Origin of the sequence: Candidatus Methanocrinis alkalitolerans, from assembly GCF_029167205.1 — an archaeon.
Taxonomy (GTDB): domain Archaea; phylum Halobacteriota; class Methanosarcinia; order Methanotrichales; family Methanotrichaceae; genus Methanocrinis; species Methanocrinis alkalitolerans.
Genome location: NZ_JARFPL010000014.1, coordinates 1 through 56,914, shown reverse-complemented (window position 1 = coordinate 56,914; position 56,914 = coordinate 1). Strand labels below are relative to the sequence as shown.

56 protein-coding genes and 1 tRNA gene (1 of these 57 cut by a window edge) are annotated in these 56,914 nt (G+C 57.4%); 25 read left to right on the top strand and 32 right to left on the bottom strand.

Annotation, left to right across the window (positions count from 1 at the left end):
• Window positions 1-425: the final stretch of a cysteine--tRNA ligase gene (cysS, locus tag P0O24_RS06060; protein WP_316968850.1), read on the top strand. The gene continues 994 nt to the left of window position 1, outside the view; only the last 425 of its 1,419 coding nucleotides appear in the window; its start codon lies off the left edge, out of view; the stop codon is at window positions 423-425.
• Between the two features lie 159 nt (window positions 426-584).
• Window positions 585-785, top strand: coding sequence for a hypothetical protein (locus tag P0O24_RS06055; RefSeq protein WP_316968849.1), 201 nt, complete (start codon window positions 585-587; stop codon window positions 783-785).
• Between the two features lie 310 nt (window positions 786-1,095).
• On the opposite strand, the gene P0O24_RS06050 is transcribed toward P0O24_RS06055, so the two are convergent.
• The 10 genes from P0O24_RS06050 to P0O24_RS06005 all read right to left on the bottom strand — a co-directional run bounded on the left by P0O24_RS06050 (window position 1,096) and on the right by P0O24_RS06005 (window position 9,292).
• Window positions 1,096-1,662 (bottom strand): DUF3786 domain-containing protein, encoded by a 567-nt coding sequence (locus P0O24_RS06050; RefSeq protein ID WP_316968848.1) that lies wholly within the window; start codon window positions 1,660-1,662, stop codon window positions 1,096-1,098.
• 13 nt (window positions 1,663-1,675) lie between these two features.
• On the bottom strand, window positions 1,676-2,173 hold the full coding sequence (locus tag P0O24_RS06045; RefSeq protein ID WP_316968847.1) for a molybdenum cofactor biosynthesis protein MoaE: 498 nt from the start codon (window positions 2,171-2,173) through the stop codon (window positions 1,676-1,678).
• Window positions 2,174-2,324: 151 nt separating this feature from the next.
• Window positions 2,325-2,828 (bottom strand): DUF6448 family protein, encoded by a 504-nt coding sequence (locus P0O24_RS06040; RefSeq protein WP_316968846.1) that lies wholly within the window; start codon window positions 2,826-2,828, stop codon window positions 2,325-2,327.
• Between the two features lie 162 nt (window positions 2,829-2,990).
• Window positions 2,991-3,269: a ubiquitin-like small modifier protein 1 gene (locus P0O24_RS06035; RefSeq protein ID WP_316968845.1), complete on the bottom strand. Its 279-nt coding sequence runs from the start codon at window positions 3,267-3,269 to the stop codon at window positions 2,991-2,993.
• 31 nt (window positions 3,270-3,300) lie between these two features.
• The gene (gene metX / locus P0O24_RS06030) at window positions 3,301-4,773 is read right to left on the bottom strand and encodes a homoserine O-acetyltransferase MetX (RefSeq protein ID WP_316968844.1); all 1,473 of its coding nucleotides are present in this window, start codon (window positions 4,771-4,773) and stop codon (window positions 3,301-3,303) included.
• The gene (locus P0O24_RS06025; RefSeq protein ID WP_316968843.1) at window positions 4,770-6,074 is read right to left on the bottom strand and encodes an O-acetylhomoserine aminocarboxypropyltransferase/cysteine synthase family protein; all 1,305 of its coding nucleotides are present in this window, start codon (window positions 6,072-6,074) and stop codon (window positions 4,770-4,772) included. Before P0O24_RS06025 ends, metX begins: the two co-directional genes overlap by 4 nt.
• A gap of 14 nt (window positions 6,075-6,088) precedes the next feature.
• Window positions 6,089-7,462: an O-phospho-L-seryl-tRNA:Cys-tRNA synthase gene (gene pscS / locus P0O24_RS06020; RefSeq protein ID WP_316968842.1), complete on the bottom strand. Its 1,374-nt coding sequence runs from the start codon at window positions 7,460-7,462 to the stop codon at window positions 6,089-6,091.
• 15 nt (window positions 7,463-7,477) lie between these two features.
• Window positions 7,478-7,549, bottom strand: a tRNA-Cys gene (locus P0O24_RS06015).
• Window positions 7,550-7,662: 113 nt separating this feature from the next.
• Entirely contained in the window at window positions 7,663-8,718 is a 1,056-nt protein-coding gene (locus P0O24_RS06010; RefSeq protein WP_316968841.1) for an AIR synthase family protein, read from the bottom strand.
• A complete protein-coding gene (locus P0O24_RS06005; protein ID WP_316968840.1) occupies window positions 8,705-9,292 on the bottom strand; it encodes a thiamine-phosphate synthase family protein in 588 nt (195 codons plus the stop codon). The genes P0O24_RS06010 and P0O24_RS06005 overlap by 14 nt, the downstream gene beginning before the upstream one ends.
• Window positions 9,293-9,866: 574 nt before the next feature.
• Between P0O24_RS06005 and P0O24_RS06000 the strand changes: the two genes are divergently transcribed.
• The 4 genes from P0O24_RS06000 to P0O24_RS05985 all read left to right on the top strand — a co-directional run bounded on the left by P0O24_RS06000 (window position 9,867) and on the right by P0O24_RS05985 (window position 13,255).
• Window positions 9,867-10,355, top strand: a complete 489-nt coding sequence (locus P0O24_RS06000) for a hypothetical protein (protein ID WP_316968839.1) — start codon at window positions 9,867-9,869, stop codon at window positions 10,353-10,355.
• The gene (locus P0O24_RS05995; RefSeq protein WP_316968838.1) at window positions 10,352-11,539 is read left to right on the top strand and encodes an ABC transporter permease; all 1,188 of its coding nucleotides are present in this window, start codon (window positions 10,352-10,354) and stop codon (window positions 11,537-11,539) included. The genes P0O24_RS06000 and P0O24_RS05995 overlap by 4 nt, the downstream gene beginning before the upstream one ends.
• Entirely contained in the window at window positions 11,536-12,249 is a 714-nt protein-coding gene (locus P0O24_RS05990; protein ID WP_316968837.1) for an ABC transporter ATP-binding protein, read from the top strand. The genes P0O24_RS05995 and P0O24_RS05990 overlap by 4 nt, the downstream gene beginning before the upstream one ends.
• 112 nt (window positions 12,250-12,361) lie before the next feature.
• Window positions 12,362-13,255 (top strand): sulfurtransferase, encoded by an 894-nt coding sequence (locus tag P0O24_RS05985; RefSeq protein WP_316968836.1) that lies wholly within the window; start codon window positions 12,362-12,364, stop codon window positions 13,253-13,255.
• Window positions 13,256-13,518: 263 nt separating this feature from the next.
• Here P0O24_RS05985 and P0O24_RS05980 read toward each other — a convergent pair whose 3' ends face one another.
• Window positions 13,519-14,310, bottom strand: coding sequence for a winged helix-turn-helix domain-containing protein (locus tag P0O24_RS05980; RefSeq protein ID WP_316968835.1), 792 nt, complete (start codon window positions 14,308-14,310; stop codon window positions 13,519-13,521).
• 144 nt (window positions 14,311-14,454) lie between these two features.
• Here P0O24_RS05980 and P0O24_RS05975 point away from each other — a divergent pair, with 144 nt between their 5' ends.
• Together P0O24_RS05975 and P0O24_RS05970 are read left to right on the top strand one after the other, a co-directional pair.
• Window positions 14,455-14,694, top strand: coding sequence for an MTH865 family protein (locus P0O24_RS05975; RefSeq protein WP_316968834.1), 240 nt, complete (start codon window positions 14,455-14,457; stop codon window positions 14,692-14,694).
• A gap of 51 nt (window positions 14,695-14,745) precedes the next feature.
• Window positions 14,746-15,459, top strand: a complete 714-nt coding sequence (locus P0O24_RS05970; RefSeq protein WP_316968833.1) for a flavodoxin family protein — start codon at window positions 14,746-14,748, stop codon at window positions 15,457-15,459.
• Between the two features lie 166 nt (window positions 15,460-15,625).
• Here the strand turns inward: P0O24_RS05970 and P0O24_RS05965 are convergent, their stop codons facing one another.
• From P0O24_RS05965 to P0O24_RS05950, 4 genes are all read right to left on the bottom strand, one after another.
• Window positions 15,626-16,435, bottom strand: a complete 810-nt coding sequence (locus P0O24_RS05965; protein WP_316968832.1) for an HAD family hydrolase — start codon at window positions 16,433-16,435, stop codon at window positions 15,626-15,628.
• Window positions 16,436-16,500: 65 nt separating this feature from the next.
• On the bottom strand, window positions 16,501-17,985 hold the full coding sequence (locus tag P0O24_RS05960) for a glutamate synthase-related protein (RefSeq protein ID WP_316968831.1): 1,485 nt from the start codon (window positions 17,983-17,985) through the stop codon (window positions 16,501-16,503).
• 26 nt (window positions 17,986-18,011) lie between these two features.
• Entirely contained in the window at window positions 18,012-18,257 is a 246-nt protein-coding gene (locus P0O24_RS05955) for a DUF2769 domain-containing protein (RefSeq protein ID WP_316968830.1), read from the bottom strand.
• 74 nt (window positions 18,258-18,331) lie between these two features.
• Window positions 18,332-19,657 (bottom strand): pyridoxal phosphate-dependent aminotransferase, encoded by a 1,326-nt coding sequence (locus P0O24_RS05950; protein ID WP_316968829.1) that lies wholly within the window; start codon window positions 19,655-19,657, stop codon window positions 18,332-18,334.
• A gap of 448 nt (window positions 19,658-20,105) precedes the next feature.
• Here P0O24_RS05950 and P0O24_RS05945 point away from each other — a divergent pair, with 448 nt between their 5' ends.
• Window positions 20,106-21,509: a dihydrolipoyl dehydrogenase gene (locus tag P0O24_RS05945; protein ID WP_316968828.1), complete on the top strand. Its 1,404-nt coding sequence runs from the start codon at window positions 20,106-20,108 to the stop codon at window positions 21,507-21,509.
• Window positions 21,510-21,609: 100 nt separating this feature from the next.
• On the opposite strand, the gene P0O24_RS05940 is transcribed toward P0O24_RS05945, so the two are convergent.
• The 13 genes from P0O24_RS05940 to P0O24_RS05880 all read right to left on the bottom strand — a co-directional run bounded on the left by P0O24_RS05940 (window position 21,610) and on the right by P0O24_RS05880 (window position 35,096).
• Window positions 21,610-21,975: a DUF1622 domain-containing protein gene (locus P0O24_RS05940; protein ID WP_316968827.1), complete on the bottom strand. Its 366-nt coding sequence runs from the start codon at window positions 21,973-21,975 to the stop codon at window positions 21,610-21,612.
• A 283-nt stretch (window positions 21,976-22,258) separates the two neighbouring features.
• The gene (locus tag P0O24_RS05935) at window positions 22,259-24,247 is read right to left on the bottom strand and encodes a glycoside hydrolase family 15 protein (protein ID WP_316968826.1); all 1,989 of its coding nucleotides are present in this window, start codon (window positions 24,245-24,247) and stop codon (window positions 22,259-22,261) included.
• Between the two features lie 6 nt (window positions 24,248-24,253).
• The gene (locus tag P0O24_RS05930) at window positions 24,254-25,354 is read right to left on the bottom strand and encodes a glucose 1-dehydrogenase (protein WP_316968825.1); all 1,101 of its coding nucleotides are present in this window, start codon (window positions 25,352-25,354) and stop codon (window positions 24,254-24,256) included.
• 3 nt (window positions 25,355-25,357) lie between these two features.
• A complete protein-coding gene (locus P0O24_RS05925) occupies window positions 25,358-26,134 on the bottom strand; it encodes an NAD(P)H-hydrate epimerase (RefSeq protein ID WP_316968824.1) in 777 nt (258 codons plus the stop codon).
• Window positions 26,135-27,916, bottom strand: a complete 1,782-nt coding sequence (locus P0O24_RS05920) for a transketolase (RefSeq protein WP_316968823.1) — start codon at window positions 27,914-27,916, stop codon at window positions 26,135-26,137.
• Window positions 27,917-27,943: 27 nt separating this feature from the next.
• Entirely contained in the window at window positions 27,944-28,588 is a 645-nt protein-coding gene (locus tag P0O24_RS05915; protein ID WP_316968822.1) for a ribulose-phosphate 3-epimerase, read from the bottom strand.
• Window positions 28,585-29,220 carry a cyclase family protein gene (locus P0O24_RS05910; RefSeq protein WP_316968821.1) on the bottom strand — a complete coding sequence of 212 codons (636 nt, stop codon included), beginning with the start codon at window positions 29,218-29,220 and terminating at the stop codon, window positions 28,585-28,587. Before P0O24_RS05910 ends, P0O24_RS05915 begins: the two co-directional genes overlap by 4 nt.
• Entirely contained in the window at window positions 29,217-30,665 is a 1,449-nt protein-coding gene (gene zwf, locus P0O24_RS05905) for a glucose-6-phosphate dehydrogenase (RefSeq protein ID WP_316968820.1), read from the bottom strand. The genes P0O24_RS05910 and zwf overlap by 4 nt, the downstream gene beginning before the upstream one ends.
• Entirely contained in the window at window positions 30,662-31,558 is an 897-nt protein-coding gene (gnd, locus tag P0O24_RS05900) for a phosphogluconate dehydrogenase (NAD(+)-dependent, decarboxylating) (protein ID WP_316968819.1), read from the bottom strand. Before gnd ends, zwf begins: the two co-directional genes overlap by 4 nt.
• Window positions 31,559-32,887: a hypothetical protein gene (locus P0O24_RS05895; protein ID WP_316968818.1), complete on the bottom strand. Its 1,329-nt coding sequence runs from the start codon at window positions 32,885-32,887 to the stop codon at window positions 31,559-31,561.
• Complete coding sequence (locus P0O24_RS05890; RefSeq protein ID WP_316968817.1) at window positions 32,868-33,662, bottom strand: transaldolase family protein; 795 nt, start codon at window positions 33,660-33,662, stop codon at window positions 32,868-32,870. Before P0O24_RS05890 ends, P0O24_RS05895 begins: the two co-directional genes overlap by 20 nt.
• Before the next feature lie 68 nt (window positions 33,663-33,730).
• Window positions 33,731-34,792, bottom strand: a complete 1,062-nt coding sequence (locus tag P0O24_RS05885) for a glucokinase (RefSeq protein WP_316968816.1) — start codon at window positions 34,790-34,792, stop codon at window positions 33,731-33,733.
• Window positions 34,793-34,997: 205 nt separating this feature from the next.
• Window positions 34,998-35,096: a C2H2-type zinc finger protein gene (locus P0O24_RS05880; protein WP_316968815.1), complete on the bottom strand. Its 99-nt coding sequence runs from the start codon at window positions 35,094-35,096 to the stop codon at window positions 34,998-35,000.
• A gap of 173 nt (window positions 35,097-35,269) precedes the next feature.
• Here P0O24_RS05880 and P0O24_RS05875 point away from each other — a divergent pair, with 173 nt between their 5' ends.
• From P0O24_RS05875 to fdhD, 9 genes are all read left to right on the top strand, one after another.
• Window positions 35,270-36,109: a hypothetical protein gene (locus P0O24_RS05875; protein WP_316968814.1), complete on the top strand. Its 840-nt coding sequence runs from the start codon at window positions 35,270-35,272 to the stop codon at window positions 36,107-36,109.
• Window positions 36,110-36,394: 285 nt separating this feature from the next.
• On the top strand, window positions 36,395-37,363 hold the full coding sequence (locus P0O24_RS05870; protein WP_316968813.1) for a TIGR00269 family protein: 969 nt from the start codon (window positions 36,395-36,397) through the stop codon (window positions 37,361-37,363).
• Window positions 37,364-37,541: 178 nt separating this feature from the next.
• On the top strand, window positions 37,542-38,543 hold the full coding sequence (locus P0O24_RS05865; RefSeq protein ID WP_316968812.1) for a radical SAM protein: 1,002 nt from the start codon (window positions 37,542-37,544) through the stop codon (window positions 38,541-38,543).
• Complete coding sequence (locus tag P0O24_RS05860) at window positions 38,540-38,734, top strand: MoaD/ThiS family protein (RefSeq protein WP_316968811.1); 195 nt, start codon at window positions 38,540-38,542, stop codon at window positions 38,732-38,734. Before P0O24_RS05865 ends, P0O24_RS05860 begins: the two co-directional genes overlap by 4 nt.
• Window positions 38,735-38,984: 250 nt before the next feature.
• Complete coding sequence (locus P0O24_RS05855) at window positions 38,985-40,115, top strand: RNA-guided endonuclease InsQ/TnpB family protein (RefSeq protein WP_316968810.1); 1,131 nt, start codon at window positions 38,985-38,987, stop codon at window positions 40,113-40,115.
• 66 nt (window positions 40,116-40,181) lie between these two features.
• Window positions 40,182-40,511, top strand: a complete 330-nt coding sequence (locus P0O24_RS05850; protein WP_316968809.1) for a transcriptional regulator — start codon at window positions 40,182-40,184, stop codon at window positions 40,509-40,511.
• 32 nt (window positions 40,512-40,543) lie between these two features.
• The gene (larE, locus tag P0O24_RS05845) at window positions 40,544-41,374 is read left to right on the top strand and encodes an ATP-dependent sacrificial sulfur transferase LarE (protein ID WP_316968808.1); all 831 of its coding nucleotides are present in this window, start codon (window positions 40,544-40,546) and stop codon (window positions 41,372-41,374) included.
• A complete protein-coding gene (locus P0O24_RS05840) occupies window positions 41,371-42,549 on the top strand; it encodes an aminotransferase class V-fold PLP-dependent enzyme (RefSeq protein ID WP_316968807.1) in 1,179 nt (392 codons plus the stop codon). Before larE ends, P0O24_RS05840 begins: the two co-directional genes overlap by 4 nt.
• A 106-nt stretch (window positions 42,550-42,655) precedes the next feature.
• Entirely contained in the window at window positions 42,656-43,402 is a 747-nt protein-coding gene (gene fdhD, locus P0O24_RS05835) for a formate dehydrogenase accessory sulfurtransferase FdhD (protein WP_316968806.1), read from the top strand.
• Between the two features lie 15 nt (window positions 43,403-43,417).
• On the opposite strand, the gene nadA is transcribed toward fdhD, so the two are convergent.
• Both nadA and P0O24_RS05825 read right to left on the bottom strand, forming a co-directional pair.
• On the bottom strand, window positions 43,418-44,308 hold the full coding sequence (nadA, locus tag P0O24_RS05830; protein ID WP_316968805.1) for a quinolinate synthase NadA: 891 nt from the start codon (window positions 44,306-44,308) through the stop codon (window positions 43,418-43,420).
• A gap of 45 nt (window positions 44,309-44,353) precedes the next feature.
• On the bottom strand, window positions 44,354-45,160 hold the full coding sequence (locus P0O24_RS05825) for a DUF63 family protein (protein ID WP_316968804.1): 807 nt from the start codon (window positions 45,158-45,160) through the stop codon (window positions 44,354-44,356).
• Between the two features lie 326 nt (window positions 45,161-45,486).
• Here P0O24_RS05825 and psmB point away from each other — a divergent pair, with 326 nt between their 5' ends.
• The 5 genes from psmB (at window position 45,487) to P0O24_RS05800 (ending at window position 52,010) form a co-directional block, all read left to right on the top strand.
• Complete coding sequence (gene psmB, locus P0O24_RS05820; protein ID WP_316968803.1) at window positions 45,487-46,110, top strand: archaeal proteasome endopeptidase complex subunit beta; 624 nt, start codon at window positions 45,487-45,489, stop codon at window positions 46,108-46,110.
• A 28-nt stretch (window positions 46,111-46,138) separates the two neighbouring features.
• Window positions 46,139-48,046, top strand: a complete 1,908-nt coding sequence (locus P0O24_RS05815) for a beta-CASP ribonuclease aCPSF1 (RefSeq protein WP_394356715.1) — start codon at window positions 46,139-46,141, stop codon at window positions 48,044-48,046.
• 207 nt (window positions 48,047-48,253) lie between these two features.
• On the top strand, window positions 48,254-48,769 hold the full coding sequence (locus tag P0O24_RS05810; protein ID WP_316968801.1) for an ArsR family transcriptional regulator: 516 nt from the start codon (window positions 48,254-48,256) through the stop codon (window positions 48,767-48,769).
• A 3-nt stretch (window positions 48,770-48,772) separates the two neighbouring features.
• On the top strand, window positions 48,773-49,561 hold the full coding sequence (locus P0O24_RS05805; RefSeq protein ID WP_316968800.1) for a DUF7839 domain-containing protein: 789 nt from the start codon (window positions 48,773-48,775) through the stop codon (window positions 49,559-49,561).
• Window positions 49,562-49,571: 10 nt separating this feature from the next.
• Window positions 49,572-52,010, top strand: coding sequence for a DUF5814 domain-containing protein (locus tag P0O24_RS05800; protein WP_316968799.1), 2,439 nt, complete (start codon window positions 49,572-49,574; stop codon window positions 52,008-52,010).
• 47 nt (window positions 52,011-52,057) lie between these two features.
• On the opposite strand, the gene P0O24_RS05795 is transcribed toward P0O24_RS05800, so the two are convergent.
• The gene (locus P0O24_RS05795; protein WP_316968798.1) at window positions 52,058-52,813 is read right to left on the bottom strand and encodes a hypothetical protein; all 756 of its coding nucleotides are present in this window, start codon (window positions 52,811-52,813) and stop codon (window positions 52,058-52,060) included.
• Window positions 52,810-53,913 (bottom strand): helix-turn-helix transcriptional regulator, encoded by a 1,104-nt coding sequence (locus tag P0O24_RS05790; RefSeq protein WP_316968797.1) that lies wholly within the window; start codon window positions 53,911-53,913, stop codon window positions 52,810-52,812. The genes P0O24_RS05795 and P0O24_RS05790 overlap by 4 nt, the downstream gene beginning before the upstream one ends.
• A 131-nt stretch (window positions 53,914-54,044) precedes the next feature.
• On the opposite strand from P0O24_RS05790, the gene P0O24_RS05785 reads away from it, so the two are divergent.
• A complete protein-coding gene (locus P0O24_RS05785; RefSeq protein ID WP_316968796.1) occupies window positions 54,045-55,196 on the top strand; it encodes a hypothetical protein in 1,152 nt (383 codons plus the stop codon).
• A gap of 4 nt (window positions 55,197-55,200) precedes the next feature.
• A complete protein-coding gene (locus P0O24_RS05780) occupies window positions 55,201-56,778 on the top strand; it encodes a COG1361 family protein (protein ID WP_316968795.1) in 1,578 nt (525 codons plus the stop codon).
• The last annotated feature ends 136 nt before the right edge of the window (window positions 56,779-56,914 follow it).

Below are 56,914 nucleotides of genomic sequence, written 5' to 3'. Positions count from 1 at the left end.
AGGCTGACGATCTCCCTGCCCCGAAGGAAGATGAGGGGCTGGAAAGGGCAAGAACTGAATTCTTTGAGGCGATGGACGACGACTTCAACACCCCCAACGCCCTCCGGGTGGTCTTCGGGCTGGTAAGGGACCTCAACCGCCGAATGGACGAGGGAGACTTATCCATCGAAGGGATCCGGGCTGCCGGGGAGATGCTGGCGGAGTTCGGGGAGGTCCTGGGGTTGGACCTCTACGCGGAGGGATCTCGGGAGGAGGACGATAAACTGAGGGATGGGCTTCTCGCCCTCCTCCAGGAGGTCCGCCAGAGGCTGCGAGAGAAGAGGGAGTGGGAGCTTGCCGACGAGATAAGAGAAAGGCTCCTCGATCTCGACATCGTCCTGGAAGACAAAAACCAGGGCACGAACAGAGACCGAGATCGCGGGTGAGCTACCTTCGGAGAGCCGTTGGAGGGTAACCCTTAAATCCCAAAATAACGATTGTGAATCGGTGAAATAGAATGAGGGATCGTCTTTGTTGATGATGGAGAGATCGAACGGTCTTTTGAGAAGAAGGTTGAGCGGCTGCCACCGTCGGCAAAGCTCGTATTGAAGGTCCTGGAGTCCGGGTCCCTTCTAACCCAGAAGGATATCGTGAACAGGACATATCTTCCGGCAAGGACGGCCAGATATGCCCTCCGCCGCCTGCAGGATGAGAAGCTTCTTGTGAAGCAGTTCTACTTGCCGGATGCCCGCCAGCGGCTTTACAGACTGAAAACCAATACCTTCCTGACCAAAACAACCGGTTAAACTATATATTGAGGCTCTTCGCTATTCAGTGTGGGTAACTTCATGATAGCGATAAGCGGACTCGATCATGCAAATGCCTGCCATGAATTCCGTTCCTGAGTCAGCACGTAGCGATACATATCATGATCCTCCCTATTCCCGGCAGTCATGAAGTTATTGGGACCAAGCTACAGGATTGGCGATCCCTTAAATCCACCCACACAAAACAGCGAGGAGCCTATATTGATCTTTCTTCGCAGATGGCTCACCCCTGAGGATAATTGGGATGTCTATCTCGTCCTGGCATCCCTTGCCGCCCAATGGATGAAATCTACCCAACGCCCTCTACGGCCTTCCGGACCAACAGCTGAAGTAACACCGCTATGTCCTCTGTGCTGAAGATACGGGCGAGACTTCGGTCGAAGAGGATGGTGGCCTGGGACGGTATCTCCTCATCTCCTCCCCAGAATACGATTTTGATAATCCCTTCGGGGAAGGGGGAGATCTCCACGCCAACGTCGCCACATTTTACTGTTCTGCCGCCGAACCGCTGGAGCAGGTTTCGGATCAGTCCCTCGGGGTTTCGGTCAAAGCCTCCAACCAGAGGTTTGATGACGGTCTCCTCGAAGGCGGGCAGAAAGGATATACCTCCTTCGATCTCTCGAAACGAGATCCATTCTTCCTTCTCGATGGGTCTTTGCTTGCGTATGCCGATGAGGTAGTGGAGGACGAGTATGGATACATCATCCCGGTGGGGTTCTCCAAGGGTTGACGATATCGTTCTCTCTTTCGGGTTGACCAGATAGACGTCGGTCAGAAAGGAAACGGCAAACTCGAAGGTCGAGGGCGTCTCTTCCAGCTCTTTCCATCCCCTTTCGAGGGCGATTTCGTATCCCATAATCAACTCCGTTCTATCCCGTTTCGAGGTCGTCCCCACCCTCATGGGGCCTTCGTTCCCCCGACCGGACCTGAGCCGGATTTTCGCCGACCTCAAGCCACCTCTCCCCCGCGGGACGCACCTCCTTCTTCCAGATCGGAGCCCTCCTCTTCAGCTCCTCGAGGATGTACCTGCATCCATCGAAGGCATTTTTCCTGTGGGCTGCAGAACAGGCCACGATGACGATCTCATCCCCTATACGGAGGCGGCCGGAGCGGTGGATAACGACTGCCTCCAGGAGCCCGAACCTCGCCAGCGCCTCCTCCCTGATGGCCAGAAGCTCCTCCTCGGCCGCCTCTCTATATGTCTCGAGATGGAGTTCATCTATGCCGTCGTCCCTGACGGTCCCTATGAAGGCGACGACCGCCCCCGCATCATCTCTCTTGACGGCCTCGATCGCCTCATCCATCGAGAACTCCCCCTCGGCGATCAAGACCGGCTTGCTATGGGGAGATGGGTTATGACCCTTCATCAACCCCCCTCTCGGACGATCGCTGCCTCGTCCCAAGGGACGGAGGCCTGACCCTCCAAGGACCTGATCCGCTTTCCGCTCTTCATGATCACCACCGCGCCTCAACTTCAGCTCTTCGCTTATTCGAGACTGCGGCCTGAACAACAAGATCTCACCGACCGACTATATGCTGATGGAGGTGGTGAGAGTACACAACAAACCCGATGAAGGCCTCGACGTACCGCCTCCCAGAAGCGACGTCGTCCGGGTCGTAGTCCTTCGCGGAAGAGACAAGATGAAACCTCCTGGAGAGCTCCTCATCGACCGCAGCTCTCATGAACTCCAATAACTCCTCCGGGTCTCCCGACTCTATCGCCCTCTCCGCCCTGGGGACTACGGGACCCTCGTCGAGGCCAGCAGGTTTTATCCCGGTGTACGGGGCCCCCTCTCCGGCCCTGTGTAATCTGACCGCCGTCTCGAGGATCCAATCGTCTGCGACCTCTTTCGCCTCCTTTCCCAGCCTTCTGGCCTTCAGGCCCCTCTCGAAGACATCCTTCATCTCATCCTCGGAATCGGGGGGGATCCATATTAAAATAAAATTGACATTTCCGGCTTCCAAGGCCATGGATACAGCCTCTGCGATGGGCCCGTCCCTGGTATCACAATGTGGTGGCATTATAGAAATCCTCCTGACCTCCATATAGGAGAGGTCTCCATAATAACATTTGGGACCTCCATGGGATCGGCGTCGCCGACCAGAAGGATTCTCGCTATCTATTCTATCCATGACCTCGGACGTTTCATCCGACGGGCCGGATCATGCGGACCGAAATTCCCCTCATCCTCCCGCCACCGGTGGGAGGATCGCCACCTCGTCCCCCTCTTCCAGGACCGTTGCCAGCCCCTCCAGGGAGTCTATCCGCTCTCTGTTCCTCATGATGATGACGTACTCTCTCACCCGGCCGTCCTCTTCGAAGATGGCGGGACCGAGCCCCTGGTGGGACGAAACGAGAATCTCCAGGAGATCTCCCACCTTCGAAGCCTCTTCGAGGTCCAGATCCGTCTCCTTTCCCAGGATCTCCCTGAAGCTGGCAAAGGCCCTGACATGTATCAACATTTTTCCTCCAATATATCCGCTATGCCGCATGCTACCGACAGGCCCCAAACAGCCTGCTGATCCCGTCGCTGGTGACCATCCCCTGGACCCTTCCCTCTCCGTCCAGGACGGGGAGGGCGGATATGTCGTGATCCTTCATCCTTCTGGCGGCCGTCTCGATGGAGTCCCCCTCGAGGATCGTCAGGACGTTCTGGGTCATGATCTCCCGCAGCCTGGTATACTTCATGGCCACCGCCTTGGATATATCCCAGGCGGTGACGATCCCAGCGAGCCTTCCGTTCTCATCGGTCACCGGCAGGTGGGTCACCTCCCGCTCCACCATGACCCTGGCAGCGTCCTCGACGCTGCCGCCAAGGCCTATCGTCACCACATCCCTCGTCATGATCTCACCGGCAGTGCCACGGGAGAGGAAGTTTCTCAGGATGTAGTTCATCTGACCCGACTCCAGGAGGAAGGCGTCGTGACCGTAGTTGGACGCGATCTCGCAGTCCCTCACATCCACATCGTTGGAGGCCAGGGCCTCGACGATCTCCCGGGACTGATAGGGGGGATACAGCCAGTCGGAGGTGATGGAGATGACCAGGACCTTGGCCTTCACCCCCCGAAAGGCCTCGGCGAGGGTCCCCTCCCCGGCGAGGTCGAAGTAGTCGATCGCCTTGGTGATGTAGAGGTAGGAGTTGGCGTCAAACCGCTTGATGAAGTTCTCGCCGTGGTAGCGCAGGTAGCTCTCCACCTGGAATTCCAGGTCCATATGGAAGCTGTACTCGCTCTTGTCCTGGAGGCGCCGGCCGAACTTCTCTTCCATCGCCCCGTCGCTGAGGTAAGTTATATGGCCGACCATCCTGGCGAGGGCGAGCCCCCGCCCCGGCGGCGGACCGCCGTAGTAGCCGCCGCCGTTCCAGTCGGGATCGGATATTATCGCCCTGCGCCCCACCTCGTTGAAGGCGATCTGTTGGGGGGAGGAGTAGGCGCTCGTCGCTATCGGTACCGCCATCCGGACCATCTCGGGGTAGGATACGCACCACTGGAGGACCTGCATCCCCCCGAAGGAGCCTCCCACCACGGCGAAGAGCCTCCTTATCCCCAGGTGGTCTATCAGCCTCTTCTGGACCGCCACCATGTCCCTTATGGTGATGATCGGCATATCCAGGCCGTAGGGCTTTCCGGTCTTCGGATTGGTGGAGGAGGGGCCGGTAGTCCCCTTGCACCCCGCGAGGACGTTGGAGCAGATGACGAAGTACCTGCTCGTATCAAGCCCCTTCCCAGGGCCTATGACGTCGTCCCACCAGCCGGGCTTCTCCTCTCCGTCTCTATAACCTGCGGCGTGGGCGTCCCCGGAGAGGGCGTGGCAGACGAGGACGGCGTTCTCCTTATCCCGGTTCAGACGGCCGTAGGTCTCGAAGGCGACCTCAACTCCGGTGAGCCGGTCGCCATGATCCAGGACCAGATCCTCCGGGATCCTGAAGGTCCCGGCCCTGACCCTGCCGACGGAATTTCTCTTCATCTCACCGCCCTGGCGAGAGCCTGATCCAGGTCTGCTATGATGTCTTCGACGTCTTCGATCCCCACCGAAAGTCGTATGAAATCCGGGGTGACCCCACAGGCCTCCTGCTCCTCAGGGGTCAGCTGCTGGTGGGTCGTCGAGGCGGGGTGGATCACCAGGCTCTTGGAATCGCCGATATTCGCAAGGTGGCTGAATAGCTCCACCGACTCGATGAACCTCTTGCCTGCCTCCATCCCCCCCTTGATCCCGAAGCCGAGGATGGCGCCGTACCTCCCCCCGAGGTATCTCCTGGCGAGGTCTTGGCTCGGATGATCTTCAAGCCCCGGATAGTTAACCCATGTTACGGCGGGATGGTCCCTGAGGTGCTCAGCCACCCTCATGGCGTTCTCCGAGTGCCTCTCGACCCTGAGGGCGAGGGTCTCCAGCCCCTGGAGGGAGAGGAAGGCGTTGAAGGGGCTGAGGCAGGGCCCCAGGTCCCGGAGGAGCTGGACCCGGACCTTGATGATGAAGGCGACGTTCCCAAGGCCGGGAAAGCTCCCGAAGGTCTCCCAGAACCGCAGGCCGTGGTAGCTGGGGTCGGGCTCGGTGAACTCCGGGAACTTTCCCCTCGACCAGTCGAACCTCCCCGAGTCTACTATGACCCCGCCGATGGAGTTTCCGTGGCCGTTGATGAACTTGGTCGCCGAGAGGACGACTATGTCGGCTCCGTAGTCGATGGGCCGTGTCAAGCCCACACCGACGGTGTTGTCGACGACGAAGGGGACCTCTGAACGATGGGCGATCTCTGCAATCTTTTCAAATTCGGGGACGTCGAGCTTCGGATTTCCGATCGTCTCCGCGTATACCGCCCTCGTCCTGGCGGTGATGGCATCCTCGAACTTCTCCGGATCGGTGGAGTCGACGAACCTCACCCTCCTGCCCAGCTTCGGAAAGGTGTAGTTGAAGAGCTGATAGGTGCCGCCGTAGAGGTTGTCGGCGGAGACGATCTCGTCTCCCACCTCGGTTATGGCCAGGAGGGCGAGGGAGATCGCCGACATCCCGGAAGAAACGGCCAGCGCTCCGGTACCGCCCTCCAGGGCGGCGATCCGCCGCTCGAGGACGTCGCAGGTGGGGTTCATCATCCGGGAGTAGATGTTGCCAAACTCCTTTAAGGCAAATAAGCTGGCCGCGTGATCTGCGCTCTTGAATACATACGAGGAGGTCTGATATATGGGCACAGCTCTGGCCCCCGTCGTCGGATCCGGATCTTCCTGGCCAGCGTGGACGGCCAGAGTCCCCATCCCCAGCTTCTTCTCTCTCATCTTTATTTTCTCCTTCAGCTGATCTTCAAACCATATCTTTCGGCGATCTCCAGAAACGACCCTGCGGCGTAATCCACCTGGCCCGGAGTGAGGCCGTAGGTGTTCAGTTTCCAGACCCTGGTGGCGCCGGCAAACTCGCCTATGATCCCCCGCCTCTTCAGCTCGTCGCTGAGGAAGTAGCCGCGCCTCTTGTGGGTCTTTGCCACCCGGTCGAAAGACTCGGTGGTGTCGACCTTCGAGAGGGTGTGCCTCCTGGGAAGCTCGCTCAATACCCTCGTCCCCTCGATCCGGGAGAGCTCCCTGAGGAATCGGTTCGACTTCGCCACCTCATCGTCCCAGGCCGCCGTCCTCGCCTTCACCCTGGGAAAAGAGGCGATCATGGAGATGAGGGTCCCTCCCATGAGGGTGCACCCCATATTCTCCACCTCCTTGATCCCGAACCTCCTATTGGTGACGTCCCCCACAATCTCGGTCGTCCGAAAGACCCTCTCGGCCCACTCTTCGGTTGTGGCGAGGACCCCGGAGGGGGCCATCGCGGCCATGCTCTTGTGGCCGGAGCCTACGACGAAGTCCGCACCGATCTCTTTGCCGTCGACGGGCATCACCCCCACGGTGTATGCCCCGTTGTAGAGGAAGGGTATCCCGTAATCCTTCGCCACCTTTCCGATGCCGCGGACCTCGTGCTCGTTTCCGAACTGGTAGTCGAAGTGGTCGATCATGATGAGCTTCGGCAGCGTTCCAGTCTCGGCTTTCACTTCCTCTATCTTCTGGGCCGTCGCCTCCGCTGTAACCACGTTCCTCTCGTTCAGAGGCACCTCCCGGACGACCCCTCCCGCGACCTCGACGGCGAGAAACTCGGTGTAGTGGGCGAGGGAGGATACGATGACGAAGTCCCCCTTCTCCAGGAGGGACTGGGTCACCGCCTGAAAGCCCCGCCTCGCTCCCGGGACGACCCTCGCCACGTCCATGTGGAGAAACTCCGCCAGCTCCGCGTGGAACGCCTCCACAGGAGGGCGGGCGATCTTGTCGAGGCGGAAGGGTTTTCGGCAGTGGTCGCAGGTGGAGTAGCCGTCACCGTAGGATATGACCGCCTTGCGGGCCTCGGGGGTGAGCCTGCCGGCCGCCTGGATCGGGTTGATGTTTATGTAATCCTCTTCGCGGCTACGAACCTCTATCCCGTCGCAGACCCGCCCCGAGGGCGGCTCGCCGCCGCCATCCTCGATCTCGTCTATGATCCCCCGGACCCTCGCAAGAGCCTCCGCAAACTCCCTCTCCTCGCCTTCGTCGAGGCCGCTGGGGAGGGACTGTCTGAAGATCTCTCTTACGTCTTCCAGGGCGAAGAGGGCCTCATAAGTCTTCTGTATCCTGGTCCTTCTTGAAACGTTCATCTCGTCTTCCTCTCAAGCCGAGGGTGAGAATCGAACTCACGTGGATCCGGTCTGCAGCCGAATGCATAGCCACTCTGCCACCTCGGCCCTGAGTTCACAATCGTGAACACAGCGTTAACGATTGTTATCTATATGAAGCTTGTGACCCCGGATCCAGAGGACCCGGATGGATGATGGCCGGAAAGCCCCGGGTCCTGATATCATCCCGATGGATCCATCATCGACTCGAAGAAGACCGGCCAGAAGGGATCCTGCTCCGGGATCTCCAGGGGGACCGTCCTCCCATCCGACCTATTCATGACCCTCTCCCCGGGATCGGCGGTGACGGTCCCCACCACCGAGGCCCTTATTCCGGCAGAATGAAGCCTTCTGATGATCTCTTCCGAAGAACCCGGCTTCGCCGTGATGATGAGGGCGCCCTCGGCGATGGCGGCCACCGGATCTATCCCGAAGAAGTCGCATATCATCTTCACCTCTTCGGGGTAGATGAAGGAGGCCTCGTCGACTATCATACCGACACCGCTTGCGTTAGCCACCTCGAAGAGCCCCCCGATGACTCCGCCCTCAGTGGCGTCGTGCATCGAGGTCACTCCGCCCGCCTCCACCGCCACCATGGCGTCCTTCACCACGCTCATCTCTTTACAGAGGGCTTTGGCCCTCTCTACAAGATCTTTCGGATGGCTCTTGAGGAGGGCATTCTCCCGCACCGTCGCCAGGATTCCGGCCGCCTCTATCGCCGGCCCCTTGGTCAGGATCACGTCGTCTCCGGGCCTCGCCCCTCTGGGGGTGACGTACCCGCCCTCCTCGGCCACGGCGAAGACGGTCACCCCGCCAATTAGGGGGGCTGCAAGTCCAGGGTACCTACCGGTATGCCCGCCTACTATGGCTATATCCAACTCCAGAGCAGCCTGGTGTATCGCGTCGACGATGGTCCTGAAGTCAATGTCGTCGGTCTCAGGTGGCATCAGGAGGGTATAGGTCATGTACCTGGGCTTGACGCCCATGACGGCCACGTCGCTGGCGCCTATATGGACCGCATACCAGCCGAAGAGGTCCAGGGGCTGGCCCGATATCCCAAAGATGGGGTCCTCGGCGACGATCAGGACCTTTCCGTCCCCCAGGTCCACTACCCCTGCGTCGACACCGGTGAAGGGGGGAACGAGGACCGTATCGTCCTCGGCCCCCAGCCTTTTGAGGATAAAGTTGGAGAAGATGGATAGGTCGATCTTTCCGATCTTGGTCTCAGGTCCTTTCATGAAAAGACCTCGCAATCTCGCAGACCTCGCGGACGACCTCCAAGGGATCCCTGCCGATCAGGACCGTCACCGGCTCCTTTCCCACCGCCCCGGTCTCGTAGAAGAGCTTGGGGATCCGGCCCCCGGCAGCCTCTATCGCCTCGGAGACCTTCCAGGGCATGGAGCTTCCCTCCATCTCTTTTATCTCATCCGGCTCCTTTCTCCTGTCGATGACGCTATATGTCCATCCCTTCTCCGCGGCGTACCCCTCCAGCCACTCTGCCAGCCTGGAATCGTTGGCGAAGTTTACCCCGGCCCGATAGGCGGGGTCCCTCTTCATTACCTCCATGATCAGCCTCGCCATGTGGCTTGAAGCGCCGAACCTCGGCCTTCCGGCTGCATGGGGCATCCCTCCGACGACGGTTATCCGTCCGTCCACGGCCAGGACATCCTCCGGGGACCCCGGATTCGGCCTCGAGTAGACGAGGTTGGTCCTCACCTCCGGGATCAGGGGCGAAAACTCTTTGCAGCTCTCGATCTCTTCTATGGCCAGGGAGATCTTTCCGTACATCTGGATGTCTTCTTCGATGGTCACAATATCCCGCCAAAACGATGGTTCATTAAAAATGGTGCTCCTCCGGGGATCCAGAGGTCTCCTCGGATCAATTTTTAAGATTATGCCGCGGCACAGTCGCATCTGCCGCAATCGCAGTTGCCGCATTCACACGGACTACAGTCACATCCGCCGCAGTCGCAGTTGCCGCATTCACACGGACTACAGTCACATCCGCCGCAATCGCAGTTGCCGCATTCACACGGACTACAGTCACATCCGCCGCAATCGCAGTTGCAGTCGGAGCATTCTGTGGGCTCCTGACAGTCACAAACATTTCCACAGAAGCCGAGGGCCCCCATAGGCAACAGCACCAAAAATAGCGCTACCGCCAACAGAAGTCTATATGCGTCCATATTTTTCTAACCCCTTTTCTTGAGTCCACAATTCACAATTGCGAACCGATCCCATATAACAATTGTTATTTGATATAGATTTTGGTCGGGGATGCCGCAACTTTTATATTGAAGATATTCACAATTGTGACTCGTCGTACTGGATTCGAGGCCCTTTTCCCTCTCGGGGGTTTGGGAAAGGTCTGGGCGCATATGGTGGAATGGAAAGAACCGGAAACATCTACGATTTAGAGGTATGTTGTAATGAAGTTGCGGTTCAACCACCTCCTGCGCCCAAGAGATGGATCCAAAATGGAGATGGAAGGATGATAGATCTCAGAATTGCTGCAAAGGCGTTCATTTCGTTGAGCTTGATGATGGCTATGGCTCTCACCTGCCAGGCCGCGAATACGCCAGAAGAGCTGGAAGGAGATGTCATCGAGATAGGGGAGATTTACGATGAATTCTCCGCTTTCGAGGATGAGACGGTGATCGTAGAGGGAGAGATAGTGTATGAATGTGGATCTGGATGCTGGTTTGTCTTAGACGATGAGACAGGAAGCATCTTTGTGGACATCTTCCCGAGCAACTTCGTCATCCCCCAGGAGAGGGGCTCAGAGGCGAAGGTCTATGGGAGGCTTTCCAGCAGGGACAATTCTCCCTACATAATAGGAGAGATCGTTGAGATAGACGGAGAGACATATAGATGAACTTTCTCACCCTGGCGGCGAAGAACCTGATGAGGCGACGGGGAAGGACGCTGTTGACGGTTATGGGGGTGGCCATATCCATCTCTGTCCTCTTCAGCCTTCTAGCTCTGAACTCCGGCTACGAAATGGGCCTGAACAGAGAGATGAACAGCCTCGGGGCCCACATCCTAGCGGTGCCGAAGGGCTGTCCCTACGAGGCCGCATCCCTGGTGATGCACGGCGGGGTGATACCCAAGTATCTGTCCGACAATGATCTGGAGATGGTCACCAGCATCGAAGGCGTGAATATCGCCTCCCCCCTGCTGATGTACCAGTTCTACCTCAAGGACCAAAATACCGGCGAGAGGGTGCCTCACATCGTCTACGGCATTGATATCGATGAGATGAAAAAGCTGAAGCCCTGGTGGAAGGTGGAGGGCAGGTTCTTCGAGGATAATGAGACGAAGGTGATGGTCGTCGGAAGAGGGCTCGCGGAGTACGAGAACCTGACTGTGGGGCAGATCCTTCCCTTCGGTCCCGATAAGGAGGATTTCACCATCGTCGGCATCCTGGGGAGAACAGGAGACCAGGACGACCAGTTCCACTTTCTGCCCCTCTCCGAGGCCCAGCGCCTCGACAGGAAGGAGGGTAAGATCACCACCATAGCCGTGAGGGTGGATGATCTGGGGAGGATCGCCGAGATCTCGAGAGAGATGGAGAAGATACCGGACGTGCAGGTGGTGACCATGACCCAGGTGATGGGGACCATAATGAACCTGGCGGCATCGGCCAGATCCCTCCTGCTCACCGTCATCGCCATCGCCATGATCATAAGTGCCTTCGGCATCCTCAATACCCTCCTCATGTCGGTTAATGAGAGGACCAGAGAGTTCGGGATGCTCAAGGCGATAGGAGCATCGGGCCTGGATGTCGGCAAGATGATCATGGCCGAGACCCTGATCATCACCGTCGCCGGCGGGGTGATCGGAGTCGTCGTCTCTATCGGCGGATCGAGCATCATCGAGGGATTCGTGAAGAGCATGCTCCCCTACTCCCCCAGCGGCTCTTTCATCCACATCAGCCCTGAGCTGGTGGGCTTCAGCCTCCTATTCTCAGTGGGGCTCGGAATTGTATGCGGGATATACCCGGCCTTCAAGTCCTCGCGGCTCACCCCCATGGAGGCGATAAGAGGTGGTCTAGAATGAACAAGATCCTGGAGGCCGAAGGCCTCACCAAGATCTACAGGCGCGGGCGGGAGGATATCCACGCCCTGAATGAGGTCGACTTCAGCGTGGATGAGGGCGAGTTCGTCTCCATCATCGGCCCCTCCGGCTCGGGCAAGACGGCGCTGTTGAACGTTCTCGGCTGCCTGGACACCCCCACAAAGGGAAGCGTGAGGCTGAACGGCACCGAGACCTCTCATCTCAAAGAGAGGGAGCTGGTGAGGCTGCGGCGTGAGAACATAGGCTTTGTCTTCCAGCAGTTCTACCTGATACCGACCCTCACCGCCAGGGAGAACGTCGAGCTCCCCCTCCTATTCAGCCACAAGAACGGGAACGAAAGTAGGATCGACGAGATCCTGGATATGGTGGGTCTCGAAGAGAGGGGCGATCATCTGCCGGGTCAGCTATCCGGCGGCGAGATGCAGCGCGTGGCCATCGGCCGGGCCCTCATAAACGACCCGAAGATGATCCTCGCCGACGAGCCGACGGGAAACCTCGACTCTTTGACCTCTCTGATGATCTTCAATCTCTTCAGGGATCTGAAAGAGAGAGGTCTTACGCTGGTGATAGTCACCCACAATATGGATCTGGCGAAGCAAGCGGAGAGGATGTACACTCTCCGGGACGGCCAGATGGTCAGCTGTGAAAAGCTGACCTCTCCCGGAAACGGGGTCGTGGAAGGGAGGAGATGAGTTCAATTGATCTTGTTGGCCGGGGCGGTTGGGAGAAGGTCCAACGCCTGCGTCCAAAATTTTTTAGAGTGCGTTCGATGATTTTGAGATATTTTTGCAGAGGTACGAGATTATGAGTTTTGAGATCAGAAAAATTTCGAACCCAATTTTGGCTTCGATGCTATTGGCGGTCGCCCTTGCCGGGACGAATGCCGCCGTGGGAGAGCCATATTGCTGCACCGTCGGAGATTACAGCGGATGGTCAGGGGCAGATTTTCTTAAAGATACGTCTCCTATAAATCCCGGCTCCGGCAGCATATCCACCCCAGCCTCGCAGGCGGCAGAGTCTGCTATTTCTGAAGAATCTATAGAGAGATCAACCCCTGCCCCGGAGGTGGTGCTGAATGTCTTCATCGATCCAGAGAGCCTGATACCGGGGGCGGTCCAGATCGACTACCGCGACCTCCTGGACGGGTCCGGGATGCCCAGGTCGATCTCTGAGCTCTCCGGGATACTGGGGAACGCCGGAATATCCCGAAACGACTCAGTGATCGTATATAGCGATGATCCCTTTGTCGCCACTTTCGTCTATCTGATCCTCGATTACCTCGGTCAGGAGAGGATCGAGCTTTTGGAGGATGCCACCGAGATCAAAGAGAGCGAGCCGACGGCCAAGTCCCCGACGGATTACACGCCCGCGCCAAAAACGGATCTGATCGTGAACTTTGAATCTCTTGATGGCGATGGGACCCAGGTGGTGGATGCGAAGTCATCGGAGGAGTATTCCGTCGAATCCATACCGGGATCCAGGAAGATCCCCTACGATGCGGTCCTGGATAATGGAAGGATCAAAGGCGGAGCCGAGCTGGAGGACCTATTCACCGGGATTGAGAGAGACGAGCCAGTGGCGGTATATTCAGATGACGCCTTTCACGCATCGGCGGTCTGGTATGCTCTGAAACGGGAGGGCTATGATCCCCGGATCTTCGCGGGGGACGACTGGTCCACAAATCTGGTAAATAATTAGGATCCGCATAGGATCCGCATAGGATCCGCATAGGATCCGCATAGGATCCGCATAGGATCCGCATAGGATCCGCATAGGATCCGCATAGGATCCGCATAGGATCCGCATAGGATCCGCATAGGATCCGCAAGAAGGGTATTCCCCTGCATAGGGCACGATTATCTCGACGGTTGCCCTTCAATCCACCTAATTTTTTCCGGCCCCTATTGCAGGAGCTGAATCAATATATCCCTGCAATTTTTTTCATTCTTACAGATGCGAACCTAGACTCTTGCCGATTGAGGGGTGGCTCCCGCCTCCGACCCGGCCCCTTCGTCAGAGAGATCCGAATAAAGCTGCGAGATCCCCTTGAGGGCCTTATATCCCCTGGCTGTGATCATGTAGCCCCCCCTCTCGTGCCTCTGGATGATCATCCGAGCCTCCGAGAGCTTCTGGAGGTGGAAGAGGAGGTTTCCGCCCCGCAGCCCCGTCAGCTTCGAGAGGGCCGAGAAGCTCTTCGTCTCCAGGGCGAGGGCCTTGATGATCTGGAGCCTCTGACCGTTTCCCAGGGGCTCAAGAAGCCCCCGGACCGCCCCCTCTTCGTCGAGACCCTCAATCGAGTCCTTCTCGATATCTGCGTCTCGATATACCCGCAGGGAGCGCATCAGATCAAGCTGCTTCTCCAGGAGCCTCCCGGCCTGCGAGAAGCATGTCGCGCACTCCTCCCTGGGGGCCTTCCTCCTCATATCCTCCATCTTCGACCTCGCCCCCCCTATCGCCTCCTCCGATATCCTCCCGGCCTTGAGGTGGTCGAGGTTCCCCTTGAGGAGGTCGGAGAAGAGGGCTTTGCAGGCGGCCTTCATCTGGCAGTCCCCGACCATATTCGCCTCCAGCCCCCCTTCGATCTCCTCGAGGGCGTAGCCGAGGATCGCCCTGCCGTAGTCGACCCTGCACCCCTCCAGGATCGAGGCGAGATGCTGCTGGTTTGACATCTCTACGAACCTCAAGAGCTCCTCATGGACGGCCTCGAGCTTCGACCTGATGGCGGCGATATCCCTCTCCAGATCCGATCCCATGAATAGATCCCTCACCTCCTGGAGTAAAAAGGTTTCCATCATGTATTTCGAAGTCAATAAGATGTATCGGAGTGACCCTTGTATATTTCTATAACGCGAAAGTATAAATTCATAACCCGGCATAGGATAGGACGGTGAAGAACCATGAGCATAAGAGATGAGATCCACGCCCAGATTGAGGGAGCCCTGAAGAACGCGAAGTTCCCCATAAAGACCCCCGAAGAGCTTCTGGCGGCGATGCCCGCGGGTGCGGCCACCAAGTGCAAGGCAGGAGATGTAGAGCTGACGGCCGGAGACGCCGGAAAGGTCCTGAAGGAGACGGACTTTCCATTCAAGAGCGCAAAAGAGGTCGCCGACGTCATCGTGGAGAGGGCGGGGCTCTGAACCCCCCGAAAATTTTTATTAATATTTAAAATATTTTTCATGGTGTCTTACATGTACGTGCTGGGTGTCAGTGGAAGCCCCACCAGAGACGCAAACACCGATAAACTGGTGAAGGCGGTCTTGGATGGGACGGGACTTGATAACGTCTTTGTAAAGCTTTCGGACCTGAATATCGGACCGTGCAGAGCCTGCATGGCCTGCGTCAAGACAAACAGGTGCGTATTGGAGGACGACTTCCAGGAGCTGGGCCCGCAGGTGATGGAGGCCGACGCCCTGGTGGTCGGCTCGCCCACCTACTTCGGCCTTCCCAGCGGCTTCACCAAGGCCTTCATGGAGAGGCTATACGCCTATCGGCACGTCGACCTTCTCACCAGAAATAAGGTCGCGGCCGCCGTCGCCGTCGGGTGCGCTGCCGAGAAGGACGTGGAGTCCTGGCTCGCCCGGGTGATGGCCTTCGGTGGGATGGATGTCGTGGGGAGCATGAGCGCCAAGGGAACCCCCTGCTGCTTCGTCTGTGGAGTGGGGGAGACCTGCAGCTACGCATCCTGGAACGCCTACTCCCCCGAGATAGCCGGAATGGACTTCGGGTGGAAGGAGAACTACCAAGGGTACCTGGAGATCCTCCCCGAGAACGTCCCTTACCAGAAGGGGTCGGCGAAGATCCTCAGGCCCTTCAGGAGCGTCGAGGATGAGCCCGAGGTTATGGAGAGGGCCCGAAGGCTGGGCGAGGCGATAAGGACGAGGTTGGATCGGGGTGAGGAGTAACCGTGTAGTGTGAACTGCCGTCCTGATCTCAACCGTTGGTCCTTTGAACTTCAGGTTTTAAGGTCGCTTAGTGGACGACCTGGCGTATCCTCGACCCTGTCATGGATCGATTGATACCCTGATCGGTGAAGATGCACTCAGACGGCCGAAGTATTCCACCAATTTTTCAGCTCATAGGCCTGGAGTGATCGCCTCCAACATTTTTAGTCCAGTGCCCGCTAGTAGCTTGACTGTGAGCTGATCTGTTGTGCACTTCTATCCTGAGTCTTACGGTCTCGGGAACCGTCTTTGGCTCTGCGATCCATCTATCCTCGATGACGCCGCTGGAGAGGAGGCTCCCCCTGGTGAAAGGTGTGGCGATGGCCACCACCTCCATGCCCGCCGCAAGACCGGCTTTGACGCCGTTTACCGAATCCTCGAGAACGAGGCATTCTTCCGGAGGAAGACCGAGCCTCTCGGCGGCGAGGAGGTATATCTGGGGGTCCGGCTTTCCCAGGGTCACATCCTCCGCCGTCAGGACTGCATCCAGATAATCCTCGATCCCCAGGGCCTCTATCACATGCTGGACGTCCTTTCTCTTGGAGAGGGTCGTTAGGGCGGTCTTGCACGAGAACTCTCTGGCCGTCCGCAAAACGGCCATTGCATAAGGCCACTGGTTATCCCTGATGACCTGGGGGTCGCCGATGATATCATAGTAGATCTCGTACCTAACCGCCGTCAGAGCGTCTTCGGGCTTGGAGACGCCGTACCTGGCCATGATCGGTCGAAGATCCTCCACGAGCCCCAGTTTGTTCATAACATACCTGGAGGTCGTCTCCCTGGAAGCGCCCACCACCTCCCGATACGCCTCGCCGGCCCTGTAATCCGGCTCCAGCAGTCCTCGTATGACTTGAACCGCCTTGGAGTATGCCAGGGCCTTCAACTTCTCCGTCTGGACCAAGACGCCGTCCAGATCAAAGATGATAGCCTGTATCATCGGTCTCTTCCTCCGATATGTGGCACCCTATGAAATTCAGAACTCCTAATTCATCTATCTGGAGGTCATACATGCTCGATCTCGGTGTGATTCGAGATCTCCGAGCTTGTGGTGCAGAGATCCTCCAAGGATAGGTGGCGAAGATCGTCGTTTCCCGTTAGCCTGGCAAAGGCCTTCAGCTCCTCGATGGATACCGCCAAAAAGTTTTCTAGCTTTTTTGCAGATATCTCGACCCTCAAACGGGCTCTCAGCTCCTCATCCTGGGTGGTGACCCCCACGGGGCATTTGCCAGTGTCACAGAGTCGATACTGTTGACAGGCCGTGGCCATCAAAGCCGCTGTTCCGATAGCCACCGCGTCGGCCCCCATCGCCAGGGCCTTTGCGAAGTCGGAGGATATCCTCATCCCCCCGGTGATGATCAGAGATATTTCCTTTGCGCCCTTTTTGTCCAGGAACTTTCTAGCTCTGTAGAGGGCAAAGATGGTGGGAATGGAGGTGGCATCTTTGACGAACTTGGGGGATGCAGCCGTCGCCCCAGGCCTACCATCTATGGTTATGAAGTCGGGCTGGGCGTAAACCGCCACCTCCAGATCCTTCTCGACGTTTCCTGCGGCGAACTTTATACCGATCGGTTTGCCGCCAGACCTCTCCCTCAGCCACGAAACCTTCTCCAATAGATCGTCTCTGTTTCTAATATCGTCAAAGCTCGCCGGGCTGACGATATCCTTTCCTTTCGGAAACCCCCTCATATCAGCTATCTCTTCGGTGACCTTCTCGGCGGGTAGATGGCCACCCATGCCGGGTTTGGCTGACTGGCCTATCTTTATCTCGATGGCGTCCGATCTCCTGAGATTCTCGTCAGATAAGCTGTACCTGTTGGGAACATACTCGAAGATGTACCTGTGGGCGTTTTCCATCTCTTCTCTCAGGATGCCACCCTCTCCAGAGCAGATGGCAGTCCCAACCGCCGCGCTGCCTTTGGCAAGGGCTATCTTGACGTCCCTAGACAACGCTCCGAAGGACATGTGAGTGACGTAGATGGGGGCCTCTATGATCATGGGATGCTCGGCCCCGGGACCTATCACAGTCCTCGTATTTACGGGAACATCCTCATTCAGGGGGATCTTGGCGAGCTGGGCCCCTTTAATGAGGATCTTATCCCAGGACAGGACATACCTTGTGGTCCTCATGGGCTCGATTATCGACTCGGCGGTGGCTGAGATCTTGTGGATATCTGCCATCTGCCGCTCAAGCTCGTCCGACTCCCTCTTCCATTCTCCGAGGTAGCTTTCAAGGTCGCCCTTTATGATGTGGGAGAAGGTAATCTTATGCTTCTCCCCGCATACCGGGCATTCGATCGTCTGTTCTTTGCTTACTATTTCGTCTTCTTTTATCGGCTTTAGATGGTTCTTGTCAGATCTGCAGATGGGACATTGCCACCCTTTGGGAAAATCTATTGGATCGGTTCCGGGATCTACGTCCGTTGCAGAGCTTCCTCTCTCGGAGTCGTATTCAAAAACCTGGCAGACGTCACAACGATATCGGGTCATGAAAACAGCCTTCCAAAAAAATATTATTAGGTCTGCTCCTTTTCAGATCCCCTCAAACAGTAGTACATCTTCGAAAGCCCCATCTTCTCGTAAACGGGACACCCACCACATATGCATCCCTTTTCCTCGGATATGCAACCACTCTTGCCTATCGTCACAAAACAGAACCCGCCCTCTTCGCCGCACTCCACAAAGCTGGGGCAGCTCTTGCAGGTGCACATATCCAGAACCATCTGTTTTCTCTTCTCCATCTCTGCCCTGTCCATCTCCATAATATCCAACCTCCACCTATCTTCAGAAACTTTACCGAATAAAGAATTATCCCTTGGTCGATCCCGCCGGCAGATCATCTCTTCTTGATCTTGTCTACGTACTTTTTAAGCTCTGCGACTCCTGTGAACATTCGGGTGCCCTCTTCCCTGGCGAAGACGGACTCCGCTGATCTAGACTTGGGCGGATCTTCTCTGAAGGCTTCAAAGGCCCTCTTTCCGTCGTAATCGACGAAGGCCATCCGTGCGGAGAAGTTGTCGGGCTTCACCATGATGGCATCCCCGGTGACGGTGGTAATGTGGTGTGGGTGATCTATGAGGGATTTTGCCAGTTCGTTTGAGCTCATAACACCTCTCTTCTTCAGCTCTTCTGAGAGCTGGTTGAAGTCCGCCAGCAGATAGAAGGCCCCCTCTGGCTTTGTGGCACGGATCCCGTCGATTTCGTTGAGGGACTGAGATATCTCCGTTCCCATGATCCTGTGGATCTCTCTTGTGATCCTGAAATACTCCTCGATCTCCTCATTAGGCTCGTAAACGGTGATGGCGGCATTCTGAGTTGGGGTGGAGACGTTGGTATAAACGGTGGCTGCAACCTTTGTGAAATCGTTTTTCAACTTATCTGAACAATCCTCGGGCAGAATGCAGCTTCCGAGGCGGTACCCTCCTGCAGATCTATCCTTGGACAACCCGTTTGTTACGAAGGATCCCTCCGGATAAATCCGTCCCATGCTTGTGAAATTCTCGAACCTGTAGGTGGTCAGGGCGTAAATCTCGTCCGATAGGATCAAGGTGTGACGATCTCTGCAGACCTGAGCGATCTTTTCCATTTCCCCGCGGGTGTATACGGCACCTGTGGGGTTGTGGGGGTTGTTCAGTATCAGTAGATGCTGCTCTTCAGGGAGTTTCGTGAGAAGATCCTCCAGGCTTTGAGGGTCGATCTTGTAACCATTCTCGGCCTTCATTTGGAGTATATGATACTCCTTTCCGTGGAGTTTCAGCTGAGGGGCGTAACCGATCCACGAGGGGGAGGGTATTATTACAGAGCCACCCAGTATGAAGAATAGGGTGAACATCAAGCCCTTTGTGCCGTGGCCAACCACTATCCTGGAGGGATCCACATCAAGGCCGAAGTGTCTCTTATTGAATCCAGAGATGGCCTTTCGGAGCTCCTCAATCCCTTCAGCAGCGGAATAGTGGCCCATATGGGCGCTCCCTCCCAAAGAACGCTCCAGAGGCGGGGGGACGTGAAAGGGGGATTGGCCAAATCCAAAACTATAAAACTCCATGTTGCACCCGATTTTGTCGCATCTTTTCCTCTGTTCAGCAACGAATAGCCCCACCCGAAGGTTTTCCGGCATGGATATATCGTCAACTCTCGGATCTACCATTATCTCACTCATCATCGATCCTCCCGGATTTCCAGCTGCAGAATTCTTTTGTTGTGATGTTATATATAATTATTTGCAATCCTTTTATAAAGAAGATTATTTGAAGGATGTTAAATGTATGTATTCTTCATTATTCTGTTTTGATGCGGAAAACATCAAAGGTTATATAATTCAAGAATCATGGTGCTTAATAGGTAAAATTTAAATATCATTAAATCATTAAAAACTAGATAGTTTTTGTTAAAAACCAAATAAGGTGTTAGCCGATGGATCAGATTCAAAGATATGAGCCCGAAGCTGCCGTATTTTCGATAGATGTGGTTTATTTTGCCGCCCATTGTCGCGATCCACGGAATCTAGGTCCATCCCACGTTCACGTTTGAAACGATGGAATATGTTCACCTAATGCTCAAAACCATCAAGTCAAACGATTTTCATCAATGGTGTCAAAGGATGTGATTCTATGGAAGAATTTGATGTGATTGTAATCGGCTCCGGCGGAGGGTTGCACGTCGCCTCCGCCGCCCTCAAGAAAGGGATGAAAGTTGCTCTGATGGAGCGCGGTCCCCTGGGCGGAACCTGTCTGAACAACGGCTGTATCCCTTCGAAGATGCTTATCCATCCCGCGGACGTGATACGAACCCTGGAAGAAGGGAGAAAGGTTGGGATCGAGGGCCACATAGACCGGATAGATTTCCAGAAGATTATGGAACGGATGCGCTCGGTGATAAGCCGATCTGTTTCGGGTATGGAGGAGTCGATCAGGTCGGAGGAGGGTCTGACCTGGTTTCGGGATACCGCCGAGTTTGTGGGAGAATACACCCTTAGATCTGGCGGCAGAACTCTGACGGCCCCGAAGATGGTTATAGCCTCGGGTGCCCGGCCCCTCATCCCCCCCATCCCGGGACTTGTGGATGCCGAGTTTATGGATAACGTCTCGGTCCTCGATCTCGAGAGGCTGCCTGAGAGCCTCGTCATCATGGGTGGGGGCTATATAGGCTGCGAGTATGCCCACTTCTTCTCCGCCATGGGGACTGAGGTCACCCTCGTTGGGAGAAATCCCAATCTCCTTCCCAATGAAGATCCGGAGATACGCGAGATCGTCGAGAGGTCCCTCTCGGAGAGGATGGGGGTATACACCGGCCACGAGATATTCAAGGTGGAAAGAGAAGGTGGGAAGAAGGTGGTCTTTGCCCGGAAGACGGCAGACGGCTCGATAGAGAAGATCGAGGCAGAGGAGATTATGGTGGCCGTCGGAAGGAGGTCCAACGCAGACCTCCTCAAGCCGGAGATGACGGGGGTCGAGACGGACAAACGGGGGTGGATCGTGGTAAATGAGCGCCTGGAAACGACAAAGCCGGGAATATGGGCACTGGGAGATGCCACGGGGAGGTTCATGTTCAGGCATACCGCCAACTACGAGGCGGAGGTGGTATCTCATAACATCTTCGAGGCCACCGGCGAGGATGATATGAAGGTGGCCGATTTCCACGCCGTCCCTCACGCCGTTTTCACTTATCCGCCCGTAGCCGCCGTGGGGTTGACCGAATCTGAGGCCAGAGAGTCGGGGTACGAGATCCTGGTGGGCAGGGCCAAGTACACCGATGTGGCCAAAGGCGTTGCCATGGCCGAAGAGGACGGATTTGTGAAGGCGGTAGTCGAAGAGGATAGTATGAAGATTCTGGGAATATCCGTAGTGGGCTCTGAGGCCCCGGAGCTGGTCCAGCAGGTGGTCTACCTTATGAACACCGAATACCAGGACTTTATGCCCCTCATCGAGTCCCAGGTGATCCATCCCACCATAAGCGAGGTGATCGCCCACGCCTTCGCAAACCTGGAACATCCCCACCATCACGCCGAAGAATGACGGGACTTTGGCCCAGGGCTTCGGTCTCAAATCGGGATATCGAGAGTTGGGATATCGGGACGGATATAGCCCCGGGCGCACCTTTATCATAGCCCCGGGCTCAATCCCTTTTTTCCTTCTGCCAGGGCCAGCGCTCCTCTATCTCCACCACCAAAGTCCAGCTCAACATGGTTCTGATGACCACCAGCAGCCCCAGGCTGGTGAGATTGACCAAGTTGAGCTCGACGGTCACCGTCTTGATTATATCGGCGGCTACGAGTATCTCCAGGCCCAGGAGGAGGGTCTTACCGATGCGAATCCTGAGGGGGCTGATTCCGTCTGATGAACCCCTCCATCCCATTTTCCCTATAAGGTATCCAAAGGTCGCAGCTGCAATGCCCACGATTATTACTGCCACACCGAAGACCTGCAAAAGGAGGCTTACCGCTTCGATCCAGTAGGGGAGGCTCGACAACAGATCGTCCATGACCATCATTTACCAAGCTATTGGATACTGGAGCCACTTTGCCAGGCTACCTCGGCCTTGACCGAATATTACTGCAGGAGAATTGAAGGGGGATCGGCTCATACCACCCCATCAGCCTTTCTTCATCTCATCCGGATGGTTCTCGTGGGCGTGCTTTTCCATCTCCTCTTTGGTGGCGAAGATCATGCCACAAAATTTGCACTTAAACTCCTCGGCTATAATATCACCCTCTAAATCCTTTTTCGCCTTTCATCGGTATTCAACCTTTCGTCCAATTTCCCAATCAAGATCGATATGGAACGGCTTCAAGCTTGATTCTTTTCTCTATAAACCTGCCGACAGCATCTACAAATTCGGCATGGCTCCATGTCAAGGGGGCTACAGATACCGACTCTCCCGTAAGGGGATGGACCTGCTCAGGCATGACCCCCGTCTCTAAAGAGCAATCAGCGGCCCATCTGATCAGCTCAGAGGCTCTCGCCAGGTCCTCCTCCCCCTCAGCCTTGGCGATGTACCATTTGGCCAGCCAGAGAGTGCAAATCGGCCAGGGATTTCCGACGCTATCGGGCAATTGTCTCCGGTATAGATCGTCCTGATATCTGGCAAGGCCTCCCTTCCCCTCCACCCAGAGGGTATCTTCCACCTCACTCATCGTTTTAACCACGAGAGGATCATCGGCCGACAGAACTCCGAATTCGAAGAGGGCGTAGACGCTGCTGTCCACCACCGGATCGAGCCTCTTTTTGCGGATGTCTGTACCCTCGTACTTCAGCCCCCGAACGATAGCTCCCCTATCCGGATCGTACAGCTCTCTTACCATCAGCTCCTTGATCTCGCCGTATCCGTCCTTGCACAGCTCGCAGACTGTGCTGTCTCCGAAGAGCTGAGCGAGACTTTCGGCAGCGTTCAGGCCCGCATATACAGCCGAGATGGTGAAGGTGAAGACGCCCCGCCTCTCCTCCCAGAGGTCGTAGCTCTCCATGGGGAGGCCGTTGGGATAGCGATAGTCATTCATGAACTCGGCCGCTTTCTTGACCAGAGGCTCGTACAGCTCCCTGACGAACTCCAGATCCCTCGTCGACCGGAAGTACTCCCATAGAGCATATATCACCAGAGCCGTCTCATCCTCCTGGATGGGGAGGGAGGGGGAGCCGTCGTCGACCCAAGGGTGCCAGCTGCTGCCCAGGGTCCCGTCGGGGTTGTACTTGTGAAGAAGGCACCCCATCCACCAGAGGACGTCCTTACAAAATCTGAAGAAGGGTTTGGCGAGGTCAGGAAATCCGGCCCTGATCATGGCCATGGAGACTAAAGCGCCGTCCCGTGCCCACATGTAGCTGTAGGTGTCCTTGTTGTAGGCGCTGTTATCCGAGTCGTTTGCAGCTATGATGGCGCCGCAGGAGTCGGTCTGGGTCTTGATCATCAATAGAGATCTCCTGTACAGGCGGATGATATCCTCGTCCAGCCCGGTCGTGTCTATGATTGCCCTCTCGACCCAGGCTCTCTGGCGAGCCTCTGCATCTTCCAGCAGGGACTCTGGGCCATCTTCCAGGATCATGTTACTAAGTCTATAAACTTCGTTGAAATTTTTCCCTGCCGTCATGTAATAATATACGGCCTCATTCCCCATTGCTGGGATCTTTAGAGTCAATCCCACGGTGGAGTCCACCGTTCCCTGAGTAACGGTATTTTTCGATAGTACCCCATCTTCGGCGTCCCGGAAGGTCCCCTCAAAGCCTTCGCCTTCGGAAAGCCCTATGGTGTAGTCGTCAAGATCGCTTTTTATGCGACCGCCATCTCCGGACTTCAGGGCTCCGATTAAAAAATACCTGGCCCTCTTGTAATGGATCACCACATTGTGGTCCATCTGATAGACCGCGGTATCACCTATACCGTCGCCGTAGAGGTGAAAGTCATTGTAAAAGAATATCCTAAACTCTCTATCACGATCTTCAAGGTTCCTTATGGTTATCTTCCTCAAGAATATATCCGCCTCAGATAAGACGGTCTCCTCCAGAGATAGCTCCACCATGAGGTCTACGTTGGTCGCCCGGTTCTCGGTGACGAGAACTTCATCTTTATACCCCAGCCTCCTCTCCCACCCCTGGTCGTTTATCCAGGAGAGGCGGCCGTCGACGTAAACCCCAACCTTCTGAGCATGGCCGAGGAGATGGTTCTCCTGGCCGACGTGGGGAAAATATATGTCTCTCACCTGAAGCCATTTGTCGATGTTCACCAGAAGAGACTGGTTTCCCAGGACTATATGTCGGGTCATGTGTATTCATCCTCTCGATGGGCCGTCGAAGTCGATTACCACCTTTATATTATCTTTCATGGAAGAGAATGCCTCTTTGAAATCTTCCAGGGGGTATCTGGCGGTGATGAGCTTTGAGAGGGATCCCGGCCACCTCTCTTCTATGGCCAATAGGTCGGAGATACCCCTCTCAAAATCCCGCCGGTGAGCGTTGACCGTCCCCACCACGGCCCTGTTCCCCAGGACCAGTCCCTGATTGAAACAGTCGCTGCATATCTCCATTCGCTTCTCTCCCCCGGTAATGGAGGCCAGAACCACCACCCCGTTGGTTCCAACGATCATTATGGAATGGAGGGCGACCTTAGAGCTGCCGGTCTCTTCGACGATCAGGTCGATCTGCTTTCCCACCACCTTCGGGATATCGTGGAGTTCTGTCCGTTTGGTGTTGAAGTGAAGGACTCCGAGCTCGGAGAAGATTTTGGCCTTATAGTCGTCGTCGGACCTGTCGACCGATAGAACCTCAAGACCCCTCAGCCTGAGGTGCATCGCCGTCAGAAGGCCCAGAGACCCGGTCCCCGTGACCATCGCCACCTTCGGGCGCCAGGTCAATCTCTCCTGGACTTTGAAGGCCATCCTGGCCGCCTTTTCGGCCACGCTCATCGGCTCCAGAAGAACGGCAAGCTCACCCAGCTCCTCCGGAACCTTTATCAAAAAATCCTCTTTTTCCAGGTAATACTCGGAGAGGAAGCCGTGGAGACCTTTTATGCCTCGTTCTCGGTAGTCGCCCAGAAGGCACATGTCGTACTCCCCGGCCTGGCAGTTGATGCAGCCGTCCGGCCTCCTGACAGTGGCCACCACCATCTCCCCGGGACTAAAGGATCTTACATCCTTTCCGACCTCCTCGACCCTGCCGAGGGACTCGTGGCCCGGGATCAAGATCTCTTCACCCGAAGGCGGGGTGCCGTAGACCCCGTCAAAGATCTCCTTATCGGTTCCGTCGAGGCCTACGGAATGGACCTTGACGAGGACCTCATCGTCGCCCGGCTCCGGCATGTCGACGTCGATCAGCCGAGCGCTATCCTTCTCTTTGGGACGAACCGCCGCAGCCTTCATGAAAGATCGCTCCATTATCTACCTCAGCCTTATCAATTCGTCTTCTGCAAATATGGGCCCCACATCAATCTTCAGGCACATACTTTCATAAAGCTCTGGGGGCACACCGATGTCTGCCAGGTAGAGCTCTCCCACAAATGCCCCGGCCTCTGGGTCAAATAGTCCCCTTTTGGGCATGGCCAGAGTCATCGTCACCGAGGCTCTGACTGTGGGATCGTAGACCGCACCCTCCGTCGATCCGATCCCCGAAGGGATATCGAGGGAACAGATGGGCTCATCTCTTCCGTTGGCCCACCGGATCAGGTCTGCAGCCTCATCCTTTGGGGCACCCTTCAGGCCGTAGCCGATAAGACCGTCGATGATCGCCGAGACCTCACCGATACGGCCAGCCGTCTCCGGCCTATGAAGGGGTACCTCCATCCGGCGGACGATATCAAGCTGCTTTCGAGAAACGGGCTTGAAATCCTCCTCGGGCCGGGAGATTATGAGATCGACGGAGGCACCCCAGTTGTGAAGATGGCGGGCGGAGACGATGGCACCTCCGCCGTTCCCTCCGGGCCCTGCCAGAACGGCCACCCTCCTCCCCCGGGGATCTCCCTTTAAGAACCGCTCTCTCAAAAGGCGGGCGAGGTTTCGGCCAGCATTTTCCATCATCTGGATCAGCTCGATCCCATACTCCTCTATCATGGACCGGTCCACCTCCCTCATATCCTCCTCGGTGAGGGTGGGCAGGCCTTCTTGACGGAAGGGTATCATGATCTTCTGTGAATCGTACTCTCTTGACTTTTTTGGCATCTAGTCTTTGATGATGCTCTCGGCCAGCTGGACGATGGAGGAGGCTACGATGCCGTACTCTTCCATCAGCTCCTGGGGACTCCCAGATCTTGGAATGCCACTTATGCAGAGCTTTCTTATGTGCTCCAGAGCCTCAGATATGTAGGAGGCGATCCCGTAGCAGTAATGGTCCTCCACTACCATCGCCCTCTCTTTGCATTCCTGGGCGTTTTTGACGAGCCCCGCCGAGTCGAAGGGCTTTATGGAGTAGAGATCGATCACCCTTATCGAAATCCCCTTCTCCCGCAGAATTTCATATGCTGTCAGCGCCTCGTTAAGGGTGATCCCCGCCGAGATGACTAGGGCATCATCGTTGTCGCTTCTCTTGAGAACCTTGAAACCGCCGAGGGGAAACTCCTCCTCCCCGCCGTATACCACTGGCGTCTCGCCTCTGGTGGTCCTGAGATAAGCGATCCCCTCAAACCTCATCATCTCCCTCATCAGCCCCTCGGTGGAGACGGCATCGCTGGGGTAGAGGACGATCGAGTCAGGCATGCTCAGGAACATGGGAAGGTCTTCAAGGCCCATCTGAGATGGGCCGTCCTGTCCGATGCTGACCCCCACGTGGGATCCTACGAACTTTATGTTGGATCTGGAGTACTGGGCCATGCGTATGAAGTCGTGGGCCCTGGTGAGGAAGGTGGCAAATGTGGAGATGACGGGAACAAAACCCATGGCAGAAAAGCCTATGGCCATGCCCACCATGTTCTGTTCGGCTATGAAGGCCTGAAAGCACCTATCAGGGAACTCTTTGCAGAAGGCCTCCGTCATGGTAGAGTTTCTGACGTCGGCATCGACGACCACCACCCTCTCGTCGACCTTTCCAATTTTGACCAGGGCGTTGCCGAAGGCCTTCCTGGTGGAGACCCGATCCCCCATCTCGTAATCATCGCCGATGAAATCGACAAACTCGAAGGGAGGCGGCCTTCTGTATCTCACCTTGGATGGAAGGCTTATCCCGACTTCCCCGATCTCGGCCAGGGCTCTTCCGAGCTGCTCTCGATTTAGGGCCTTGCCGTGCCAGCCCTCTTTGTCCTCCAGGAACGACACCCCTCTGCCCTTGAAGGTTCTGGCCACTATGGCAAAGGGCCCTCTGCTCTTTCTGGCATCCCTGAAGGCGGCCAAAAGCTCCTCAACCCGGTGACCATCGACTTGGGCCGCCTCCCATCCGAAGGCCTCTAACTTTCTGGCATAGGCCTCGGTGTCGTGGCCGTGCATGGTGGGGCCCGACTGGCCGAGTCGGTTCACGTCGATTATGGCGCAGAGGCCGCCGAGACCGTAGTAGGCGGCGGTGTTGGCCGTCTCCCAGACCGACCCCTCGGCCACCTCCCCGTCCCCCATGAGGACGTAAACTCGGCCGGAATCTCCCGCCAGCCTCTTGGCCAGAGCCATCCCCGCCCCCGCCGCCAGACCCTGCCCCAGGCTCCCGGTGGCCACCCTGATCAAGGGCATCCTGGGGGTGGGGTGCCCCTCCAGCCTGCTGGTGATCTCTCTCAAGGTCTCCAGCTCCTCCAGGGGCACAAAGCCGGCCTCGGCATAGGCAGACCATAGGATGGGTGCGGCGTGACCCTTGGAGAGTATGAACTCATCCTCCTCCCCCAGCTCATGGAAGAAGAGGGTGCTCATGATCTCCGCCGCTGACATGCAGGATGTGGGATGTCCAGAACCTGCGGCAGTGGTTGACCTCATCGAATCTATCCTTAGTTTCTCGGCCATAAGACCCAGTTCATCAACGGATGCCATATTATATCACCTATATATTATTATGACTTAGTAATTTAAATCTATCCCGTCCTTCAACCGCGATACAGACTTTCCTACATCCTCAGACTTAAGAAGGTAAGAGCCTGATACGAAGAGGTTGGCCCCCGCATCCTTTGCGAGCTTGATGGTGTTGTCGTCGATCCCGCCGTCTACCTCGATATCCAGATCGTTTCTGATCCTCCTCAGCTCGGCGACCTTCTGAAGGGGCTCGGAGAGGAAGGCTCCCCCGTAGGCTCCCGGCTCCACCGTCATTATCAGGACCTCGTCCACCCGGGGGATTAGGGGCATGATCACCTCGAGGGGGGTCTCGGGCCTGAGGGCAACCCCCACCCTCTTGCAGAGATCCCTCCCCAGATCCAGGATCCTCTCGGGCTCAGGAAAACGGCAGCATTCTGCGTGGACCAGGAGGGAGTCGAACTTATCGGCGTTCCTCTTGATCCAGGTGGCAGGATCTCTCACCATCAGCTGGGCCTCGTATCGGTTGCCAGTATCAGGAAGCTCGAAGTCGAACTCAAGGGAGGTGTTGGGAACGAAGTATCCGTCCATCACGTCAAGCTGCATCCAATCTAGGTGGTCTTTCAGCCGGTGGACTATCCCCTCCAGCTCCTGCTGCCTGTTGGCGATGACGGCTCCGAGGATGACGTCCTTCATAATAGCCCCTCCACCAGGACGGCCCTCACCGGAGAGCCGTCCCCATCTCTGATCTTCAGGGGGAGGCCTATGAAAAGATACCTTCCAGCCTCAACCCTGGAGAGGTCCAGCCCCTCAAAGATGGGTATCCCCTCCTCCAGGAGGATGCAGTGGGCAGCACAACGGCCTGAGTGATATCTTTGGATGCTGAGATAGTCGGTCCCCACCGCCTTCATCTTCTTTCTGACCAAAAGCCCTGCCCCCTCATCGGTCAGATAGATGAAATCCTCTCTGAAGTCGCCGTAACCTGTGGTGGAGTTTTTCGTCTTGAATAAGACTATCTCCCCTTTCTCTATCTTTTCTGCTGCGAGATCTTCCTCGCCTATGCCCTCTCCAAAGTCCAGGTACCCCAAATCCACCACTCTGCATTCGCCGATGCATCGGTCGAGGGGTATCGTCTCGACCCCCCCTCCGCTCCGGTCTACGTGGCGCCTGCCGTCCACGTGGGTGCCGGTATGGGCCCCGAGAGTGTATTCAGAGAGGTTCGACGAGCCTCCGGTGATTTTGTCCACCACCCTCCTTCTGAAATCGGCGTTTCCCGGATAGGTTATCATCCCCTCGTAGATCTCCAGGGATATGTCGTGGACCTTCAATCTAAAACCTCCTCTGCCAAAATCCACCTTCTTCCATAATTTTCCAGCATCTGGTCCGCCTCGGCCGGACCCATCGATCCGGCGGGATACCGGAGAACCTCTCCCCGGGACCTGATCTTGCCCATTATCCCGTCGACGAACCGCCAGCTTGCTTCGACCCCCTCCCATCTGGTAAAGAGTGTCTGATCCGCAGTTATCACCCCCTGTAGGAGAAGCTCATAGGCCTGGGGACTCTCCAGTCCAAACTCGCATCGGTGGCAGAAGTTGAGGGTGACAGGCTTCAGGGAGCTTCCCGGCCCGGGGACCTTGGTGTTGAACTTTATCGATATGCCCTCGTGAGGCTCGATTCTCAGGGTTACCACGTTCTCGGGCGGCTTTCTCCCTCCTCCGCCGTAAAGGTTCCAGGCTACCTCCTTCAGGACCAGGCTGACCTCGGAGCACTTCCTTGTGAGCCTCTTTCCCGTCCTCACATAGAAGGGAACGCCCCGGAACCTATCCGAATCCAGATGTATCTCCAAGGATGCATAAGTTTCGGTATTCGAGCCCTCGGGGACTCCAGGCTCCTCCAAATAGGCTCCGACCTTCTCGCCTTCCACCTCACCTCTCGCGTACTGGCCCACGACGATATCTTCCTCTCCGACATCCAGAAGGGAGCGGAGGACCTCGATCTTACCAAATCTTATATCGTCAGGCTCAAGAGACCTCGGGGGTTCCATAGCCACCAGGGCCAGAACCTGGAGGAGGTGGTTTTGGATCATGTCCCGGACGGTGCCCACCCCGTCAAAGTAGCCGGCACGGCTGCCGACCCCAATCGTCTCCGCCAGGGTTATCTGGACGTTGTCCACAAAACGGTGGTTCCAGATCTCTTCAAAGACGGCGTTGGCGAACCTGAAGGCCAGGATGCTCTGGACAAGGTCCTTTCCAAGATAGTGATCTACACGGTAGATATCCTCCTCTCCGAAGACGGCGGAGATCTTTTCGTTCAGGATCTTGGCGGAGTTTAAATCGTATCCGAAGGGCTTTTCCACCACTAGCCTCTTCCAGCCTTCCCCCTCCATAAGGCCCCCGGAGCCGATGGCATCAATCGCCTCGGCGAAGTACCTGGGGGAGAGGGAGAGATAAAAGATCTTGTTTCCTCGGCATCGGTGAGATGAGTCCACCTCCTTCAGAAATTCTGCGAGGTCCGGATCAGGTGCCTCCCTCAGATCCATCGAATAGTAGCAGATCAGATCCTCAAAGGCTTCCAGCCCCTCATCCCGGACAAGGATGTTTTTTAGATCGAGTGATCTCAAGAAATCCTCCCGGCTCCTCTCTGCTCGAGCAAGCCCCACTATGGGGGTATTCTCGTTAATCGTCCCCTTCAGGTAGAGGCTGTAGAGGGCGGGAATCAGCTTTCTTCGGGCCAGGTCCCCCGTCGCCCCGAAGAGGAGTAGCATAAAGCTCATTTCTTCTTTACGGGGTGCTCCCCGAACTCCTTTCTCAGAGCGGCCAGCATCCGATGGGCCATGGAGTCCTTGTCCCGCGACGCAAATCGAGAGTTTAAGGCGTAGGCGTTGGCGACGAAAGGCACCGAATGATCGAGCGCCTCTTTCACCGCCCAGCGCCCTTCACCGCTGTCGTCGACAAAGGGCTGAAGGGCCGCGAGCGCCGGGTCCTTCTCCAGGGCCTTCTCCGCCATCGCCATCAGAAATGAGGCGACTATGCTCCCGTGGTTCCAGACGTGGGCCACATCTCTCAAGTTCAGGCCTTTTAAGCTCCCGTTGGCCAGAAGATCGAAGCCCTCGGCAATGGCCTGCATCATCCCGTACTCCACGGCGTTGTGGATCATCTTCACGTAGTGGCCGCTTCCGGGAACGCCGGTATGAACGTACCCCTCTTCGACGGCCAGGGCCTTCAATACAGGCTCGGCGACGGCGATACCCTCTCTTCTCCCGCCCACCATAAAACAGGCTCCATGGCGGGCACCCCCTGTTCCACCGCTGGTGCCGCAGTCCAAAAAGTAGATTCCCGACCTCCTGAGGGTCTCCTCCCGGCGTATGGAGTCGAGGTAAAGAGAGTTTCCGCCGTCCATCACCACGTCTCCATCCTTCAGGTACGGGACCAGTTCCTCCAGTACCTGGTCGATGGTGGGCCCGGCGGGAAGAGATAGGTACACGACCCTCGGCGGGTGCAACCCCTTCACAAAAGACGGATAGTCACCCACCACTCTGACCCCCATCTCTTCCAGCTCAGGCTTTCTGCTCCGGGCCTTTCCCACGACGGAGAAGCCCTCGTCTACGGCGTGGAGGGCCAAGTTTCCCCCCATCCGCCCAAGGCCGATGAATCCGATCTCTTTCATTTATATAACTCCCTCGAGAACTCTTCTGGTCTCCACCTTATACTCTTCCACATTGGGCTGATCGAAGGGGTTGACATCCAGCAAGAACCCCAAGTACATCATCTCCATCATCTTGTACTGTAGGATTTGACCTATTGATCTCTCCGACATATCGGGAAGGGTGATCTCCGAGAACGGCCTTTTCCCCTTGACATAGGCAGCCTTCACCCCCTGGAGTATTGCATCCATGATCTCCTTCAGGGATAGACCCCGTATGCCCTCCACCAGGGATGAGTACGTCTCTGTCTCCGGAAGTCTCACCTCGGCCTTCGGTTCATCGACTCCCACAAAGGTGGTGTATTTGTCCTGGGGGCCGCCCAAATAGAGCTGGGCCATGGAATGAAGATCGGTAGAGCCTATAGCAACGGTGGGAGTGATCCCTTCGAAGACTGCCTCCCCATCCCTGCTGCATCTCTTCCCTATGCTCTCGCCCATGAGCTGACGGTACCATTTGCCCACAGACTCCAGATCTGGCGAGAAGAGAAAGAGGTTGTAGATGTTTCTTCCTCGCCGGCTGTGGAGGAACATGTGAGCGGCACTCAGGGCGGCAGGGTTGTCTACAACCTCACTTTGAAGGCATCGGTCTCTCATCACTCTCGCGCCTGAGAGGAGCCTAACGGTATCGATCCCCAAAAGCCCCAGGGGAAATAAGCCCACCGGAGAGAAGACCGAGTATCTTCCACCCACAAGTCTGGGCATTTCCAGGACTTCGTAACCCTCTCCTTTGGCGAACTTCCAGAACTTAGAGCCCGTATCGGTGGTGACGACTATGCAATCCTTGTGATCTTTTTTATACCTCTTCAACAATTCGACCAGTATCTGAAAGTTGGCCACCGTCTCTGTCGTTCCCCCAGACTTGCTGACGCCGTTTATGATTACGTTGCCCCCCCTCCTCAGCACCGGCTCCAACAAGGCCGTTATATCACGCAGTAGGCCGGAGTCAACGGTATCTGCATAAAGAACCTTGGTTTTTGCCGTCACCTGGTTGTAGAGTCTCCCCAAGACCGCCTCCTGGACGGCGACGGTTCCCAGGTTGCTTCCACCAAGGCCGACCACCACCAGGTACTCGGGGTCCAGCTCCCTCTTCTCCTCAACGACTCGCCTTACCTCCTGATGGTCATCGATAGGTAGATTGATAGATGCACGTTCGTCCTCGTATCCCAGCCTAGCGGCTCGGTTCATGGAATCTATCTCGTTTTGGAGTTGCTCTCCTAAGAGATCGATCTCCCCTCCCTCGATCAGACTGCCCTCAAATGAAATATTCATCTCTTCACTCACCCAATGCGGCATATTCGGGTATGGTATCCTCCAAAAAGCCCCTCATACCCTCCCGAGTTTTGGGATGGACCAGCATATCTCTCATGACGTACATGGGGATGGTGGCGATATCGGCTCCTGCCAGGGCCGCATCTCGTACCTGCCTTGATCCCCTGAGGCTTGCAGCCAAAACCTCTGCTTCGATCCCGTGGGAGTCGAAGATCTCGACGATCTGGGCCACCAGATCGATCCCCGATACCACGCCGTCATCATCGAAGCCCTCAAGCCCCTCCGTCGGGAAGTAATCGGCCTTCTCGAACTTCACCTCAGCCCTTTTCCGGATCAGGTCGTCTATCCGACCGGCGAAGGGACTGACGATCCTCGCCCCGGCCTTGGCGGCCATCAGGGCCTGCTCGGGGGTGAAGATGAGGGTGCAGTTGATGGGAATACCATCTCCGGCAAGCACGCGTATCGCGCTGATACCTTCAAACTCCCTTCCTCCTTCCCCCTCAAAGGATGGGTTCACCGGGATTTTGATGTAGACGTTCTCGGCCACAGGATTGAATTTTTTGTACAATTTCCTCCCTTGGGCAACCATCCCCTCAAAGGTATATTCTGTCACCTCCAGGCTCACAGGGGTGCCGCGGGCCGTGGTCAGGATCTTTTTGATGTACTCCTCCAGGTCGGAGCCACCCTCCGATGCCGCCGCCTTTATCAGGCTGGGGTTTGTCGTGACGCCGTCACAGACGCCGCACCGGTATGCCTCTTCGATCTCAGTGAGCTTTGCAGAATCTATGAATATTTTCATATTTGCTCCCACCTACTTCGAGTTGAGATCTTCACCAAATTAACTGCGATTTTTTAGTTGATATTCCACTATTTCTGACAGGTCCGAATCCCTCTGGCCGCTGCGTTGCACGCCCCATAGAGGCTGACGTCGTAATTTAAAATCACATAAATCGGTGTCTTCTCAAGAATCTGTCTCTGTCTGTTGGCCTTCAAAAACTCGGTCTGAAACTCCGGGCTTGTGAACATCTCCCTGTTCTTGGCTGCGATCCCACCGGCGATATAAAGGCCTCCTGTGCTCATGGAGTCGAGGACGAAGTTCTTCGCACACCGGCCATAGTATTTTGCAAATACTTTGAAGGTCTCTCTGCTCGTCTCGTCTTTCTCCTTATATTTAGAGATCAATGCAGCCTTTTCTTCGGCTCCCTCGATCTCGGAGGCGTACCGAGGATCTGAAGAGCCTTCGGTGGAGCGGTCCTTCAAATAACGGTATATCCTCTCGATGCCTCTTCCGGAGATCACCTCCTCGTAACTGACAGGGGTACCCCTGCCGGCTCTGATCTCTGCTGCGAGCTCAAGGTCAAATCTATCGTGGATAGTGAGATCCCCGTGGCCTCCTTCACTGGAGAGGGGTGAATAATTCTTGCCGTCGAATGCCAAAATCGCCTTGCCCAGGCCAGTTCCTGCGCCGATTATCGACCTAGTCTCCCCCCATCCGCCCGATCCGGCCTTGGCCAAGAGGAGGTCCTCTTCTGAGAGGGACTCTATACCATAGGCTATAATCTGGAAATCGTTTATTATATAAAAATCTTTTATTCCCGTCTCCCTCTCTATCTCCCAAGCATCCACCTCCCACGAGAGATTGGTGGGCTTGGATCTTCTGCAGCCGCTTACAGCTCCCGCCACCCCAGCACATCCCCTCTCTATTCCGATTCCGAATTTCTCATCGGCGTATTCGAGGGTCTCCTTGATCGCCGGGACGAGGGATCCGAGCTTTTGGCTCTCGAAATGGGTGGAGAAGAGGACGGCCGTCTTCTCGTCCCTCATCCCCGCCACCGCCAGGTTGGTATGGGTCCCCCCAATATCTCCCCCCAGGACGAAGAGATCGTACCCCTCTAATTTTGCTTCTTCCGCATAAGATCTAATTATCATGGTCTTTTTCTGCCTGTTAAATTGAACCTAATTTTTAAATTCTATCTTGAAAGATATTTTTGATAATTTTACCTATATTTAGGTTTACTCCAAGAATTAATTTTAATACATTTGGTAAATTTTAAGCATGTGTGGTGTGAGTAGTGTGATATACGGCGTGAGTTTTTGAGAGGAGCCAAAAAAATAAATAAAAACAATTTACTTTTTACTTTTTGTGCTCCTTTTTGTGCTTTTCGAACTCCTCTTTGGTCGAAAAAGTCTCGCCACACATCGGACACTTAAAACCTTTCTCTTCTTCAGCCAATTTAACACCTCCTATGCTTCCCTTTTGTTTACACTGCTTTCTACATAATTCTATTTAGGTTTTTCCCTTAGAAAAAACATAAGTTAAATTAAAAATTTGAATATAAAAATATCTCGAAAACTATATCTATGATGAATATTAGACATAAATGGAAAAGGTTTAGGTGGTATCATATGGAGACAATAAAGACGACGCTTAGGATATGCATCCTTTCTGTATTGCTTTTTAGCCTGAGCACAAGTAGCTTCGCGGCCGAGAATATGAATGACGTTATGGACGGATGCGTTCTGCCCACGCCGGACCGTTTTGACAAGTTCCTGGCATATATGGGGGCAGGAGTCTACGTGCCTGACGACCCCGATTACACCGCCCCGGATTATATGTACTTCCAGAAGGATATCATGGGACGCGACGAGGCCGGGATAGAAGCTGACAGGACCGCAGCAATGCAGTACTTCCTGGAGACCTTCGGATTGGACTTCTTCGGAGAGGAAGTTGTGGAGGATCCAACCTCTGTAGAGGCCATGAGCCCCCAGGGCGCGTGTCAGATGGCTGAGCTCTGCGATATTGAAGGCGTTGCCACCTTCAACGGCTTCATGCTCGATCCCAGACAGGAGTACAGAGCTTATGCGGTCTCTGAGATGACCGCTCCAGCCGAAGGCTGGGCTGTCCGAGATGGTGGATGGATGGTAATGACAATCGAGGAGACCACCCTTTATGGAACCTGGGGTGGCGAAGACGGTAAGGTCGTCCCGGCTGGATCTATGCTGGTCTTCGGCGATTACAACATCGATACCGGCGATCAGCCGATAATCATCCACTATCATTCGGGGTCTCCGATAATTCCGGGAGCGGAGGGCATAATGTTCCTCTGTGTACTAACCAACCCGGAGTTCGGTGAGGGGAGAGCCCAGGGGATCATGGTCCCTAAGACTCTCGAGGACGGCAGGGCTCAGACGAACATAAGGAACATCCTCACCTTCCCCAGCTACGGAATCCCCCCCGAAGCCTGACGGAAGACACCGATCAGCTCGATATTGAGGGCCTCCGAATTTCGGAGGCTTTCTCCTCGATTTTTGGCTCCATCGGCTATGGAGCTTCGACCCTGGCTATGGTCGGGAGGCGCCCTGAAGGCTTTTGAGGAAAGGCGCCGGGACCTCATCGATATGGAGAAGCAGTCCACCCGCCTTCAATTATGAGAGATCACCGAAGAACGCCAGACGCCCTTTGATCCCCGGTTTTTCAGATGGCGACCCCAGAGCTTGGACGGTTTCTATTATATAGACGACCCATATTAGATGAGCCCCTCAATTAACAATTGTGACCTCGGAGACGCCGATTTGGAGGATCGACCCGAATTGAATAAGATGCGCTGCTCGATATGCGAAGATGCCGCCGTGGCAAGATCCAGCAGGTCTCGGAAGCTTCTATGCAGCAGCCATTTCATGGAAGCCTTCGAGGACCAGGTGGCTGAGACCCTGAAAGCAGGCAGGATGATCGAGGATGGAGACAGGATAGCTGTGGCCCTGAGCGGAGGAAAGGACAGCACGGTCCTCCTCTACGTCCTGAAAAAGATCCTAGCCGGGGAGGCGGTCGAGCTCTTCGCCATCACCATCGATGAGGGGATAAAGGGCTACAGGGAGGATACCATAGGATATGCCCGGAGGATCTCCGAGGATCTATGCGTCGAGCTGAAGATGATATCCTTCAGAGACGAGTTCGGATCGGACCTCGACCGGATCGCGAAAGGCAGAGATCAGGCCCCCTGCACCTTCTGCGGAGTCCTGCGTAAGAGCGCCCTCAACCGGGCCGCAAGAGACCTGGGGGCGACAAAGCTCGCCACAGGCCATAACCTCGACGATGAGGCCCAGTCGGTGATGATGAACTACCTCAAGGGAGATATCGAACGGCTCTTCAGGCTTTCGCCGAGGAGGCCCCGGCCAGGCCTCGTCCCCAGGATCAAGCCCCTGCGCCATATCGCCGAAAAAGAGGTGGCCCTCTACGGGATCCTCGCTGGAGTCTATCCCGAGGCCCCGGAGTGCCCCTACGCCCATTCCTCCTTGCGCTTTGAGATTCGAAGGATGATGAACGGCCTTGAAAGGGACCATCCGGGGACGAAAGGCTCCGTCTTGAGGGGCTTTGAGAAGATATTGAGTTCCGCGGAAGATAGGCCTGCCGTAACACCCCTCTCGTGCTGCAGGATCTGCGGCGAACCCTCCGTCGGAGATCTCTGCAAGGCATGCCACCTCCTGGGAAGGTCGAGGTGATGTTCTTCCTCGCCCCCTTCCCAATATCTATATACGAGGGGTGCTCCAATTTATGTTAACAATTGTAAATCGATGGCCTGATCGCCCGACCGGAGAACGGAAGGTCATATTGATGGTCTGGGGATTCTTGAGGATTTAGCCGTGAGAGGCTATAGGATCTCGATGATTTGAGGTGTAGATGGACTCAAAGACCAAGGCGCTCCTGGTGAGCATCGGGAGCGCCGATATCGACGAAGAGCTTCTTAAGGCGGGTGCGGGAACGACGGTACCTGTCGCAGGCCCCGGGGCCGGGAAGGAGTCCTTCTTCTTCCGGTCTGGGGAGCACCGGGTGAGGCTATCCATAAGCAGGAGCTCTCCCCTGAAGGTCCTGGGCCGGAAAGGGGACGTGATCATCCTCCACGAAGGCGCCGAGATCGCCCGGGGGAGGCTTGAGCCCGCCCTCTGCCACTGCCCGCAGCAGGCGTACCTGACGGTCAGCCCAGCTTGCATCTTCGACTGCAAGTTCTGTCCCGTGCCGAAGCTCTCCGGGAAGGCGAAGGACCTGGACCGGATCCTGGAGCTGGTGGAGGAGGCCGACCGGACCGGCGAGATGCGGGCGATATCCCTCACCAGCGGCGTAGCCAGGTCGCCGGAGGAGGAGGTGGAGACCGTGGCGTCGGCGGTGAGAGCCCTCCGGGAGATCTATGATCTGCCCATCGGCGTCTCGGTATATCCGACATCCTCCAGCTCTGAGATCCTTTACGCGGCGGGGGCGGCGGAGGTGAAGTACAACGTCGAGACGATGGACCGGGAGATCTTCGAGAGGTGCTGTCCGGGCCTTTCCCTCCCCTTCATCCTCGAATCCCTGGAGAAGGCCGTCGAGGTCTTCGGCGAGAACAGGGTCACTACAAACTTCATCATCGGCCTGGGAGAGGGGGACGCCACCGTCGAAGCGGGGGCGAGGAGGCTTGTGGAGATGGGGGTGATACCGATACTGAGGCCGATCTCCCCTCACCCCCTACGGGCCGGCGAGGTTTATGTAAAAAGGCCCTCAGCAGATAGGCTCCTGACCCTCGCCCGGATGCTCCGAGATCTCCTGGACGAGCACGGCCTCAGGGCAGACCTCGCCGAGACGATGTGCCTTCCCTGCACGGGATGCGATATGACCCCCCACAGAGACGTCATGAGGCGTGATCCATGAGGGTGATCCTCCCCGATGGCGAGACGAGGGCGATGATTTCAGGGAGATCTTCGATAAGAGACCTCCTGGAAGAGCTTGGGATCAACCCCCTGGAGGTCCTAGTGGCCAGGAACGGCAGGATAGTCCCGGAGGAGGATCTGGCGGGGGAAGAGGATGAGATCCGGGTGATAAGGGTCGTTCACGGAGGATGATTCAGGAGAGGTAACTATGGTCCGACCCGCTACAGGTTTTGATCCTCCATAATGGCTGGCTAAACCATTCGACTCACAAGATCGTCGTCCTGAGTCGAAAATCCTCTGATCTGGCAGACGAATAAGGTTTATAAAGGTTATAGAGGCGGGGTGCAGGGGTAGAGAAAACCCCGGTCTTCGGGCCGGGGATGAATCGTACCCCTCCTTAAGCTATGAATCTTTAAATACCATAACAGCATAAGTGAGTATAATGCTTAAAGCCTTCAAATATAGGATCTATCCGACAAAAGCACAGCGATCTAAGATGGAACAGACCTTGGAGCTGTGTAGATGGACCTATAACGAGACTTTGGCATATCGAAAAAACTCTTTCGAACAAGAAGGCAAATCCATATCTAAGTATGAGACTCACAACTTGCTGCCAGAGTGGAAGAAAAACAAACCAGAGCTGAAGGAGGTATTCTCTCAGACCCTCCAGAACGTCCAAGAACGGGTAGATCTGGCCTTTAAAGCGTTCTTCCGAAGGGTCAAAGCAGGAGAGACCCCAGGGTATCCCAGGTTCAAGGGGAAAGGATGGTACGATTCGTTCACCTATCCACAGCTGGGATTCAAACTGTCTTCCGGGAAGCTCGACCTCTCCAAGATCGGAGATGTCAAGATCAAGCTCCACCGACCCATCGAAGGGAAGATCAAGAGGTTAACCGTTCGGAGATCTTCGACCGGAAAATGGTTTGCCTGCTTCTCAGTGGAGATCGACGATCCTCCGAAGCCTCCCTGGAAAGATGGGTTGATGGCGGGCATCGATGTGGGGCTGGAGAGTTTCGCTACGCTATCCAACGGAGAGAAGATCGATAACCCCCGGTTCTTTCGATCTGAGGAGAAGGCGTTGGCCAAAGCTCAAAGACGACTATCCAAATATGAGAAGGAAACTCCTGAGAGGAGGAAAGCTCTCAAAGTCGTCTCGCGGACCCATGAGCGGATAGCCAACCGCAGATACGATTTTGCTCATCAGGTCAGTCACAACCTGGTCGAAAGGTTCGGGCTGATTGCTTTCGAGGATCTGAGTATCACGAACATGCTTAAGAACCACTGCCTGGCTAAGAGCATATCAGACGCTGCCTGGAGGATGCTAGTGATAACCACATCGTACAAGGCTGAGAGCGCCGGTTCGATGGTGGTTCTAGTAGATCCTCGGAACACAAGTCAGCTATGTTCCAGGTGCGGTCTTAAAGTGCCGAAGTCGCTATCGGATCGGGTCCATGGATGTCCTCAATGCGGGCTGGTCATGGACCGTGACGAGAACGCGGCGATAAACATTCTGAGACTGGGGCTACAGTCTCTGCCAAAAGCTAGAAGCCCCGCCCTTCAGGGCGGGGAGTAGTCACATCCCATAAATTCACGATCGTTATCCAGAAGAGCTATAGACTGAAATTGATATTTGAGGAATATGAAGCTTCCATGCGAATCCGCCGTCTGGGAGACCCTCCCGAGCATAAGGGCTGCCGTCGCCAAAGAGCTGGTGGACCGGGGGCTATCTCAGAAGGAGGTCTCCCAGCTCTTGAAGATCAGCCCTCCCGCCGTCTCCCAGTACGTCTCCAAGAAGAGAGGGTACAGCATCGCCTTCAGCGAAGAGGTAAACCAGGCGATAACGAGGCTGGCCGACGATATGGTCGGAAGCGACGCCTTCGACCCCACCGACAAGATCTGCGAGATCTGCAGGATGCTGAGGGAGGGCGAAGAGGCCGAGGTCCGGGATGGATGTGAAGGCTGCCGGTGATACGAGCCGAGGGATATGAAAGGCGGAGAAGAATGAAAGGCGGAGAAGAACTGACGGTGAGGCTCGAAGAGAGGCCGGAGAAGCTGGAGAGGCTTAAGGAGATCCTCCGCGAGGATGAAAGGATACTGATCTCCTTCTCCGGCGGCCTGGACAGCTCCTTTCTAGCCTGGGTGGCCGCCGAGGTCCTCGGCGATGGGGCCTTATGCGTGACCCTGGACTTTGAGGCGATGCCGAAAAGCGAACTTCTGGAGGCGGAGAAGATAGCCCGATCCTTGGGCCTGCGCCACCGGATCGCGAGCTACCGGATCCTCGAGTCCGAGGATATCGCCAACAACCCCCCCGACAGGTGCGCCCTCTGCAAGAGGGGGATCGCCCAAGCCCTCAGGAAGATCGCGGAAGAGGAGGGGATCGGAAGGGTCGCCGACGGGGTGAACATCTCGGACTACGACGACTACCGCCCCGGGATCAGAGCCTCCGACGAGGAGGGGATCATCCACCCCCTCGCCGAGGCGGGCCTCTCCAAATCGGATATCAGGGACCTGGCGAAGGAGATGGACCTTCCCTTCTGGGATAAGCCCCCCATGGCCTGCCTCGCCTCCAGGATCCCCTACGGCGAGAGGATCACCCCCGACAAATTGAGGATGGTGGAGGAGGCCGAAGAGTTCCTCTTGGGCCTGGGACTTGGGACCGTCAGGGCGAGGGTCTCCGGGAGGACCGCCAGGATAGAGGTGGAAGAGGGAGATCTGGACAGGATCCTGGGGATGAGGGAAGAGGTCGCAAAAGAGCTAAAGAGAATCGGTTTCTCATACGTCTGCCTGGACCTGGAAGGTTACAGAACGGGAAGCACAAACGAGGTCCTATGAACCCCGAAGAGATAAGGCGGGACTTTCCCCTCCTGAAAGACGTCATCTACATGGACAGCGCCTCGACGAGCCTCACCCCCGAGCCGGTCCTCGCCTCGATCCTGGAATACTATCGAGGCTACAGGGCGAACGTCGGCCGCGGGGTCTACAGACTATCCCGCCTCGCGGACGATCTCTACAGAAACGCCCACCGGAATGTCGCCGACTTCATCGGCGCCGAAGAGGGGGTGGTCTTCACCAGAAACACCACCGAGGCGATAAACGCCGTCGCTGAAGGCTTAAAATGGCGGCGGGGGGACGTGGTGGTGACGACGGCAGCAGAGCACCACTCTAACCTCCTCCCCTGGATGAGGCTGAGGGATATGGGCGTCGGCCTGAAGATCGTGAAGCCGGACCCGGATGGGTCCTTCGACCCCGCCAGCTTCGAAGCCGCAATAGATGGCGATACGATGCTCGTCGCCATGACGATCGCATCCAACGTCCTGGGTACCGCCCTTCCGGCGAGGGAGGTCTCGGAGATCTGCCGGGAGAGGGGGGCCCCCCTCCTCCTCGATGGCGCCCAGTCCGTCCCCCACCTCCCGACGAACGTCGGCGACCTCGGCTGCGACTACCTCTGCTTCTCCGGCCACAAGATGCTCGGCCCCTCGGGGACGGGGGCCCTCTGGATGAGGGAGTATGACCTCCTCCCCCTCCTCGTCGGCGGGGGGGCCGTCGAGGAGGTCGACCTTGAGGGCTACACCCTGAAGGGGGGCTACGAAGGGTATGAGGCGGGATCTCCCGACGTGGCGGGGGGGATCGGCCTCGCGGCTGCCGTCGACTACCTCCGGCACGCCGGCATGGAGGAGATCGCCCTCCACGAGGGCCGGCTCACAAGACGGCTTCTTGCAGGGCTTCTCGATATCGAGGGGGTCGAGGTCTACGGTTCCGTCGATTCGAGAGAGAGGGTCGGGATCATTTCGTTCAACGTGGCGGGCGTGAGCCCCACCGAGGTCGCCCACCTCCTGGACGAGGGGTCGGATATTATGGTCAGGTCGGGGCACCACTGCTGCATGCCTCTCATGAGACACCTCGGCCTCCCGGCAGGGACCGTCCGGGCGTCGTTATACTTATACAACACCTCCGAAGAGGTAGAGGAGCTCCTCGCGGCCGTTGAAGAGATATCGAAGATGGCTTAGGTCAGAATGACGGTTCGATATGGCGGTTCCATAAGATGGTTCGATATGACGGTTCGATAACCTGTTGCACCAAGAACGTCTCGATATCTCGGGGTGGTCTCCATTGATGAAGGTATTTTCATGTCTCAAGCTGGACGGTGACGAGGCCGTAGAAGGCGTCCACCCGGTGGTAGAGGAGACGCCCCTCTCGATATTTATTAACGGGAGGCATTTCGCCACGGCCATGACGAGCCCCGCCATGCAGGAGGAGTTCGTTGCAGGCCACCTCTTCTCCGAAGGGATCGTAAAAGGGCTCGAAGAGATCGAATCCCTGAACGTAGAGGAGAACGTTGTAAAGGTGGTACTGACCAATCCGATAAGAGCGATCAGGTCAAAGAGGCCGATATTGAGCGGATGCGGTGGAACCTCTTCCTTCCTGGACGAGTCGAAGCTTGCGAAGGTGGTATCTGACCTGAGGATCGAGAGAGGGGACCTTCGGGCGGCCGTAAAGGAGATCTCCATGTCGCAGCTTCATAAGGCCACGGGAGGCGTCCACTCCGTGGGGCTCTTCGATAGACGGGGGGTCATCTGCAAAGTCGAAGACATAGGCAGGCACAGCGCCCTCGACAAGGTCTTAGGCCGCGGCCTCCTGGATGGGGTCAGGTTCGAGGAGACCTTCGTCGCCACCACCGGGAGGATATCCTCGGATATGGCCCTGAAGTGCTCCCGGGCCGGGGTTGGGATCATAGCTTCCAGGGGGGCGACCACGAGCCTCGCCATCGAGATCGCCGAAAGAACCGGCCTGTCCATAGTTGGCTTCGTTAGAGGGGAGAAGATGAACGTCTACACCGGCCGGGAGAGGATAAAGGGCTGATGAGCCGCAACCTCTCTAAAGGGATAGCATCCTCTCTATTGATCTTCTGGCCAGCCTCGCCGTCTCCTCGGCCACCACCACCCTCGGCTCCAGGGTCCTGAGGGCCCGGAGGACCTTCTCCGGGGTCGTCTTCTTCATGTTGGTGCAGATCGCCTCCGGGCTCAATGGGTAGAACCGCTTACCCGGATTCTCCTTCTCGAGCCTGTAGATCATCCCCACCTCAGTCCCAATGACGAACTCCTCCACCCCGCTGGCCTTCGCCCGCCTCCCCATCCCAGAGGTGCTGCAGACGGTGTCTGCAAGGTCGATGACACGGGGCCTGCACTCCGGATGGACCAGGACCTCCGCCCCGGGGTGCGCGAGCCTCGCCGCCTTCACCTCTTCAGGGGTGAACCGGTCGTGAACATAGCAGTAACCGTCCCATTTGATGATCTTCTTCTCCGTCCATCTGGAGATGTAGTCCGCGAGGTTTTGATCCGGGACGAAGATCACCTCCTCCTCCGCCAGGGAGGCGACCACCTCCACCCCGTTGGCTGAGGTACAGCAGATGTCAGACTCCGCCTTCGTCTCGGCGGTGGAATTGACGTAGCAGACGACGGCCGCCTCCGGATAAGCCGACTTAAGATCCCTCAGATCCTCGGCGGCGATCATGGAAGCCATGGGGCACCACGCCTCCAGCGCTGGGAGTATCACCCTCTTATCGGGGGAGAGTATAGCCGCCGTCTCCGCCATGAAGTCGACGCCGCAGAATATTATAACCCGGCTGTCCAGCCTTGCCGCAGCCCTGGAAAGCTCCAGCGAGTCTCCCACCAGGTCTGCCAGATCCTGGACCGGACCGGGCTGATAGTTATGAGCAAGGATGACAGCCCCCAGATCCTCTTTCAAACGGGATATCTCTTCCATCATGAGGTCGAAGAACGGTTACGACGGCTATATAACAATTGTTATCATTCAGATTCCGAGGGTCAGCCTGATGGTATTTCTCAAAGCAGGAGCGAGCCCCAGGGTCAGGAGGGCGAGGAGGGTCAGGTTCCGGAGGGGCGGATCGTCCCGGAGACCGCCCTCGATGAGGGCGAGGACGGGGATAAGGATCAAAAGCTTCAGGGGGTACATCACCAGGGCGGTCCCCGAAAGGTCGATCAAAAAGTTTGGTATAACGTGCTTCTCGTAGTAGCCGAACCAATCCACCCCTATGTAGGTGGATGTGGCATCCATCATGTGAGCCCATAGGATCAGCCTGTGGAGCCGATCCGATAGGAAACGGAGGTTCAGCCGATGCCCCACCGCCATCACCGCCAGGGCGGCGGCGGACCCGAGAGCGAATATCGCCGCCGGGGCCAGGAGGCTTTCAGTCCCCCGGGTGAAGAGGGCGATGAGGTTGGCTGCAGTCCAGACGAGGCCGACGGCGGCGTAGATTGCAAGATGCCCGGCACCAATCGCCCATCTGGACAATACGAGGCAGAAGAGGGCCGCCGCTGCCACCAGGAAGTATATGAAAGGGGTTATGAGGAGGTAGCTTGCAGGGGCGGCCACCATACCAGCGTCCTCGACGACCCTGAGGCTCGCCCCCGCCAGGATGTATGGGGCGGTGTATAATGCAAACCGCTCGTCCAAGACTATGTCAAGCCTCCGGAAGAGCCTGATGGCCAAGAAGATCATGCCTCCGAGGATGAGGGCCCAGGTGACGGTGTTCACCGGGTTGTAGCCGGAGTCGTAGACTATGGGGTCCACGTAGTATTCGTATATCCAGGGGTGCAAAGGCGCCGATCTCCTCTCCACGATCTCGTCGATCTCGAACTTGCCGGACTTGGAGGTACCATAGTATATTTAAGGATCATATTTAAGGATCGGATCATATTTAAGGATCGTTCCTGTGGGCTGATACGTATCGATAAGGCCGTTGCGACGAGATGTAGGACGGCCTTCGGCCCCATAGTCATCACTTCGAGGATGGTTTTTAATGGACCATGGAGCCTGCCGCCAGCACTTCTCCATATCAAGGGTCCCATGGGCGCGGAAGCTTTATATAGTGATGTGGGCGAAGAGAATCTGTCCGTTTTCTGATTTTAATCCGAGGTATTTAGATGGTCGAGGTCTTCAAAGGCACAACTACGGTGGGGATCGTTTGCAAAGATGGTGTGGTGCTCGCATCAGAGAGCCGGGCCACCATGGGCCACTTCATAGCCAGCACCACCGCCCAGAAGATATACCAGCTGGCCGAAAGGGTCGGCTTGACCACCGCAGGGGTGGTGGGAGACGCCCAGTCCATCGTCAGGATGATCCAGGTGGAGTCGAGGCTATACAACATGCAGAGGGGCGAGCCGATGACGGTCAAGGGGACCGCCACCCTTCTATCGAACGTCCTCGCTTCCAGGCGATACTTCCCCTTCATGGTACAGCTCCTCTTGGGCGGCGTGGACAAGAAGGGGCCAAAGCTCTTCTCCCTGGACGCCCTGGGCGGCCAGATCGAGGAGCATAAAGTCGTGGCCACTGGATCGGGCTCTCCCACCGCCTACGGCGTCCTGGAGGCGCTATACGATCCCAAGATGGACGTCGAAGAGGGGGCGAAACTGGGGATTCGGGCCATCCACAACGCCATAAAGAGGGATTCGGCTTCTGGCGACGTCATACAGGTTGTAAAGATCACCGGCGACGGGTATGAGGTCGCGGATGAATCCTCTGTGGAGAATATCCGCCGTGCCCTCTGATTAATAAATTTTTTTTGGGTGTATTTCATTGTCTGTTGAGGAAGTGCTCCTTGAGCTTAAGCGGAGAGTGCAGAGTAGACTGCCTCCGAACATAAACGTCACCGGCATCGAATTCGAGGGCCCTGAGCTGGTAATATACACCGACGACCCCCGAAGGCTGGCAGACGATGGTGAGATAGTCCGATCCCTCGCAAAAGATCTGAGAAAGAGGGTGGTAGTCAGGCCCGACCTCAAGGTCCTGGCCGACCCCGAGGGGGCGGTGAAGAAGATCCAGCAGGCGGTGCCCCCCGAAGCGGGGCTCACCGACTACTACTTCGACGGCCAGACCGGAGAGGTGGTGATCGAGGCCGAAAAGCCGGGGCTTGTCATAGGGCGCCATGGAGCCACCCTCCGGGAGATCACCAAGCTCATCGGCTGGACCCCGAAGGTGGTGAGGACCCCTCCTGTGAGGTCTTCCACCATCGCCAACACAAAAGATTACCTCCGGTCCGTCCAGTCAGAAAGGAAAGAGATCCTTAAGACGATCGGAAGGAAGATCCATAGAGACGTCGCCTCGAAAGACCAGTGGGTTAGGATATCGACCCTGGGAGGGTGCCGGGAGGTGGGGCGAAGCTGCATGCTCCTCTCGACCCCGGAGTCTAAGATCATCGTCGACTGCGGGGTGAACGTCGGCTCCGACGACAGCGCTACCCCTTACCTCTACATACCCGAGGTCTACCCCTTGAACCAGATCGACGCCGTCGTCCTCACCCACGCCCACCTCGACCACGCAGGGCTCGTTCCGATGCTCTACAAGTACGGTTACGAGGGGCCCATCTACTGCACCCAGCCGACGAGAGACCTCTTCGTCCTCCTCCAGCTCGACTACATCGATATAGCCGGAAGGGAGGGTAAGAGGATCCCCTACGAGTCGGCGATGATCAGGGAGGCTCTGAAGCACACCATCACCCTCAACTACGGCGACGTCACCGACATCGCCCCCGATACCAAGCTCACCATGCACAATGCAGGCCACATCCTCGGCTCTGCCATCTGCCACTTCCACGTCGGAGACGGCCTCTACAACGTCGCCTTTACAGGAGACTTCAAGTTCGAGAAGACGAGGCTCTTCGACCCGGCGGTCCACACCTTCCCGAGGCTTGAGACGCTGGTGATGGAGGCGACCTACGGCGGGTCGTCCAGCACCCAGCCCTCGAGGAGAGAGGCGGAGACGAGGCTTCTGAAGGTGGTGAGGGAGACGATAAAACGGGGCGGAAAGGTGATAATCCCGGCCTTTGCCGTCGGAAGAAGCCAGGAGGTGATGATCGCCCTGGAGGAGGCGATCAGGAAGAAGTCCCTCGACGAGATCAGCGTCTACCTCGACGGCATGATCTATGAGGCGACGGCCATCCACACGTCGTACCCCGAGTACCTGAATAACGAGCTGCGGGACCTGATCTTCCATAAGGGGATCAACCCCTTCCTCTCGGAATGCTTCGTCCAGGTGGAGAGCGCAAATCACAGGGCCAGCATCATGGAGGGCGACCCCTCCGTCATCCTGGCGACGAGCGGAATGATGAACGGCGGCCCGATCCTGGAGTATCTGAAGGGGCTGGGTCCCGGCGAGAAGAACACCCTCGTCATCGTAGGATACCAGGCCGAAGGAACTCTGGGGCGCCGGATCCAGAAGGGGTGGAGCGAGATCCCCCTATCCTCCGGCGGGAAGACCCAGACCGTCAAGGTCAACCTGGAGGTGGTCACCGTTGACGGGTTCTCCGGCCACTCCGACCGCAACCAGCTTATGGATTACGTCAGAAGGGTCTACCCAAAGCCTTCGAGGGTGATAACAAACCACGGCGACGAGAGCAACTGCCTCGACCTCGCCAGCTCCATCTACAAGAAGTACAGGATACCGACGATGGCGCCCATGAACCTGGAGACGACACGGCTGGTCTGATGCGGGCGGAAGGGGCGAAGCAGGACGGCCGCCCGGGAGGATATGGAAAAAACCTTGGGCGGCAACATGATACCCGTGGCCCCTTCTCCCTCGGCCTGGGATCCTCTGAGGGCCCCAGATTCCCTCCCCTCCGCTCCGGCGGCGGCGATGGATTCTTCAAAAGATTTATCAAATTTGAGCGCCAATTGGCCGATGAGGTTTAGTGCGATGGGAAAGAGAACTCGGATCATCAACGATCCCTCCGATCTTGTTCCTCTGCTCCTGGCTTTCGGTTCAGAAGTTCACAAAAGGGTCTTTGAAGAGCTCTGCTCTGATTGGCGTACAGAAAAGGATCTCGTCGGGCTCCTGGGCGACGAGAGAGGGGTTCAAAGGAGCCTGGTGCTTCTGAAGAAGAGCGGGCTGATCGAGACGAAGTGGAAGATGCCGAAGCCCGGCGAAAGTCCGGAGAAGGAGTATCACTCCAGCTATTCCAGGGTCCAGGCCAACTTCGTCTGCTCCCTGGAGGACCTGAGCGAGCTGATATACCTGACATCCATGTCGGATGATGAGATCCGAGAGGGGACCGAGAGGATCGAGGAGCTCGTCGCCAAGGGGAACACCTCCCTATCCAACCTCTCCCGAGAGCTCGATCTCAGCCAGGCCTTCATAAGGGGATCTGCCAAACGGGCGGAGAGGCTCGCCGTCAGGGGACAGAGGATCGAGCTCTCCAGAGAAGAGGGTTAGAAGATGGTCGACGTTTTACAGAGCAAGAGGGACAGCTCGAGGTTTCAGATCCTGGTAGAGATAGCCGCAAACCAGCCGAACGTCCGGCAGAAGGAGGTGGCCGAGAGGCTCGGGGTCACCCCCCAGGCGATCTCCGAGTACATCAAGGACCTGGTGGCCGACGGGCTTGTGATATCCGACGGGAGGATGAGGTACCGGATCACCAAGGAGGGGGTGGAGATGCTGCTGGAGTCCGCAGCCGAGCTGAAACGGTACGCACGGTTTGTGATGGAAGAGATCATAAGCCACGTATCGGTCTGGTCCGCCATCGCCGACGAGGATCTCGAAGAGGGGCAGACGGTATCTCTCGCGATGAGAGGAGGACTCCTCTACGCCGGCCGGAAGGAAGGGGACGGGGCGACGGCCGTCACCATCTCCGACGCCCTCGCCGGAGAGGACGTGGGGGTATCAAACCTCAAGGGGTTGATCAGCCTCAAGGAGGGGACGGTCACCGTCTGCAAGGTCCCCAGGGTCCAGATGGGAGGGTCGAGGAAGGTGGACCTTCAAGCCCTCAAGAAGATCGTCGGGGAGGGGAAGATGGTGGGGGCCCTGGGGATAGAGCCTCTCGTCGCCCTGAAGAAGGTCGGTCGGGAGCCGGACGTCTTCTTCGGGGCGAAGGAGTCGGCGGTGGAGTCCGCCTTCCACGGCGTCTCTTCGGTGATCGTCTGCGTCGACGAACAGGTCCCAAACCTCATGGGGAGGCTCGAGGCCGAGGGGCTGAAGTACGAGCTCGTCGACCTCACCGCCTCCTGACCTGGAGGAGATGCAGATCCAGGTCCTGGCGAGGGCGGAGAAGGGACGAGTTCTCATCCTCCCCCTCCGGGGGGCGGAGACGCTCTTTGAAGGGCATCTCCGGCTCAAGGATACCCCCAAGGGCCCTCGGCCCAGGAAGTTTCTGGTGAAGAAGGACGGCGACGAGAAGTACCTCCAGCCCGAAGACCTCATCAGGCTCCTCCGAAAGGCCGACGCCATATACGTCGCCAGGGGCGACCCCGCCATGGAAGAGGAGTTCGTCGAGTTCCTCGAAGGGTATCAGCTCTCTTTTAGGAAGGTCTCCATCTGCCAGCTCTGCCTCTCGGAGAAGAGGAAGTTCACACCCCTGGACAAGGGGGCGGTCAGATTCAAGGGGGGGCTGATCTGCGAGAGATGTGCCACAGAGGAGCTGAAACGAGAAGCGGATTTCAGGCATCTAGGGCGGGCGGCGAAGCTCCACCTGGCGAGGGTCCTCTTCAAGAGGAGAAACCTCGACGACGTCCTCTCCCTCCTGGCCCTCGATAGGATCGACTCGGCGCTGACGAAGTTCGACGAGATCCCGGCGGAGAAGGATGAGGACCCGATGCCGGTGGAGGCCCTCGACCTCCCAGCACAGTTCAAGAGCTTTCTATTGAATAGGACAAAGACCCTCCTCCCGGTCCAGGCGAAAGCGGTGGCGGGGGGCCTATTGGAAGGAAGAAACCTCCTGGTCATCTCGGCCACCGCCACCGGCAAAAGCCTGGTGGGGGAGATGGCGGGGATCAAAAACTTCCTCTCGGGAAAGGGCAAGCTCCTCTTCCTCGTCCCCCTCGTCGCCCTCGCCAACCAGAAGTACGACCAGCTCTCCCTCTATAGGGATCTGGGAGCGAAGGCCTCCATCAGGGTCGGCGTCTCCAGAATCAAGCTGGGGAAGGGTAAGAGCTTCCGCCAGGATCTCCACTCCGAGATCATCGTCGGAACCTACGAAGGGGTCGACCAGCTCCTCCGGACGGGGAGGGACCTCGGGAAGGTGGGGACTGTGGTGATCGACGAGGTCCACATGCTGGAGGAGAAGGAGAGGGGCCACAGGCTCTCGGGGCTCATCGCAAGGCTCCGGTTCTCATTTCCCACGGCCCAGTTCATCTACCTCTCTGCAACGGTGGGAAACCCAAAAACCCTATCTGAGCAGCTCGGCGCCGACCTCATCGACTACCATGTGAGGCCGGTTCCCATCGAGCGCCACCTCATCTTCGCCGAACCCCGGGATAAGAGGGGACTGCTCAGGCGGCTCGTCAAGGAGGCGGCCTCCAAGACCTCCTCCACCGGTTACAAGGGCCAGACGATCATCTTCACCAACTCGCGGAAGAACTGCAACAGCCTCTCCATGGCTATCCCCAACTCCGCCGCCTACCACGCCGGGATGCAGTACGACCAGAGGAGGAAGGTGGAGCTCCTCTTCGGAAGGGCTGATATCGATGCCGTGGTTACGACGGCGGCCCTCGCGGCGGGGGTCGACTTTCCCGCCTCCCAGGTGATCTTCGACTCCCTCGCCATGGGGATAGAGTGGCTTTCCGTCCACGAGTTCAACCAGATGCTGGGGAGGGCAGGAAGGCCCGGCTATCACGATCGCGGGATCGTCTACCTCCTCCCCGAGCCTGGCAAAAAGTACCAGGGAGGGAAGGGGGAGTCCGAGGACGAGGTGGCCCTCCGCCTCCTCCGGGGGAAGATGGAGGACGTCCTCCCCGAGTACGAAGAAGAAGAACAGCAAGAGGAGGTCCTGGCCAACGCCGTGGTGGCGAGATCGATGGACGAGCTCGCAAGGCTCCACCACCTGACGATAGGCCTCGACGATCTGAGATCGAACCTTGCGGCCCTCATCGATGCCGATCTCGTGAGAGGGATCGCCCCTACCCGGATCGGAAGGGCGGCGGCGGCCCACTTCCTCACCCCAGAAGAGGTCGTGGTGATCAGGAAAGGGCTCGCCGAAGATGGGGATCCTCTGGAGGTGGCCGTCGACCTGGAGATCTTCTCCGACCTCTACCTCAAGGCCGCAGACCGGATATCGATGAAGCTTAGGATGCAGGTCTCATCGAGGGCGTTCCACGGCTCTGTTATGGACCTGCTCAGCGGCGAAGATCTCACCAACCTCGACCCGAAGTTGAGAGAGGAGCTCTTGAACTTCGCCAAGGAGTTCACCCGGTGCGGCTGCAAAGACGCCCCCTACTGCGGCTGCCCCGAGAGGAAAGCCTCCCTCAAGATCCTGGAGCTGCGGGCCGGAGGGGCTAGCCCCGGCCGGATCATCCAGGAGTTCACCGAAAATTACGGGATATATGCCTATACGGGGGACCTGATAAACTACCTGGACGCCGTCGTCCGACGGCTGGAGGCGATCGAGGAGATGGCCCGGGTCCTGGGCAAAAAAGAGACGGCGAAGGAGGCGAAGAGGATCCGGGAGAGGATCGAGGGATGATCCACCATCCAAAACTTTCGGAGAAAAACCCGGATCGCTCCCCCAAGCTACATCGGCGGCCTCGCCGGCGGCCGAGGCGAAGAGAGCCCCGACCCATCCCCTCGGCGATGCCAAAACCCCATGGGGGGATCCAGGGCCGTACCGGGGCCGAGACATACGTCCATCCGGCATGAGCCGCCGATGGAGGGCTCCAGGATGACGGCGTAGCTCTCGGGGCGCGGCCGGTGTCCCCCGAAGAGGACGACGGACCCCACGGAGACGACGGAGCCGTTATGGGGTCGGGTCTCGACTCTGATCTTGCCCACCATCGCCATCCCCGCCCTGGACCTCCCCGGAATCGCGCCCCAGACGGGCTCCATCACCTCCCCCTCCAGGGTCGAGTTCAGATCCCCGATAATGATGCTGATATTTCTGATTAGGTATGTCGCCTCGCCGAGACGGATCTTCCCCCGGTAGCCATACCCCTCCCCGCTCCCCTCGATCTCGGACTTGATCTCTCCCAGGGTCCGGTTCTCTCCAAGAAGACGCCGAACCCTGGTGGGGTCGACGGCTCTGGCCCGCTCCACCTGGAGCCTCACCGGCAGGATCAAGCCGTCAGACCCCATCCCAAACCCCCTCTCGGAACGGACTATGGTTATCAGGATCGGCGGTCGGTCGGCGTTCTGGGGGACGTCGGCGACCTGATAGAGGAAGTGACCTGCCGTGCCATCTCCTCTGCCGATCCCCTCCTCAGAGGAGAGGTGCGCGCCCCCGACGCTCAACAAAAGGAGGGACGCCAGCCAAAGGATGATAATCCGGCTCATCCCACCTCCCTGAGCCTCTCGGAGAGCTCGATGACGTTCGTCCTCCCCCATTCCTTCTTGGTCACGATATTTCTCCTCTCAAGAGATACCACGATACCGGTGAGGGATGATTTGGGAATCCCCGTCTCTCGCCTTATCTCTGCCTGGGTCATCTTCCCTTCGTTCTTTATCAGCGCCTCCAGGACCCACCTCTCCCTCTCGGTGAGCGTCTCCATCACCGCCGTCATCTTCCCCGATATCGGGGTCTTGGACATCTCCGGACGGGGGGTGGAGTCGAGGTCGGGGAGGGGGACGAGGTCCACCATAAAGGCACCCTCACCCAACCCCTCTCGCCGATCGTCTTCTCGCCGATCCTCTAGGAGATCGCCCCCCGCCTCCGCCGCCCCGGAGCCCTGATATGGGCCCTGAGCCGATCCACCTGTCGGTGGCTGAGGCGATGCTTCAGACGGAGGACAAGGCGAGCTTCCTGCTGGGTCAAGGGGCGAGCTGCAGACGCCCCGCATCCTGAAGCTGACCGCCCCGAAGATGACGACCAGGGCTATGATGAGGACGACTACGGGTACGAGCTTCTCGGCAGATCCCCCGGGGAACGGTAGGGCGGCAGACGCCGCTTCCGCCCTCCCGCCGTTCAAAGGCTGGCGGTACCTGACGGCGGCAGATGGTTCCGTCACGTCGTAGCCGTGAAACTCCACAACGAAGGAGTCGCTGGAGGTGGAGACCAGATAATCGAGCCCTTCGGTGCCGCTGATCTCGCTGATCCGGACGCTCTCCGAGAGGTAAAATGTGACGTGATACTCGCCGTAGCTCCCCTCGGTGGGGAGTCTGATCTCCCAATCCTCCCCGTTCTTCGTGGTGAGGGCGTTGGTAACGGCGTAAAGCTGGAGGGCGTCTTCGTCGTACTGGTACTCCGAGCCGCTCAGAAAGGGAAGACCGTCGATACCCTCGGCGTACCCCGTCACCAGAGCCTTCCCCATTTCGTCGGCATATATGTCCAGGACGAGCCCCCTGGAACCCAGGCCCTCGTCCCCTGCGGCGGGGGTGAGGAGGACGGCCACGAGGAGGGCGAAGGCCCATAGGCCCTTTATGTCGATATCCTTCATCAAGATCCTTTGGATAGCTCTTTTGATGGGGGTTGGAGGTCGAATATATTTAAGATTTGGGCGCCTTCTCGCCTTCCGGGCCCGTCATACGCACAATTCATAAATGATTAAATCCGATGTAATAGTTCGATATGAGTGGCAACGGTTCACGTCAACGGATCGGATCGGCGACGTCGTTCGTCTCTCAAGCTCTGATCCTCATCCTGCTGTTGGTCCCAATCCAGGGGGTCGGCGACCTCGAAGCCGACGTCTACGGCGAGATCAGCTTCGTCGAGCCCCCGGAGCCGGCATCTCCCGAAGAGGTCGCCGTCGGCTCCGAAGAGGTAGTCGCCGCCTCTGAAGAGGTCGGGTCCCCGGAGACGGGGAGGAGCGGCGGCTCTGGGGTCGATGAGGAGTTCGAAGACGGGGAGGAAGACGGAGAGGCGACGATCGCCGAGGCGGTCGTCTACGTCTTCAACAGAGACGACGACACCCTGAGCGTATCCCTCTTCATAGACTCTCAGCTTATGGGGACGGAGGATATCTCAAAAGATAAGGAGAAGAAGTTCGGAGAATTCCCCCTGAAGACGGGCCCTCACACCTTCAAGATCACATGGTGGGATGACGACACCAAAAAGACCCACCAGGAGGAGATCGTCGCCCTGGTGGAAGGGGTGACGGCGGTCACCGTCTATACGACCCGGAATACCGCGCCGGAGAAGTTCGACGTCAATGTGATGTTGAGGAACGATAACAAAGAAGACCTGGAGGCTTACCTCTACATCAATGGCGAATACGAACGGCTGAAGACCGCCAAGAAGGAGAGCACCACCGACCTGGGCAAGTTCAGCATCGAAGAGGGGACCCACATCCTGGCGGTGAGGTGGCAGGACCCAGCGACGAAGATCGAGTACGAGAACAGGAAGACCGTCAGGGTTGAGGGAAAGACCGTCGTCACCTTCTACGCCCCAAAAGGTATGACCTTCGAGACGGAGGAGAGAGGGGAAACGAAGACCGTCGCCACCAGGACCGCCACCACCACCGCTGCCGCACCGACCGCCAGGGCGCCTTTGACCAACGAGGGAGGAGATGAAGATGCTTCTTCGCAGGCTGGGATGAAAGGCGCTGCGGGACCGTCGTCGAACCCCGAGGCGGCGAAGCCCGGAGCTGAGAAGAAGGCGGGATCTGACCCGGAAGAGAAGGGCGACTTTGAGGACGAACCGTCCCATGGCAGGAGGACGACCCTCTATTTATCGACGATAGGAGCGATCCTTGCCATATACGTCGCATTCTTCAGGCGTTGAGGCCATGATGAGGATCTTCACGATCCTCCTCCTCGCCTCGACGATGGGCTCTGCCGTCGAATGGGGTGACAGGGCCGAGGGGGAGCTCCGGTGGGGAGAGGCCCTCTCCATCGGCGGATACTCCCTCGTGGCGGCGGACTTCACCCCTGAGGAGGTGACGCCGAGGATGGTGATGCTGAAGCTATCGAGGCAAGGAGAGCTGATTGCAACGAGGGCCCTCGGATCTGGAGAGAGCTTCTCCGTGGATGACGAGGTGATGGTCGTCGCCCAGGAGGTCTGGATGAGAGACCGGCTCGTCGACGGCCTCGTGGAGCCCAGGGCGAGGGTCGCCCTCCTCGTCCGCGCCGTCCCGGAGCTTCGGGTCCTGGTGATATCACAAGAGGACTCTTTCGAGGTCGGAGAGCCGGTGAGGCTCCAAGTCGAGATAGAGAACGTCGGGGCGACAGAGGCGGAAGAGGTGGTGGTGGAGGTGACGACGGACCCTCCGATCTTCTCATCGATCCATAAGAGGTCGAGCCTCGCCCCCGGAGAGGCCTGGGACGGGGACCCAGAGACGGGGGAGGTCGACCCCATCAAGGTGAGGTTTGCGGCGCCCTCTACTTCCGGTCCCGAAGAGGTCTCCATTAAGGTTTCTGCCCGGTACCGCGACGGCGATGGGGGCGTTTACGAGTCCTGGGGCGGGACGAGCTTTCGCATCTTCGGCCCCCTGAAGCTCTACAAATACGCAGAGGAGGCGATGAAGCTCAAAGACAAGAGCATAGTCCGCCTCTCCGTCAGCAACCGGGGGGACCGGACGCTGGCGGTGGACCTATCCGACTCCGCCGGCGGGGACTTCCGAGCGGAGTCCGCCCTCAAGTGGAAGATATCGGTGCCGCCGGGGGAGATGGAGACGGCGAGCTACACCATCCGCGCCAAGAAGCCGGGGGAGGGGCAGGTCCTCCCACCTGCCGAGGCGACCTACTCCATCGACGGTGTTACCCACAGAGTCGCCTCCAGAAGCCCCGTCATCGACGTCATCGGCCCCCTGGTGGAGGTGGAGAAGAAGGCCTCCGCCTCCACGGTCCAGGAGGGAGGGGGGGTGACGGTGACCCTGGCGGCGACGAACGTCGGCAACCGGAGGACTATGGTCTCGTCGAAGGAGACGGTCCCCTCCTGGGGGAGGCTCGTCTCCGGGGAGACGGACCTCTCCAGCCTCCTGCTCCCGGGGGAGACCGCCACCCTGGTCTACACCATATCCTGCCCGGCGGCCGGAAGTTTCGAGATCCCGGCTGCCACCGTCTGTTACCGGGACGAGGACGGGACCGCCTGCACCGTCGAATCCTCGCGGCTCAGGATCACCGTCCAGGAGGTGGAGAAGGCCGACCCGAAGACGTCCCCCGATACGCCGGAGATGGCGCCTCTCCCGATAGACGGTTCGACCTCGGAGGTGGGGGATGGAGGCGGTGGCCAGGGGTTATACGACGGGGCCGACGGCGAAAGTCAAGACTCAAGGAGGAGGAAAGCTCCCGGAAGCGGGCCGATTTTGTGGGCCTTACCAGCTCTGATACTGATAATATTCGTCGCCTTCGATAGATACATTTAGAGAGAGCGATTAGAGAGAGCGATTAGAGAGAGCGATTAGAGAGAGCGATTAGAGAGAGCGATTAGAGAGAGCGATTAGAGAGAGCGATTAGAGAGAGCGATTAGAGAGAGCGATTAGAGAGAGCGATTAGAGAGAG

Coding starts and splice junctions, on each gene's coding strand:
- P0O24_RS05975 (WP_316968834.1), top strand. CDS start 14,455: ATGAGCATAAGAGATGAGATCCACGCCCAGATTGAGGGAGCCCTGAAG.
- P0O24_RS05795 (WP_316968798.1), bottom strand. CDS start 52,813: ATGAGCCGGATTATCATCCTTTGGCTGGCGTCCCTCCTTTTGTTGAGC.
- P0O24_RS05895 (WP_316968818.1), bottom strand. CDS start 32,887: ATGCCGCATTGGGTGAGTGAAGAGATGAATATTTCATTTGAGGGCAGT.
- fdhD (WP_316968806.1), top strand. CDS start 42,656: ATGAAGGTATTTTCATGTCTCAAGCTGGACGGTGACGAGGCCGTAGAA.
- P0O24_RS05790 (WP_316968797.1), bottom strand. CDS start 53,913: ATGAAGGATATCGACATAAAGGGCCTATGGGCCTTCGCCCTCCTCGTG.
- P0O24_RS05865 (WP_316968812.1), top strand. CDS start 37,542: ATGGACTCAAAGACCAAGGCGCTCCTGGTGAGCATCGGGAGCGCCGAT.
- P0O24_RS05860 (WP_316968811.1), top strand. CDS start 38,540: ATGAGGGTGATCCTCCCCGATGGCGAGACGAGGGCGATGATTTCAGGG.
- P0O24_RS06000 (WP_316968839.1), top strand. CDS start 9,867: ATGGAAAGAACCGGAAACATCTACGATTTAGAGGTATGTTGTAATGAA.
- P0O24_RS05960 (WP_316968831.1), bottom strand. CDS start 17,985: ATGACCCGATATCGTTGTGACGTCTGCCAGGTTTTTGAATACGACTCC.
- P0O24_RS05875 (WP_316968814.1), top strand. CDS start 35,270: ATGGAGACAATAAAGACGACGCTTAGGATATGCATCCTTTCTGTATTG.
- P0O24_RS05930 (WP_316968825.1), bottom strand. CDS start 25,354: ATGGAGCGATCTTTCATGAAGGCTGCGGCGGTTCGTCCCAAAGAGAAG.
- P0O24_RS05885 (WP_316968816.1), bottom strand. CDS start 34,792: ATGATAATTAGATCTTATGCGGAAGAAGCAAAATTAGAGGGGTACGAT.
- P0O24_RS05810 (WP_316968801.1), top strand. CDS start 48,254: ATGGGAAAGAGAACTCGGATCATCAACGATCCCTCCGATCTTGTTCCT.
- P0O24_RS05965 (WP_316968832.1), bottom strand. CDS start 16,435: ATGATACAGGCTATCATCTTTGATCTGGACGGCGTCTTGGTCCAGACG.
- nadA (WP_316968805.1), bottom strand. CDS start 44,308: ATGATGGAAGAGATATCCCGTTTGAAAGAGGATCTGGGGGCTGTCATC.
- P0O24_RS06050 (WP_316968848.1), bottom strand. CDS start 1,662: ATGGGATACGAAATCGCCCTCGAAAGGGGATGGAAAGAGCTGGAAGAG.
- P0O24_RS05850 (WP_316968809.1), top strand. CDS start 40,182: ATGAAGCTTCCATGCGAATCCGCCGTCTGGGAGACCCTCCCGAGCATA.
- P0O24_RS06025 (WP_316968843.1), bottom strand. CDS start 6,074: ATGAGAGAGAAGAAGCTGGGGATGGGGACTCTGGCCGTCCACGCTGGC.
- P0O24_RS06045 (WP_316968847.1), bottom strand. CDS start 2,173: ATGAAGGGTCATAACCCATCTCCCCATAGCAAGCCGGTCTTGATCGCC.
- P0O24_RS05990 (WP_316968837.1), top strand. CDS start 11,536: ATGAACAAGATCCTGGAGGCCGAAGGCCTCACCAAGATCTACAGGCGC.
- P0O24_RS05840 (WP_316968807.1), top strand. CDS start 41,371: ATGAACCCCGAAGAGATAAGGCGGGACTTTCCCCTCCTGAAAGACGTC.
- P0O24_RS05915 (WP_316968822.1), bottom strand. CDS start 28,588: ATGAAGGACGTCATCCTCGGAGCCGTCATCGCCAACAGGCAGCAGGAG.
- P0O24_RS06035 (WP_316968845.1), bottom strand. CDS start 3,269: ATGTTGATACATGTCAGGGCCTTTGCCAGCTTCAGGGAGATCCTGGGA.
- P0O24_RS05925 (WP_316968824.1), bottom strand. CDS start 26,134: ATGCCAAAAAAGTCAAGAGAGTACGATTCACAGAAGATCATGATACCC.
- P0O24_RS05940 (WP_316968827.1), bottom strand. CDS start 21,975: ATGGACGATCTGTTGTCGAGCCTCCCCTACTGGATCGAAGCGGTAAGC.
- P0O24_RS05985 (WP_316968836.1), top strand. CDS start 12,362: ATGAGTTTTGAGATCAGAAAAATTTCGAACCCAATTTTGGCTTCGATG.
- psmB (WP_316968803.1), top strand. CDS start 45,487: ATGGTCGAGGTCTTCAAAGGCACAACTACGGTGGGGATCGTTTGCAAA.
- gnd (WP_316968819.1), bottom strand. CDS start 31,558: ATGAAAGAGATCGGATTCATCGGCCTTGGGCGGATGGGGGGAAACTTG.
- P0O24_RS05870 (WP_316968813.1), top strand. CDS start 36,395: ATGAGCCCCTCAATTAACAATTGTGACCTCGGAGACGCCGATTTGGAG.
- P0O24_RS05855 (WP_316968810.1), top strand. CDS start 38,985: ATGCTTAAAGCCTTCAAATATAGGATCTATCCGACAAAAGCACAGCGA.
- P0O24_RS05950 (WP_316968829.1), bottom strand. CDS start 19,657: ATGATGAGTGAGATAATGGTAGATCCGAGAGTTGACGATATATCCATG.
- P0O24_RS05970 (WP_316968833.1), top strand. CDS start 14,746: ATGTACGTGCTGGGTGTCAGTGGAAGCCCCACCAGAGACGCAAACACC.
- P0O24_RS05995 (WP_316968838.1), top strand. CDS start 10,352: ATGAACTTTCTCACCCTGGCGGCGAAGAACCTGATGAGGCGACGGGGA.
- metX (WP_316968844.1), bottom strand. CDS start 4,773: ATGAAGAGAAATTCCGTCGGCAGGGTCAGGGCCGGGACCTTCAGGATC.
- pscS (WP_316968842.1), bottom strand. CDS start 7,462: ATGAACGTTTCAAGAAGGACCAGGATACAGAAGACTTATGAGGCCCTC.
- P0O24_RS05800 (WP_316968799.1), top strand. CDS start 49,572: ATGCAGATCCAGGTCCTGGCGAGGGCGGAGAAGGGACGAGTTCTCATC.
- P0O24_RS05805 (WP_316968800.1), top strand. CDS start 48,773: ATGGTCGACGTTTTACAGAGCAAGAGGGACAGCTCGAGGTTTCAGATC.
- P0O24_RS05945 (WP_316968828.1), top strand. CDS start 20,106: ATGGAAGAATTTGATGTGATTGTAATCGGCTCCGGCGGAGGGTTGCAC.
- P0O24_RS05780 (WP_316968795.1), top strand. CDS start 55,201: ATGATGAGGATCTTCACGATCCTCCTCCTCGCCTCGACGATGGGCTCT.
- P0O24_RS05935 (WP_316968826.1), bottom strand. CDS start 24,247: ATGACCCGACATATAGTCCTGGGAAACCAGTCTCTTCTGGTGAACATC.
- P0O24_RS05890 (WP_316968817.1), bottom strand. CDS start 33,662: ATGAAAATATTCATAGATTCTGCAAAGCTCACTGAGATCGAAGAGGCA.
- P0O24_RS05980 (WP_316968835.1), bottom strand. CDS start 14,310: ATGGGATCGGATCTGGAGAGGGATATCGCCGCCATCAGGTCGAAGCTC.
- P0O24_RS05785 (WP_316968796.1), top strand. CDS start 54,045: ATGAGTGGCAACGGTTCACGTCAACGGATCGGATCGGCGACGTCGTTC.
- P0O24_RS05920 (WP_316968823.1), bottom strand. CDS start 27,916: ATGGCATCCGTTGATGAACTGGGTCTTATGGCCGAGAAACTAAGGATA.
- zwf (WP_316968820.1), bottom strand. CDS start 30,665: ATGAGCTTTATGCTACTCCTCTTCGGGGCGACGGGGGACCTGGCCCGA.
- larE (WP_316968808.1), top strand. CDS start 40,544: ATGAAAGGCGGAGAAGAACTGACGGTGAGGCTCGAAGAGAGGCCGGAG.
- P0O24_RS06040 (WP_316968846.1), bottom strand. CDS start 2,828: ATGCCACCACATTGTGATACCAGGGACGGGCCCATCGCAGAGGCTGTA.
- P0O24_RS05955 (WP_316968830.1), bottom strand. CDS start 18,257: ATGGAGATGGACAGGGCAGAGATGGAGAAGAGAAAACAGATGGTTCTG.
- P0O24_RS06010 (WP_316968841.1), bottom strand. CDS start 8,718: ATGAAAGGACCTGAGACCAAGATCGGAAAGATCGACCTATCCATCTTC.